The sequence below is a fragment of the Polynucleobacter bastaniensis genome, from assembly GCF_018882205.1.
Lineage (GTDB): Bacteria > Pseudomonadota > Gammaproteobacteria > Burkholderiales > Burkholderiaceae > Polynucleobacter > Polynucleobacter bastaniensis.
In genome coordinates this window covers 1-57671 of sequence record NZ_JACVOU010000002.1, presented here as the reverse complement: position 1 = coordinate 57671, position 57671 = coordinate 1, and the positions used below count along the sequence as shown (strand labels likewise).

The window sequence follows — 57671 nt, the reverse complement described above, 5'->3', positions numbered from 1 at the left end:
AGCTTTGTTATTCCAACTTTACCTGCGATTGGCAATTTACAAAAGACAAAACCCTCACCATTACTGATGAGGGTTTGCATTTCTGGTGGGCCCACCAGGACTTGAACCTGGGACCAAAGGATTCCGGTTTGCGTAGCTTTCACTACTCCCTGGACTATGCCTTCATCATATCGATTACTCGACTTAGATGGGTGCCGTCTAGTCTCTACACGTTCAAAGTATTTCTACTAAGCTTCGCTCGGCGTTAGCTTGTGCAGCTTTTGGCTACCTTTAGCTTTCTCCGAATTTGACACCATCCCTTATGCAGTTTCCACGCATAAGGCACAACTTTCGCTATGAGTCCTCTGCTCTAACCAACTGAGCTATAGGCCCTTAATCGTTACATTTACTACACACCTTTTGAGGGGTGCTTTTTACCGCAAAACCACACTTAAACCGCATTTACTACACACCATGAAAAATGCCCTGGTGTGTAGTCGGTGTGTAAGCAATTTTGACCACCTAATCGACCACTAACCTCTTGAAACTATTGAGGTCTTTGTTACAAGACCCCTAGGGCTTCTTTCTTATGAGTCCTCTGCTCTAACCAACTGAGCTATAGGCCCTAACCTCTCATTGTAATTGAAGGGGCTCTTTAAATTATTGATTGGTATGCACTTGACCAATTGTTGTTTTTTATATAGATATACATTATTATATGTATATCTATAGGAGATGAAAATCATGGTCGTATCAAAATGGGGGAACAGTCTTGCCATTCGTCTACCAGCTCAAGTAGTCGAATTTTTAGAACTCAAAGAAGGAGATGACATTGAGGTTCATGTCGCGGATAAAAAGCATTTTCAAGTGAAGAAGAAACCTTCTTTGCAGGATAGGCTTCAAAGTTTGAGAAAATTTCGAGGTCGTATGCCCGCCGATTTTCACTTTGATAGATCTGAATTGAATGAACGCTAAGAAAATATTTTTTGATACCAACACCCTACTTTATTTACTATCATCAGACACAAAAAAAGCGGACTGGGTTAGTAAAAATTTAGAGCAATCAAACGTAATAAGCGTTCAAGTCCTTAATGAATTTACTTCTGCCAGCATTAGAAAAATAAAAATATCTAATAGTGAGCTGGATGAGTTTTTGGATTTATTTACGTCCACATTCAACGTAAGATCGGTTGATATAGATACTTTTGAAACCGGATTAATGGTATCCAGGCGATACGGGTACCAACACTATGATTCAATGATTATTGCTGCAGCTTTGCAAGCGGGATGTGAAAAACTGTACTCAGAAGATATGCAGCACCGTCAAGTAATTGATAAGAGGCTGCAGATCGTGAATCCTTTTTTATAAAGGATTCACGACATCTAAACACTAGGCAATCAATCCTCTTCGAGGAAGGTCTTAAGTTTGTCGCTGCGACTTGGATGACGCATTTTTCTCAAGGCCTTGGCTTCGATCTGACGAATACGCTCACGAGTTACGTCAAACTGCTTACCAACTTCTTCGAGAGTATGGTCTGTGCTCATCTCCACACCAAAGCGCATACGTAATACCTTTGCTTCGCGTGGTGTTAATGAATCCAGAACGTCCTTCACTACATCGCGCATCGAGTCATGCAAGGCTGCTTCAGCTGGAGCTAAGGTATTGCTATCTTCAATGAAGTCACCTAAGTTTGAGTCGGCATCATCACCAATTGGTGTCTCCATGGAGATTGGCTCTTTAGCAATCTTCATAATCTTACGAATCTTATCCTCAGGAATTTCCATCTTGAGAGCCAAGGTTGCAGCGTCTGGCTCATGACCAGTCTCTTGCAAGATTTGACGGCTAATACGGTTCATCTTGTTGATCGTCTCAATCATATGAACTGGGATACGGATCGTACGTGCCTGATCAGCAATAGAACGGGTAATCGCCTGACGAATCCACCAAGTTGCATAGGTAGAGAACTTGTAACCACGACGGTATTCAAACTTATCTACCGCCTTCATCAAACCGATATTACCTTCCTGAATCAAATCCAAGAACTGCAAACCACGGTTGGTGTACTTCTTAGCAATCGAGATTACCAAACGTAAGTTAGCAACAGTCATCTCACGTTTAGCTTCACGCGCTCGCTTCTCACCAGCAGTCATCTGCTTGTTTACTTCTTTTAATTCTGGGAGTGGCAATACAACACGCGTCTGAATGTCGATCAACTTCTGCTGCAATTCCTGAATCGCTGGAACATTACGCTGTAGCAATGCAGTGTATGGCTTGTTTTCTTTGAGGAGCTTATTTACCCACTCTAGATTCATCGACATTTTTGGGAAGTCTTTTAATACTTCACCACGATTAACACCTACTTTATCTACCAACAAGCTCACAATGCCACGCTCGAGCTTCCAAACTTGATCCACTTGCGAACGCATGGTGTCACACAACTTCTCAACACTCTTTGCAGTCAAGCGGAAACCAAGCAACTCACCACGAATAGCTTCTTGCGCCTTGATATAAGCCGGGCAGTTATAACCCTCCTTATCAAAAGCGCGACGCATCTTGTCAGATTGGGTGCGCACAATTGCAAACTTCTCTAGGGAGATCTGCTTTAACTCCTCTAGTTGCTTGGCGTTAGCTGTAGCTGCGCCGCCGCCACCGCCACCTTCATCTTCACCGCCTTCTTCGTCAACCACTTCAGCGTCTGGGTCGATTTCTGGCTCTTCGGGTCCAAGCTTAATATCTTCGGCGTTAGGATCAACTAATCCATCCACAAATTGATCAATCTCCATTTCACCGCTAGCAATCTTGTCTACGTTAGCCAAGATCTCGCCAATGGTGACAGGGCAAGCAGCCAAAGCCATCACCATGTCTTTAAGGCCTGCTTCAATCTTCTTCGCAATAACGATCTCGCCTTCGCGAGTCAGCAAATCTACAGTACCCATCTCGCGCATATACATACGCACTGGATCTGTTGTACGACCGAACTCTGAGTCGACAGTAGCTAAAGCGGCTTCGGCTTCTTCTTCAGCCTCTTCTTCGGAAGTAGTTGCAGAAGCATTTTCATTTAAGAGGAGCGTCTCAGCATCTGGAGCCTGCTCATACACAGTAATGTTGATGTCATTTAAAAGACTGATCAATGTTTCTAATGCATCGGCATCTGACAACTCATCTGACATCACGTCATTCATTTCGCCGTGAGTTAAGTAACCCTTGGACTTGCCCATCTTGATCAATGTCTTCAGACGAGTACGACGTAATTCTTGCTGCTCTTCAGAGCCTAACTGTTGTGCTGCGAATTCTTTTAATAGCGCTTTTTCTTTTGCCTTACGCTCACGTGCTTTTTGACGATCAGTAAGAACTGGCTCAGCACCCTCTGGAAGTGCATCCGCTTTGGGTTTGCGACCTTTTTTTACTTCTTCAGTTGCAACAAGCTCAACCCCTGCCTCAACTGCTTTTGATTTTTTGCCCTTAGCTTCTGGAACTTCCTTAGCGCCTTTAGCTGGCTTTGCCGCCTCAACCTTAGTAGCAGCCTTACCTTTTTTAGGTGCTTCTACTTTCGCTACTGGCTTGGTCGCGGTCTTTGTTGGAGCTTTTACCGCTTTAGCGGGAGCCTTCACTGGCTTCGCTGGAACTTTTGCCGTTACTTTAGATTTAGCTACTGGCTTGGCAGGTGTCTTTGCTTTAGCAGCTGGCTTTACTGCTTTTGCCGGTGCTTTAGCTTTAGCTGCTGGTTTAGCAGGTGCCTTCGCTTTAGCAGCTGGCTTGGCTGGTGCTTTGGCCTTAGGTTTCGCTACCGGCTTGACTACTCTTGCTGGGGCTTTAGCTTTAGCAACTGGTTTAGCAGGTGTCTTGGCTTTTGCCGCTGGCTTGGCTGGTGTTTTGGCTTTCGTTACTGGCTTTGCTGGCTTAGCTGGCTTAGCTGCTGGTTTTTTCTTGGTATTAGGCATTTATTAGCACTTACTCACGTTACTGATGATTGTTCTCGACTGCTTAGGTGCAGCCACTTTGTCCACTTGCCCAAAATTTCTTAAAAATAAAGCGCAAGTGGCTGAATTAAATCGGTTTTTTTCTGGGAATAGAGGATTATAGTCGATTACGACTTTTTTACCCCTATCCGCGCTCAAAATATGGGGTAAATTTCAGGTTTTCTGGGCTTAAATCAGAAAATTCCTAGGAGAATTTCAATCTTTCGCCCAGCTCGCGATATCGAGCCCGATCTTGCTCTGTAGCAGTACTTCCAGCAATCTTTTGGGCGATTTCTGTCATTTCTGTTTTCAGGTGGGTAAGCTCCAGCTTTTTGAAAGCCCCATCTAAATCGGCAATCGCTCCTTTGATCTCTAAATCAGAGCCCATGACCCGCTTTCTTAGCACCTCATAGAGCGGAGCCAACTCACTGCGGGATAGCTGCTCTTGGAATAAAGCAAATGCGCCGGCGCCAACTGCTGGTGGCTTACCGTTCTCACCAGGAATCAATTCAACCTGATCACACTGAGTCAATAAATCCTTCATGAGCTCTAATGCTTTTTCTGAGCGCAGCTCGGAAGCCTGTAAAGCTAGTGCCCTCTTGTTAGCATCTAAAGCCTTGCCTAGATGTGGAAACTGAATCAAGACGCGCAAGATCTGCTCAGCCAAATCTGTAGGGGCTTGCGGAGGCGGAATATTGAGTACAGGGGCTCTTTTCGCTGAACCCTTAGAGGCCTGCCAAGGTGCGCCCTGGGTCCGGTTGCTGCTATTGGCTTGCACAAAGTTGGGTGCGCGTTGATTCGTTGTGACATAAGAACCCCGCTGCACTGGTGCAGGCGCTATCGTCAATCCACAGAAAGACTCTAACTCTGCAGGCATTGAATTCGTTCGAATAGCGAGCTCACGCAAGATTTGCGTTCGCAGAGCAATTGGTGACATGGATAGCAACATCGGTTTTGCTGCATGATGCGTTTGCGCTCTTCCTTCAGGCGTTGTCAGCTCATGATCCTGACTTGCAATCTTAAAGAAGAAGCTTGAAATCGACATCGCCTCTTTAATAACTTTTTCAAAAGCAGGTGCGCCATAGGCTCGGACATAACTATCAGGATCATGCTCTGTAGGCAAAAATAAGAAGCGAATTTCTTTATCATCCGACATTAATGGGAGGCATGCTTCCAGAGCACGTTGCGCCGCACGCTGTCCAGCAGAGTCACCATCAAAGGAAAACACGACTTTATCGGTTTGGCGCAACAACATGCGCACGTGGTTTGCAGTACAGGCCGTACCTAATGTGGCTACGGCATTAGGAAAGCCTAATTGTGCGAGTGCCACGACATCCATGTAACCCTCGCATACCAAAACATATTCTTGCGAGCGAATGGCTTGTCTTGCTTCGAATAAGCCGTAAAGCGTATTACCCTTGGAGAACAATGGTGTCTCTGGAGAATTTAAATACTTAGGCTCACCTTGATCCAAGATGCGTCCACCAAAGCCAATGGTCTGCCCCTTGGGATTGCGAATTGGAAACATGATGCGATCACGAAAGCGATCGTAGCGTCTGGCAATTTGGTTATTGTCCGTCTGCTCACTCTGAATGAGTAAGCCACCCTCAAGCAAAGTCTTGGCTACTTCATCGTTAGCATAAGTGCCAAAGACTGCCTCCAGGCCTTGCCAACCATCGGGTGCATAACCTAAGGCATAACGTTTAGCGATCTCGCCGGTAAGGCCGCGCCCTTTGAGATATTCCACTGCACGCGGCGCTACTTTCAGTTGCTGGCGATACCAATCGGCAGCGGCACTCATCACCTCACTCAATGCCATGGTCTGCTGTTGGCGGGCAATATCATTTGCAGTGCGCTCTTCACGCGGCACATCTAATCCTGCGGAACGCGCTAAGTCTTCAATGGCGTCTACATAGCCAAGACCGGAATACTCCATCAGAAAACTAATGGCAGAGCCATGTGCTCCGCAACCAAAGCAGTGATAGAACTGCTTGGTAGGTGATACTGAAAATGAAGGGGATTTCTCAGAATGAAAGGGGCACAAACCTTGAAAGTTCGCACCTGCTTTTTTTAACTTCACGTGCTGCCCAACTACATCGACGATGTCGACCCGATTTAGTAAATCAGCAATGAAGGATTGGGGTATGAGAGCCATCAGTATGGGATGAGGCTGAGCTTGTGAACTTACTTAGCCAGCGCCGCTTTTACTAAACCAGAAACTTTTCCCATATCTGCTTTACCAGCCAATTGACCTTTGAGAACACCAATTACCTTACCCATGTCCTGTGGACCAGCTGCACCAGTCGATGCCACTGCTGCAGCTACCGCCGCCTCTACTTTTGCATCAGACAACTGTGCTGGCAAGTAATCTTGCAGAATAAGCATCTCAGCCGTTTCGATCGCCACCAAATCATCTCGATTGGCTTTTTCAAATTGAGAGATGGAGTCTTTGCGCTGCTTAATCATCTTCTCAATCGTAGCGATGACACTCGCATCATCCATCACAATGCGATCATCTACTTCACGCTGCTTGATGGCTGCTAATAGAAGACGAATAGTTCCAAGGCGTGCCACTGCTTTTGCACGCATCGCGTTTTTCATATCTTCAGTAATTTGATCTTTCAGGCTCATGGTATTTTTCCCCTAGTATTCAATATCTCATAAATTGCTGGCGACTCAAAAGCAAAAACCCGCTGCGTTTCACCGTCAGCGGGTTTCAAAGCCTCTCGGTGAGGAGAGCTTTTAAATTCGATTAGTAAAGCTTTTTAGGCAACATCTGGCTGCGAATACGCTTGTAATGGCGTTTAGCAGCAGCGGCCTTCTTGCGCTTACGTTCAGCAGTTGGCTTCTCATAGAACTCGCGGGCACGCAAGTCTGTCAAAAGGCCATTCTTTTCAATGGTGCGCTTGAAACGGCGTAAAGCCACTTCAAAAGGTTCGTTCTCACGGAGGCGGACTGTAGTCATACTTGTTTAACTCGTATATGCTCGAAAAATATCGATAAATTAACTGAAATGCGATTCTAGCACGACCAAATACAAAAATGATTGTTTTAGGCATAGAAACTTCTTGTGACGAGACCGGGGTGGCCATATATGACACTACCCCCTGGGAAAACCACGCACCAGCTCATCAGGGCATCCTAGGACAAGCACTGCACTCCCAAATTGCCATGCACCGTGACTATGGGGGCGTTGTCCCCGAATTGGCCTCTAGAGACCATATCAGGCGGGTTTTACCCCTTTTGGACGACACTTTGCATGATGCTGGGCTCAAGTTAAAAGATATCGATGCGGTCGCCTACACCCAGGGCCCTGGATTGGCTGGCGCCCTACTCGTGGGGAGTGCTTTTGCCAAATCCCTTGCTCAGGGCCTCAACCTACCCTCGATTGGGGTGCATCACCTCGAAGGGCACCTGCTTTCACCACTTTTAGGGATCTCTGTGCCGGAATTCCCATTTATTGCTCTTCTAGTCTCGGGTGGGCATACCCAACTAATGTTAGTGAGCGGGGTTGGTAAGTACCAACTTCTGGGTGAAACCTTGGACGACGCCGCTGGCGAAGCCTTTGATAAAACAGCCAAATTACTGGGCCTGGACTATCCAGGCGGAGCTGCTATCTCCAAATTGGCAGAAAAAGGCCAGTCTGGAAGATTTGACCTACCCAAACCGATGCTGCACTCTGGGGATTTGGACTTTTCTTTCTCTGGACTCAAAACAGCGGTTCTGAACCAGGTGAAAAAATTTGAGGCATTAGGCATTACTGATTCTGATGAGATTGCAATGTTTCATGCGGATCTTGCGCGAAGCTTCGTCGACTCCTTAGTCGCAGTACTCGTCAGTAAATCAGAGAAGGCGCTTAAGCAAACTGGCTGCAAACATTTGGTCCTGGCTGGCGGTGTGGGCGCCAATTTGCAATTACGCGCAGCTCTCAATGCCAGTGCTAAGAAAAATCGATTTGAAGTGCACTATCCACCAGTCGATCTATGTACCGATAACGGCGTGATGATTGCATTTGCTGGAGCACTGCGCATGTTGGCAGAAAATAATGGCTCAACTACTTCAGGCGCCTTTGATATCAAACCCCGCTGGGATTTGGCGAGCAATAATCTTACTTAGATTATTGCTGAGTTTATTACTTAGTCAGACTAATTTTGGCGTAGGCACTGTGATTGTGAATCGACTCAAAGTTCTCAGCCTCAACCACTAAAGACAAAATACGCTGATCACCTTTGAGCTGACCTGCTACATCGCGTACTAAGTCTTCTACAAACTTCGGGTTGTCATAAGCACGTTCGGTAACCCACTTCTCATCAGGGCGCTTGAGCAAGCCCCATAACTCGCTAGAGGCTTGGCTCTCAGCGGCTGCAACTAAATCTTCTACCGTCATCTTGGTCTGCGAATCCAGCTCAACTGACATCGTCACATGTGAGCGTTGATTGTGCGCTCCATACTCTGAAATCTCTTTAGAGCAAGGGCATAGACTCATCACTGGAACTAGAGCGCGAAGGTTTAACTCAGCATCAATTGCACCAGATGCATTTTGTTTTGCTTTTGCAGTCCAAGTCACTTCGTAATCCATCAAGCTTTCAACACCAGATACGGGTGCAGCTTTTTTTACGAAGTGGGTATAGGTAAATTGAATACGACCTTCACTCGCGTTGAGCAATGGCAGCATCTCACGCACCATGGCAACTACAGATGCACTATCAATCGGCTCATGGTATTTTTGCAAGAGTGCAATAAAGCGAGACATGTGTGTGCCCTTCACATGCGCAGGCAAAGCCACATCCATTTCAAAATTACCAACCGCTGGCATTACACCCGTCTGAGTGCGGATATTCAGCGGATGGCGTAATCCCCGAATCCCTACCTGCTCAATTGGCAAGGCCCGCTCGTCATGCGAAGACTGTATGTCTGGCATGGCTTGTGGTTTGAGAAAGGCGGTGTTGATGTCGTTCATGACTCTATTTTCAGGCAAAAATGACTTATTTGCCTACGGCTACAGGATTTGTAGCTGTTTTAGCTGGAAAACGTTGGGAAATAGCCTTTGCAATCCCCGCAACGTCCAAGCCACACTGACTCATCAAGAGTTTGTAATCGCCATGCTCCACGAATACATCAGGAAGACCTAATTGCAAGAGGGGTTTGTTTATCCCCATTGCAGAGAGTGCCTCAAGGCACGCACTACCTGCGCCACCCTGAATCGCACCATCCTCAATCGTTACAAAATAATCATGATCTTGCGCAAAGGATTTGAGTAACTCAAGATCTAATGGTTTAACAAAACGCATATTAGCAACTGAGGCATCGATTTGTTCAGCCACTTCAAGTGCTGGATAGAGCAAAGTTCCGAAAGCCAAGATCGCTATGCGCTGACCTGCAGGTGCACTCGACTTACGACGCACTTCGCTCTTACCCAATGGCACAGTACGTAATTCTTTTGAAGGAATGGTTCCAACACCAGCACCACGCGGATAGCGTACAGCGCTCGGGTGCGGCTGATGAAATGCCGTAGTCAATAAATCACGGCACTCTGCTTCGTCTGCTGGTGTCAAGACCAACATATTCGGAATGCAACGTAAGAACGGAATGTCATACGCACCAGCATGGGTTGCGCCATCTGCGCCCACTAAACCAGCGCGGTCCAATGCAAACAAAACCGGCAGATCCTGAATCGCGACATCATGAATGAGTTGATCGTAGGCACGCTGTAGGAATGTTGAGTAAATAGCTACTACTGGCTTCATACCTTCACACGCCATACCAGCAGCAAAAGTCACTGCATGCTGCTCAGCAATACCGACATCGTAATAACGCTTAGGGAAATTCTTTTCAAACTCCACCAGGCCAGAGCCTTCACGCATTGCTGGTGTAATACCAACAAGCAATGGATCAGCATGCGCCATATCGCACAGCCATTCACCAAACACTTGAGTAAAGGTTTTTTGAGAAGGGGCAGCAGACTTCTTCACACCCTCTTCCGGATTGAACTTGCTCGGACCGTGATACAGCACTGGGTCTACTTCAGCCAACTCATAGCCCTGACCTTTGCGAGTGACTACATGCAAGAACTGGGGACCGCGCCCCTCAAGCGCCAAACGGCGAACATTTTGCAACATTGGAACAAGAGCGTCTAAATCATGGCCATCGATTGGGCCAAAGTAATTAAAACCAAACTCTTCAAAAATAGTGGATGGAGAAACCATGCCTTTAGCATGATCTTCCAAACGCTTAGCAAACTCACGCAAAGGCGGCGCAATGGATAACACGCTATCGATGCCCTTCTTTGTTGCAGAGTAAATATTGCCGCTCAATAATCTAGCAAGGTGCCGATTGAGCGCACCTACTGCTGGCGAGATCGACATATCGTTGTCATTCAGAATGACTACTAACGGTAGGTCCTCATACACGCCCGCATTATTCATCGCTTCAAATGCCATACCGCCAGTCATCGCACTATCGCCAATCACCGCAACAGCGACTTGTCTCTCGCCCTTGGTTTGGAAAGCACGCGCCATACCCATCGCCGCAGAAATACTGGTTGAAGAGTGACCAGTACCAAAAGCATCGTATTCACTTTCAGCGCGACGGGGAAAACCTGACAAACCATCTAACTGGCGCAAGCTATTCATGCGTTCACGACGACCAGTCAAAATTTTGTGCGGATAACTTTGATGCCCCACGTCCCACACGATTCGATCCTGCGGTGTATCAAAGACATAGTGCAGCGCAATCGATAACTCCACCGTTCCTAAATTAGAGGAAAGGTGTCCACCCGTTTTAGAAACAGAATCTAATACAAACTGACGTAATTCATCTGCTAGTGCAGGAAGCTGCTCACGAGGAAGTTTTTTTAAATCTACGGGGGAGTGAATGGAATTTAAAGTCATCAAATCTTTAGTAATCTTATTTGCCTCTATTAACTACCAATAGAGCCAAATCTCTAAGGGCTTGGGCTTTAGCCCCAAAACTCTCTAAGCTAGCAATCGCCGTTTCTTGTAAATCGGTTGCTGCCTTCTTAGCATAGTCTAAACCCATCAAGCTCACATAGGTGGGCTTGTCATTGGCCGCGTCTTTTCCTGCGGTTTTACCCAAGGTTTGACTGTCTGCAGTGGCATCCAAAACATCATCCACAATCTGAAAGGCCAGCCCCAAAGCTTCAGAGTAATTTTTGAGATGCTGCATTTGAATCGCATTGAGCTTGGCAGCAATGCCACCCATCTGTACTGAACAAGAAAGCAGAGCACCTGTTTTCATCGCATGCATTTGCTTTAAGCCAGCAAGGTCTAACTTCTTTCCCACGCTCTCCAGATCAATCGCCTGACCACCAGCCATGCCACGCGAACCCGATGCACTAGCCAATGCACTGATCATTGCCAGGCGGGTATTAGCATCGCACTGCGCGTTTGCCAAAACCTCAAATGCGCGAGTTTGTAATGCATCACCAACCAATAAAGCAGTCGGCTCGTCATAAGCCTTATGTACAGTAGGACGTCCACGTCGTAAATCATCGTCATCCATACAAGGCAAATCATCATGCACCAAGGAGTAGGCATGAATACATTCAATTGCAAACGCAGCAGAATCTAAAGCATTATTTTTCTCTTCATTGGCATCATTGCCTAACTCACCAGCGGCATAAACTAATAAAGGACGAATACGCTTACCACCACCTTGAGCGGCATAACGCATAGCTTCATGTAAACGTATGGGATGAGCATTCGCTGCATCAAGCCATCTATCGAGAGCTACTTCAGTTCGCTGCCCGTGAGCACGAACCCAATCTTCAAATGAAAGTGTGTTGTTCATAAAAGTAAAGTCTTAGAACAACTTACGCCTCGAATACCCGAACTTGCTGCTCAACTTGAGCAAGCATGGCCTGGCAATGTTTTAGGAGTGCTGCACCACGTTGATAAGCCAAAAGTGTCTCTTCCAAAGAGAATTTGCCTGATTCCATATCCGAAATCAGCTTTTCCAGCTCCTTGACAGCCTGCTCATAACGCAAATTAGGGTCGATTTGTAGCTCAAGACCGGGCTTCTGATCTTCAGATTTCTTCGCTGGCATTGGCTTATTTCCTTGAAATTTCTTATAGATGTAGTCCTATATATTAAAGCGAGACGGGGGTCAGATGGGTATAATCGCTTCCTTCCTTTCCAATATCGATCCGTCGATGGTTGGATTGGTTATTCCGCTTAGCTTCGGCTGACGTTTTCGGGGGTGGGGAGAATGACTAATCTGGCTACCGCGCAGCAGCTTGCGCCGTCCAACTTACAACTGCCGGTTTCGGCCTATTTTGACGTTGATCTCTATCAGCGTGAAATTGAACTGCTATTTAAGCAGGGTCCAGGCTATATTGGTCACGAACTCATGGTTCCCGAGATGGGTTCCTACCAAACTTTGACAGCTGAGAATGAAGGCCGCCTATTGGTTCGTAACCAAGCGGGCGTTGAACTCCTTTCCAATGTCTGCCGTCATCGCCAAGCACTCATGCTGAATGGCAAAGGTAAGGCAGATAACATTGTGTGCCCCTTGCATCGCTGGACCTATGATTTAAACGGTCAACTTCTGGGTGCGCCCCATTTTGAAGATAAGCCTTGCCTTAATCTCGGCAAATCGCCTTTGCAGAATTGGCAAGGACTCCTCTTCGAAGGTCCGCGTGATGTGCGTACTGATCTAGCCAAGCTTGGCGTTGCTGATGATCTCAACTTTGAAGGCTACATCCTCGATCATGTTGAAGTTCATGAGTGCAATTACAACTGGAAGACTTTTATTGAGGTCTACCTTGAGGACTACCACGTAGTGCCTTTTCATCCAGGCTTAGGTAAGTTTGTTTCTTGCGAAGACTTGTACTGGGAATTCGGTGACTGGCATAGCGTGCAGACGGTTGGTATTCACAAGGACTTAGAGAAGCCCGGCTCACCCGTCTATCAAAAGTGGCATGAAGCAGTGTTGCGCCACCATAAGGGTAAGACACCACGCCATGGTGCTATCTGGCTTACCTACTATCCCAATGTGATGGTTGAGTGGTATCCAGGTGTTTTATGTGTTTCCACCTTACATCCGATGGGGCCCAATAAAACACGCAATGTCGTGGAGTTTTATTACCCTGAAGAAATCGCTCTTTTTGAACGTGAATTTGTAGAAGCAGAGCGTGCAGCCTATATGGAAACCTGCATTGAAGATGATGAAATTGCGGAGCGCATGGATGCTGGTCGCGCTGCCCTGCTAGCCCGCGGTCAAAATGAAGTGGGTCCATACCAAAGTCCCATGGAAGACGGCATGCAACATTTTCATGAATGGTACCGTCGTGCCATGAACTATCAAGGCGCATAATTCAGTAACGCCCATAACGCCCTCTACAGGAAGCCATCATGACGCCGCTTATTACCGCAAATCAATTAGAAGAAATGATTAACAGTGGTGAGAATGTATTGATCTGTGATTGCCGCTTTGATTTAGTCGATCCACTAGCCGGTCGCAAGTCTTATTTAGAAGGCCACATTCCAGGCGCACTGTATGTTGATCTAGACCACGATTTATCTGGTGAAAAGACAGGGAAGAATGGTCGCCACCCACTTCCCACCCCAGAAGCCTGGGCCAAAACCAAATCTCGCCTTGGCTTTGACTCCAACACCTTGGTGATTGCCTACGATAATCAGGGCTCTGTATATGCCAGTCGCCTCTGGTGGATGCTCAAAGCTACTGGCCATGCCAATGTACAAGTCTTAGATGGCGGCCTAGATGCTTGGAATGGCCCCATCGGCACTTTGCCACGCGAAGCAAATCCAACAACAACGCCAGTACCCACAATGCCTTATGTTGGCTTAGTGACAGTAGAAGAGGTTGTTCACAATCTCCAGGCTAAAACGAATGTCATTGTTGATGCTCGTGCAAATGATCGCTTCCATGGTCAAAACGAAACCTTAGATCCTGTTGGCGGACATATCCCCGACGCAATTAATTACTGCTTCAGAGAAAATCTTTCCAAAAAAAGTTTTAAGGCTCCAGAACAACTCTTCAAAGACTTTGTAGAGCTCTTGGGCTCAAACAAAGCTTCTGATGTCATTCATCAATGCGGTTCTGGAGTAACGGCCTGTCATAACCTACTAGCTATGGAAATCGCTGGTCTCAAGGGCTCACGAGTGTACGCAGGTAGCTGGAGCGAATGGTGTGCCGATCCAAGTCGACCAGTAGCTCTTTAATGCAAGAGCGAAAGCAGGATGACAAGGCCAACGCCACCGGCAATCAAAATCGTTTGACGTAAAGACTCAGCCCAATGTGGGCGTCGGTGCATTTGTGGAATCAGATCGCTTACCGCAATATAAATAAAACTACTTGAGGCGATGACCAATAAGTAAGGCATTGCCGCATGAGCCCTCTCCAAAAAGAAGTAAGCCAATACGCCACCTAGTACCGCAGCTAAGCCACAAATAAAGTTGTATACCAAGGCACGAGTACGGGAAAATCCAGCATTTAGTAATACGATGAAATCGCCAATCTCCTGCGGAATCTCGTGAGCAATGATGGCAATCGCAGTAAAGATGCCCACCTGGTAATCCGCCATAAAGGCGGCAGCAATCAAAACACCATCCACAAAATTGTGTATCCCATCGCCGACCAAAATCATCCAACCACTACGACCTGCCACTTCTGCATCATGACCATGGTGATGATCATGACCATCTCCTTCGTGATGATGGCTATGACGCAATAAAGAAATTTTCTCAAGCAAGAAAAAGCCTAAGAGCCCTGCCAGCAAGGTGGCAAATAAGAGCTGAGGGTTCACGCCCGGCATCGTGAATGCTTCAGGCAATGAATGCAGCAAGGCGGTGGCCAGCAAAATACCAACTGAAACACTCACCATACTGTTGACCATCTTTGATAGCAAAGACAAAGAAAAACTCGCGGCAATGAGAACGCTAGTAGTTCCCGCTAGCGCTGTTACCAACAAAATGCTTTGCAGTACTGACATGGGAGTTAGGCAACCCCGTTTTGTTTAAACCAGGCAATGCATTTTTCCCAACCATCTTTTGCAGGGCCTTCGCGATAGGTAGCGCGGTAGTCTGCATGGAAAGCATGCGGTGCATCAGGATAGATTTCAAAACGAGATGCTTTGGCTGCTGGATTTTTGGGGGCTGCTTTTGCAAGCGCTTCACGCATTTGCTCAACACTTTCCAGAGAGATACCAGTATCAGCGCCGCCATATAAACCAAGCACTGGTGCCTTGAGATCAGCAGCGATATCGACTGGGTGGCGCGGGTTGCCCTCGGTTTTCTCACCGATGACACGACCATACCAAGCTACACCAGCCTTAACCTGAGGCAGTGTGGCCGATAGCCAAGTAATGCGACCACCCCAGCAAAATCCAGTAACGCCCACTTTTTTCAAGTTGCCACCGTTCTTGCCGGCCCACACTAAGGCTGCTTGCAAGTCATTGAGAACTTGAGTATCCCCAGTTGGAGCAACGATATTTTTTTGAATCTCGGCAATAGTGCCGTAAGTGTTCGGATCGCCAGCGCGCGTAAAGAATTCTGGGGCAATAGCCAAGTAACCTAATTTAGCAAAACGTCTTGTGACGTCTGCAATGTATTCATGCACACCAAAGATTTCGCTGGCAATAATCACAATCGGCAAACTGCCTTTGGCTTTTTCTGGACGTGAAACATAAGCAGGCATCTGAAAACTTCCCACTGGAATCATTTGCTCGCCCGCTTTAATGCCGGTGAAATCCGTTTCAATTGCTGCGGCCATGACTGGCTCAGAGGCAGCTACAAAACCAATTCCCATAGTGGTTGCGGTAATAGCGGAGGCTTTCATAAAACCTCTTCTATCGCTCAACACCATGTTTGAACCCTGATCTTTTTTAGTTGTCATCTCTTAGTCTCCTAATTTAGTGCGCTTCTTCCCAATTATCGCCAATCCCAATACCCACTACCAGCGGAACCTTCAGCTCAGCTACCTTGCACATCAAGTCAGGCAGTTTTGCTTGCAAAAGCTCTAGCTCATCCAGCGGCACGTCAAATACCAGCTCATCGTGGACCTGGAGCAACATGCGAGTCTTGAGCTGCTCTTTTTCCAACCAGTTTTCGACCGCAATCATAGCCAATTTAATCAAGTCAGCTGCCGTTCCCTGCATTGGCGCATTAATTGCGGCCCGCTCTGCACCCTGGCGGCGAGGACCGCTACTCTTAATTTCTGGGAGCCAAAGACGCCTGCCAAAGACCGTCTCAACATAACCATTCTCCCTAGCCTCCAAGCGAGTGCGCTCCATATACTGAGCAACCCCTGGATAGCGATCAAAGTACTTAGCAATATAGTTTTGGGCTGCTGAGCGCTCAATACCTAAATTACCGGCTAGGCCAAAGGCACTCATGCCATAAATTAGGCCAAAGTTAATGACCTTGGCATAACGACGCTGCTCTGAATTAACGCTCTCGAGCGGCACGCCGAAAATCTCAGCGGCAGTTGCTTGGTGCACATCCTTACCAGCAGCGAATGCAGCTAATAAGTTTTCATCCTCTGCAATATGCGCCATGATGCGTAATTCAATTTGTGAATAGTCGGCCGAGAGCAACTTACAACCCTGGGCCGGAATAAACGCCTCCCGAATGCGACGACCCTCTTCCGTGCGCACAGGAATATTTTGCAAGTTCGGATCACTTGAAGCCAAACGCCCAGTCACCGCAGTCGCCTGAGAAAAACTCGTATGTACTCGTCCTGTTTTAGGATCCGCCATACGCGGGAGTTTCTCGATATAGGTCGACATCAATTTAGCAAGACTGCGGTAGTCCAAGATACGCGCAGGTAAGGGATAGTCTTCCGCCAACTTCTGCAACACTTCCTCGTCAGTCGATGGCGCACCGGATGGCGTCTTCTTAATGACAGGGAGCTCTAACTGCCCAAATAAAATCTCTGCGATCTGCTTGGGAGACTGAATATTAAATGGCTGTCCAGCTAACTTATGAATCTCACCCTCAAGAGCAAGCAGACGTTTGCCAACTTCTTGACCTTGCTGAGATAACAAGGCAGAGTCAATCCGAATGCCATTACGTTCCATGATGCCCAGAACCCGCATTGCTGGCATCTCGACATCTTCATAAATGTATAAAAGACCTGGACTTGTCTGAATTTGTGGCCATAGCATGTGATGCAAGCGCAAGGTAATGTCAGCATCTTCTGCTGCATAGTCTGCGGCGATCTTGAGGTCAACTTGATCAAAGCCAATCTGGTGGACGCCTTTACCGCAGACCTCTTCATACTTAATGGTCTTCATACCGAGATGTCGCTCAGCTAAGTTATCCATATTGTGCGGCATATGCGACTCGAGCACATAAGATTCCAGCATGGTGTCAAAGGCAATGCCTTGCAAGGTGATGCCGTAGTTTGCAAAGATATGGCTGTCGTACTTCAGGTTTTGCCCTACCTTAAAATTGGTAGCGCTTTCTAGCCAGGGCTTCATGCGTGCCAAAACCAGTTCGCGGCTGAGCTGGGCCTCTCCATTGCGATGCGCTACTGGGATGTAACAAGCCTCCCCAGGGGTAACACAAAGCGAGATACCGACAAGCTCAGCAGCCAGTGCATCTAAGCTAGTAGTCTCGGTATCCACCGCCGTAAGATCAGCGCCCTCAATTTTTTTAATCCAACGATCTAGTGTTACCTCATCCACTACACACTCATAGTGTTTTGCAATCGCACCTTGCAGATCTGTTGTTTCTTGTGACAAGGCAGTTGTCGCTTCTGTAGCAGTGGGGCCAAATTTCTTGGCCTCGCTTTTTACACTTTCCTCTGAGTTGTTTTTTATGGGACTACCGGCTAAATCAAAGTTGCTGTTGGCTTCAGGAACAGTACCACCCAACTGCCTCTCCACATCACGCAACCAAGTCTTAAATGCGTAGCGCTCAAACAACTCACGCAATAGCGGTGCATCTTCTGGTTTCGCATGCAGGTCATCTAGGCCTGGCAGATGAGGTGATAAATCGCAATCGGTTTTGACGGTAATGAGTTGACGCGCTTGTGGCAGCCACTCCAAACTATTTCGCAAGTTCTCGCCAACAACACCCTTCACTTGGTCGGCGTTTGCCATCAAGTTGTCTAAGTCACCAAATTCAGCCAACCATTTGTTTGCCGTTTTAGGACCGGCTTTAGGAACACCCGGTACGTTATCAACCGTATCACCAATGATGGAAAGGTAATCTACGATGCGCTCCGGAGGTACGCCGAATTTTTCAATCACGCCATTGATATCCAATTTCTCATTGGTCATCGTATTAATTAAGGTGACTGAAGCATTCACTAACTGAGCCAAATCTTTGTCGCCAGTAGAAATAATTGTTTCCCAGCCAGCTTGGGTTGCTTGGCTAGCTAAGGTGGCAATCACATCATCGGCCTCAACCCCAGAAACCATCAATACCGGCCAGCCCAAAGCTTTCACCATCGCATGGATCGGCTCAATCTGCCTTACCAAATCTTCAGGCATGGGGGAGCGATGCGCTTTGTACTCGGGGTACATTTCATCACGGAATGTCTTACCTTTGGCGTCAAAAACACAGGCAATGTGATCAGCCTTGAGTTCTAAGCGAGCTCGGCGCATCATATTTACCATCCCATAGATAGCCCCCGTTGGGTCGCCTGCCCCATTTCTGAGGTCTGGCATGGCATGAAAGGCGCGATAGAGGTAGCTAGAGCCGTCTACCAACAAGAGTCTATGTTTAGTCATACCGCAATCGTACAATCTAGTTGCTAACTGCCTACATATCAGGCTCAAATCCTCCTGAAAAGAGGCCTATAAAGGTGAAAAATGATGCACGCTCTAACTAACTTACTCCACGCTTCTGTGAGCCAAACCCTTGTTCTAACAAGCTTTTTAGTGGCTTTTGCCTCTTTTGGCCTGCATACAGCGCACGCCCAAAATAATTCTCAAGCGCTGAGCCCCTCCGAGTTGCAGCGCATCAATAATCAGCCCTTAGCGCCGCCAGTGAGCGCTTCTCAGGTAACCAATACGCCCGAGGGTCGCAAACCGAGCTTTCAGCACAAAGAAGCCACTGGTACTGAAATTACCGAATACAAAGATACCAATGCGCCTACTCAGGTGGATGTGAAGACACGCTATACCAGCTACGAAATGGCGCCCCCAGCAACAGTGATGCCTGGCGTACCAAAAGAAACTGACCTGATCAGCGTACCGAGTATCAGAGTTCCTTTTTAGTCTTTACTCATGGCCGTTTTCACCCCCATTGAACTAAGTGATATCTCTGCTTGGATCTCAAGCGACTTTGATATTGGGCAGGTCATCGATATTCGTGGAATTCATGGTGGGATTGAGAACTCCAATTTCTTTCTCGATACTGAGAAAAATGGCAAGAAACAAGAATATGTTCTGACGATTTTTGAAAGACTATCGGCAGAGCAACTTCCATACTACCTAGAGCTAATGCGCCATTTGGCGAATAAAAGTATTCCCGTACCTAAGCCGCTTGAAAATAAACAGGGGCAAATTTTATTTACACTCAAAGGTAAGCCTGCAGCCATTGTGAGCAAGCTTCCCGGCCTTTCTATGCTCGCACCCGAAGCCAAGCATTGCGCCCTGGTTGGCGAGTATTTAGCCAAAATGCATTTGGCCAGCAGCGACTTTAAGCTCACCCAAGAGAATCTTCGCAGTCTTACTTGGTGGCAAAAAACAGTTCCGCAAGTGTTGTCACACTTAAGTGACACACAAAAAGAATTGCTGACTAGCGAGCTCGCAACTCAAGAGCAATTCTTTGCCTCTGAAGCCTATAAATCATTGCCACAAGGGGCAAGTCATTGCGATCTCTTTAGGGATAACGTGCTATTTGATCCTCAAGGCGCAAGCGATTGCTCTCAAGATCAGCTGGGTGGTTTCTTCGACTTTTATTTCGCTGGAACAGATAAGTGGTTATTTGATTTAGCAGTTACTGCAAATGACTGGTGCCTTGCTGACAACAAACAAGATTTAGATCCTGCTCGCTTCAAGGCGCTGATGGATGCCTATCAGGCTGTTCGCCCACTCACTAGTGAAGAACAAGCAAGCTGGCCCCTGATGGTGCGGGCTGCAGCTCTGCGTTTTTGGATCTCCCGACTGTGGGATTTTTATTTGCCACGTGATGCGCAAATGCTCACCCCGCATGACCCTCGTCATTTCGAAAATATTCTTTTAAGTCGCAAGGCAATATGAAACTCAATTCCGTCACTCCAAAAGAGGGTTATACCTGGATACGTCAAGGCATTTGGCTTTTTAAACAAAATCCTTTGGGTTTTTTAATGCTGGTATTCATGTACATATTTGCAGCGCAACTTGCAGTACTCGTACCCGTGATTGGTATTTTTGCCGTCTTATTACTCACGCCTACTTTATCAGTAGGCTTTATGACCGCCTGCCGCCTAGCGATTCAAAAAGAACGTATTCGACCCTCGGTATACGTGATTGCACTGCAATCGACCCCCTTGATTCGCAAACGCATTCTCCAATTGGGTTTGGTCTACGCCGCACTCATACTTGCTCTCAGCTTTATCTTAAGCTTGTTGGTAGATTTTGAGTTGCTCATTCCACTAATGACTAACGAAAAGCCGATTACCTCAGAAGCCATCAATCAGATTTACCTGATTCTCTTTTTTGGCGGCATTCTTTATGTGCCAGTGGCAATGTTGATGTGGTTTTCTCCCGTGCTCGTTGCTTGGGCTGATATGTCTATAGCGCAAGCACTCTTTTCCAGTGCTGTTGCTTGCTGGACCAATCGGGGCGCATTCTTTTTATATCTCGCAATTTGGGGTGGAATCTTAATCGCTATTCCTCTAACGATTGGCTCTATTTTTGATGCTCTCGACTTAGGTCAAGCCGCATCATTCATCATCGCCCCTATTTCCATGGCGGGGCTCACTGTGATGCACTGCTCTTTCTTCGCTACCTGGAAGGCATGCTTTGCTGAAAAAGAAGCGGCTACTTTAATCGCTTAATCTATCGCAGCTAGCTTAGCAATGCTGAGCTGAAGCCATTTAACGCCATGGCGCTTGAAATTCACCTGAGCACGTGCATCAGCATCATTACCCTCGAGGCCTGTAACGCGCCCTTCACCAAACTTGGTATGGAATACATTTTGGCCAATCGTAAATGGGTAGTTGCCGCGTGGTGGCGAGGCCATTCTGGTCACGGCGGTTGAGGCAGATCCTACTCGGCCAATTTGCCTTGCAGGTCGCTCACGCTCATTACTACTGTCAAAGAAATCATTCGACCCAAACTCGCGCTGACGGGTATAGCCATCCTGCCAAGTCGATTCTGAGCGGTCGCCATTTCCACTACTAGTACCACCCCAACGGGCATCTTTCACTTTGGGAGTGAGCCACTTCAGTGAATCCGATGGCAACTCTTCCAAGAAACGAGACGGCATGTTGTAGCGAACTTGGCCATGCAACATCCGTGACTGGGTATGAGATAGGTAGAGACGCTCTTTTGCGCGAGTAATCGCAACATACATTAAGCGTCGTTCTTCTTCCAAACCATGCTGCTCATTAATACTGTTCTCATGTGGGAACAAGCCCTCTTCTAAGCCAGTAATAAATACAGAGATGAACTCCAAGCCTTTGGCAGAGTGCACCGTCATCAGCTGCACAGCGTCTTGGCCTGCCTGAGCTTGGTTATCACCGGCCTCAAGTGAAGCATGCGAGAGGAATGCGGCTAATGGTGAGACCTCGACTACACCAGGCGCATTCTCACCCGGCAGTGTGGCAGCAGTGGCATCCTGACCATAACCTTCTTCCGCAATAAACGCGGTTGCAGCATTAATTAATTCTTGCAAGTTTTCTACACGGTCCTGACCTTCGCGCTCCGAGAGGTAATGCTGAATCAAGCCACTATTTTGAATCACGAATTCCACTGTCTCAGGCAATGTGTTGTGACGAGTAGCTTCACGCATATGATCAACGAGGCGCACAAAGCCACCCAAGGAGGCGCCAGCTTTGCCATCCAATGTCGATGCCGCCAAATACAAAGAACTGTTTTGTGTACGAGCTGCATCTTGCACAGCTTCAATCGATCTCGCCCCAATACCGCGTGTTGGGAAATTGACCACGCGGGAGAAGGAGGTGTCATCATTTGGATTTTCTAGCAGACGTAAATACGCTAAGGCATGCTTAATTTCAGCTCGCTCGAAGAATCGTAGTCCACCATAAACCCGATACGGAATCGCTGCAGAAAATAAGGCGTGCTCGATGATTCGTGATTGAGCATTACTGCGATAGAGCAAAGCAATTTCAGTACGCTTGATGCCGCTATTCACTAAAGCTTTGATTTCATCTACAAGCCAGGCAGCTTCAGCGTGATCACTCGGCGCATCATAGATGCGCACTGGCTCACCATGACCTGCATCGGTACGCAAGTTTTTACCAAGACGATCTGTATTGTTAGAAATGAGGTAATTGGCTGTATCCAAGATATGACCATGCGAGCGGTAGTTCTGCTCAAGCTTGACCATCATCGGGTGATATTGCTTTTCATACAGACGCATGTTCTCCACATCTGCGCCGCGGAAAGCATAAATACTCTGATCATCATCGCCTACCGCAAAAACTGCACTGCTTCCCATGCCGCTGACATTGACGCGACTAGCATCGTGACCAGAGAGTAATTTGAGCCAAGCGTATTGCAAGGCATTGGTATCTTGAAACTCATCAATCAAAATATGCCGGAAGCGTTCTTGGTAATGCGTCCGAATAGCCTCTTTATGTTTGAGCAACTCATAGCTACGTAATAGGAGTTCAGCAAAGTCAACTACACCCTCACGCTGGCATTGCTCGTCATAAGCCTCGTACAACTGGGCCATCTTGGCCTGAAAATCATCCCCTACCGATAATTCTTTGGCACGCTGACCACGCTCTTTGGCGTGGGCAATGAAGTATTGCAACTGCTTAGGGGGGTATTTCTCATCATCGACCTTTAAGCCCTTCAAAAGTCGCTTAATGGCGGAAAGCTGATCCTGGGTATCCAAAATCTGAAAAGTAGACGGTAAACCTGCTTCTTTGTGGTGCGCACGCAATAAACGGTTACAAAGACCATGAAAAGTGCCAATCCACATGCCTCGGGTGTTAATCGGCAACATGGCGCTCAGACGCAACATCATCTCTTTAGCGGCCTTATTGGTAAAGGTCACCGCCAGGACACCAATAGGTGAAACCTGACCTGTTTGGATCAACCAAGCTATACGGGTCGTCAGGACGCGGGTTTTTCCACTACCAGCGCCAGCCAAAATCAGGGCTGACTGGGTCTGGCCATTTTCATTTACCGGCGGGAGGGTCACTGCCTCGCGTTGTTCTGGATTAAGGTTTGCGAGTAGGTCTGAGTACATCGCCCCAATTATAATTTGCCTCTTATGCCAAATGCTTCGAATACCCCTAATTTACCCACTTCCCCTAACTCTCCAATAGCGAGTTCTGTAGACGACCTAGCCAAATCCTACGAACCCGCCCCAATTGAAGCTTATTGGGGTCTAGAGTGGGAACGCCGAGGTATTGCCGACGCCACCCTAGATGAGGGCAAGGGCGATTTCTCGATTCAGCTGCCGCCACCAAATGTGACGGGCACACTGCACATGGGTCACGCTTTTAATCAAACCATTATGGATGGCCTGGTACGTCATGCCCGCATGTCTGGCAAAAATACTTTGTGGGTTCCGGGTACAGACCATGCCGGTATCGCTACACAAATCGTCGTTGAACGCCAACTCGATGCTCAGAAAATCTCTCGCCATGATTTAGGTCGTGAGAAATTCTTGGAAAAAGTGTGGGTGTGGAAAGAAACTTCCGGCAATACCATTACTCGTCAGATTCGTCGCTTAGGTGCCTCAATTGATTGGGGTAAAGAATATTTCACGATGGACAGCAAGATGTCCAAAGCGGTTGTCGAAGTATTTTTTCGTTTACATGAGCAAGGATTAATTTACCGCGGTAAACGTTTAGTGAACTGGGATCCAGTTTTAGGAACTGCGGTCTCTGACTTAGAAGTGGTGAGCGAAGAAGAAGATGGCTCGATGTGGCACATTCGCTATCCATTAGCCGATGGCTCCGGACACCTGACCGTTGCTACCACGCGCCCAGAGACTTTATTGGGTGACGTAGCCGTCATGGTCAATCCAGAAGACGAGCGCTACAAATACCTCATTGGTAAGTCAGTACAGCTACCGCTGTGCAATCGCGAGATTCCGATTATTGCGGATGACTATGTTGATTTAGCTTTTGGTACCGGCGTGGTTAAAGTGACACCTGCGCATGACTTCAATGACTATGCTGTTGGACAACGCCATCAGTTGCCACTCATCAATATCTTGACTCTCGATGCCAAGATTAATGAAAATGCACCTGCGGTATATCAAGGTCTTGAGCGCTTTGCTGCCCGCAAAAAAATCGTTTCTGACTTAGATGCAGCTGGCCTATTAGAAAAAGTGCAGCCATATAAATTAATGGTTCCACGTGGCGATCGCACCCAAACTATCATTGAGCCAATGCTCACTGACCAATGGTTTGTCGCGGTATCTAAACCAAGTCCAGATAACAAATATCAACCAGGCTCCTCTATTGCTGGCGCAGCGCTAGATGCAGTAAAAAATGGTGGCATTAAGCTCGTTCCAGAAAACTGGATTAGTACCTACTCTCAGTGGTTAGAAAACATTCAGGACTGGTGCATCTCTCGACAACTCTGGTGGGGACATCAAATCCCTGCTTGGTATGGTGAGGATGGTCAAATTTTCGTAGCGCGCTCTGAAGAAGAAGCGAAAGTGAAGGCTAGTGCTGCCGGTTATAGCGGCCAACTCAATCGCGACCCCGATGTCTTAGATACCTGGTTTAGCTCTGCACTGGTGCCATTTAGTTCATTAGGCTGGCCTGAAGAAACGCCTGCACTCAATCACTTCTTGCCATCCTCAGTATTGGTGACCGGTTTTGACATCATCTTCTTCTGGGTAGCCAGAATGGTCATGATGACTTGCCACTTCACTGGCAAAGTGCCTTTCCATACCGTGTACGTACACGGCTTAGTCCGTGATGCTGAAGGTCAGAAAATGAGTAAATCCAAAGGAAATACTTTGGATCCAATCGATTTAATTGATGGCATCAAGATTGAAGACTTAGTTGCCAAGCGCACTACTGGCTTGATGAATCCTAAGCAAGCAGAAAGTATTGGTAAGAAAACGAAGAAAGAGTTTCCGGAAGGGATTCCTGCATTTGGTACGGATGCCCTACGCTTTACCTTCGCCTCACTCGCGTCACTGGGTCGAAATATTAATTTTGATCAGAAGCGCTGTGAAGGCTATCGCAACTTCTGCAACAAACTCTGGAATGCCACTCGCTTTGTGCTCATGAATTGCCCTGGCAATAATGAAGATAATGGCTTTGCGCCGTGCGACAAGCAATGTGGCCCAGAAGGGTATCTCGACTTTTCAGCAGCAGATCGTTGGATTGTTTCTCAACTGCAAAGAACCGAAGCTGATGTTGCTAAAGGCTTCCAAAACTATCGCTTTGACAACATTGCTACGAGCATCTATCAATTTGTTTGGGATGAATACTGCGATTGGTATCTAGAGTTAGCCAAGGTACAGCTCCAGACTGGAACGCCTGCACAGCAACGCGCCACTCGCCGCACTCTCTTGCGTGTTTTAGAAACCATCTTGCGCATGGCTCATCCACTGATTCCATTTATTACTGAAACCCTCTGGCAAACCGTTGGGCCGAAGGTTGGTAAAGAGCTGGCTAAACAAGATAAGCAAACCATTGCGCTCCAGCCATACCCAGTTGCTCAACTCGATAAGATTGATGAGCAAAGCGAAGCTTGGGTAGCCCAGATTAAATCGATTGTGGATGCTTGCCGTAATCTACGCGGCGAGATGCAAGTCTCTCCCGCACTGAAGGTGCCTCTCTGGATTTGTGGACCGCAAGATTTCTTGGAAAAGGTAAGTCCCTACCTGACTGCTTTAGCCAAGCTATCTGAGGTCAAAATCTACGATGATGAGTCTGCTTTAGAAAAGGATGCCCCTGGCGCACCAATAGCCCTAGTTGGCAATCTGAAGTTATTACTCAAAATTGAGGTGGATGTGGCAGCTGAGAGAATTCGCCTAAGCAAAGAAATTGAGCGCCTAGCTAGTGAGATCACCAAAGCACGCAGCAAACTTGGTAACGAAAGCTTTGTAGCCCGCGCCCCAGAAGAGGTGGTAGCTCAAGAAAAGCAACGTCTTGCTGGTTTTGAGCAAAACCATGAGAAGCTTGTTGCACAATTAGAACGACTGAAATAAAACATCAATAAAACTGATCGGAATTGCAATGCCATTAAGCACTAAAGCCGTTACTAAAGCCGTCTTCCCCGTTGCAGGTTTGGGCACACGCTTTTTACCAGCCACCAAGGCTAGCCCGAAAGAGATGCTCAATGTGGTGGATAAACCGCTCATTCAGTACGCGGTTGAGGAAGCGATTGCTGCTGGTATTACCGAAATGATTTTTGTAACTGGTCGTAGTAAGCGTGCAATTGAGGATCACTTTGATAAAGCTTATGAATTAGAGGCTGAACTCGAAGCCAAAAATAAAACTGCTTTACTGGAGATTGTTCGTAGCGTCAAACCCAGCCATGTAGATTGCGTTTATGTTCGCCAACCTGAAGCTTTGGGCTTGGGTCATGCGGTCCTATGCGCAGAAAAGCTCGTACGTGATGAGCCTTTTGCCATCATCCTGGCAGATGACTTACTCGATGGCCAACCACCAGTACTCAAGCAAATGCTCAAAGTATTTGATGAGCAAAATGGTTCCGTCTTAGCGGTGGAAAAAATTGATCCCTCTAAAAGTAGCTCCTACGGCATTATTTCTGGAGCAGAGGTATCCAAGGGCATCTATCACTTAAATGGCATTGTAGAAAAGCCACAGCCTAAGGATGCGCCATCCAACCTAGCGGTAGTGGGTCGCTATGTTCTGTCTTCAGATATCTTTAATCACATTCGTAATCTGAAGCCCGGTGCTGGCGGTGAAATCCAGCTCACTGATGCGATCGCCTCTTTACTCAAAGAAGAGCCTGTATTTGCTTATGAATACGATGGCGTGCGCTATGACTGCGGTAGCAAGCTTGGATACCTCAAGGCTTCAGTAGAATTTGCTTTGCGGCATCCAGAAGTCAGTACCGAGTTTGCAGCTTACTTAAAGAGCCGTTCTTTAAGCTAGGGTTCACAGCCAATCTCCAAGGTGAGAAAAGCAAAAAGGCAGAAATCACTTTCTGCCTTTTTCTTTAGTGCCGAGTATTTCGGTACGCCTTATCTTCTCTTAAGAAAGAAAACTAATACGTCACCCTCAGAAGTACTAGAAAGTAGCTCATTACCAGTCTGCTTTGCAAATGCAGGAAAGTCATGCGCAGCACCGGCATCCGTGGCCTTCACTTTCAAAACCTCGCCTGATTGCATAGTCGCTAAGGCCTTCTTAGTGCGCAAGATGGGAAGCGGGCAATTCATGCCAATCGCATCAACCTCAAGATTAAATTCGATGACATCGCTCATTTAGATGCCACCCAATCTTTTACGCCAGCCAATGCCGCACCTAATTTACTTGGATCAGTACCGCCGGCCATCGCCATCTCCGGCTTACCGCCGCCCTTACCGCCAACTTGCTGGGCGACGAAGTTCACTAAGTCACCTGCTTTAACTTTAGCAATCGAATCTGCAGTCACACCAGCAATCAAGCTGACCTTGTCACCCTGCACTGAAGCCAAGACAATTGCTGCAGTCTTTAACTTTCCTTTCAGGGCATCCATAGTCTCGCGCAAGACTTGAGCATCTGCGCCATCTAAGCGCACTGCCAATACTTTGATGCCATTGATATCAACTGCTTGCGTTGCTAACTCATCGCCTTGGCTAGCAGCGAGTTTGGAGTTGACCTTATCTAGCTCACGCTCAGCCTGACGCAAACTATCTTGAAGTTGAGTAACGCGACTCACTAAATCACCAGGGTGAGTTTTCAGTACCGCAGCAGCTTCATTAATTTTATCTTCTAAGCCTTGCAAGAAGTTCAAGGCATTTTTGCCGGTCACCGCCTCAACACGACGGATGCCAGCCGCTACACCACCTTCAGACACAATCTTCAAGCTACCGATATCACCCGTACGTCCAACGTGAGTTCCGCCGCACAACTCTCTAGAGCTACCGATTTCTAGTACGCGCACTTCGTCTGCATACTTTTCGCCGAAGAGCATCGTGGCACCGGTTTTCTGAGCATCGTCTAAGGACATCACTTTTCCGGAGGTCGCGGTATTTGCCAAAATCTCGGCGTTCACAATACCTTCTACCCGACGAATTTCTTGTGGAGTTATAGGTGCGTTATGAGTAAAGTCAAAGCGGGTTTTAGTGGCATCCACCAAAGATCCTTTTTGCTGTACGTGATCACCCAATACTTCACGCAAGGCTTTATGCAAAATATGAGTCGCACTATGGTTACGCATGGTTTCAGTTCTTTGTTCTATATCCACCAAGGCGTTGATTGCGTCGCCAACCTTGAGCTCCCCCTCTTGCACTTCGCCCTGATGTCCAAAAACATCTGCCTGAATCTTGAAGGTATCTTCAACTGCAAAACGTACCGCTTCATTACGCAACTCACCTTTATCGCCAACCTGTCCACCAGACTCGGCATAGAAAGGGGTGTTATCTAATACGATCACTGCAGCATCACCAGCCTTGACAGACTGCACAGCAGATCCGTCAACATAAAGGGCAGTGACTTTAGCGCCTTCATGCTTCAAGGTGTCGTAGCCATGGAACTGGGTTGGCTTACCGGAATACTCCAATCCTTGAGCCACCTTGAACTTACCAGCTGCCCTTGCTTGATCGCGCTGCTTTTGCATTGCCAAGTCGAAACCTTCTGCATCGACTGTGACATCGCGCTCACGGCACACATCAGCGGTGAGATCCAATGGGAAGCCAAAGGTATCGTGTAAGCGGAAGGCAGTTTCACCATCAACCGTCTTGGCGCCACCAGCAAGTGCACCTTCCAAAATCTCCATACCATTGGCGATGGTCTGAAAGAAGCGCTCTTCTTCCTGCTTAATCACTTCACTCACTTTATCTTTCGCTGCCTGCAACTCTGGATAAGCCTGACCCATCTCTTTTACGAGAGCAGGAACGAGTTGATAAAAGAACGGTTTGCGTGCGCCTAATTTATAGCCATGACGAATCGCGCGGCGTGTAATGCGGCGTAGTACATAGCCACGACCAGCATTGCCTGGGATCACACCATCTACCACAATAAAACTACAGGCGCGAATGTGATCAGCAATGACTTTGAGAGATGGACTGCTTGGATCGCAATTCTCACCACCAGCTAAATCAACTGCTTCTTTGGCCGCTTTGAGCAAATTCACAAAGAGGTCAATCTCATAGTTCGAGTGCACATGCTGCAACACTGCCGCAATACGCTCAAGGCCCATGCCGGTATCGACGCTCGGCTTAGGCAATGGATTCATTTTACCCGCTTCATCGCGATTGAACTGCATGAATACGTTATTCCAAATCTCAATATAGCGATCGCCATCTTCATCAGGGCTACCAGGAGGGCCGCCAGCAATATGTGGGCCGTGGTCATAGAAGATTTCAGTACAGGGGCCGCAAGGACCTGTATCACCCATCATCCAGAAGTTATCCGAAGCGTAACGAGCACCCTTGTTATCGCCGATGCGAATAATGCGCCCCGCCGGAACGCCGATTTGCTTGTTCCAAATCTCATAAGCCTCATCGTCTTCCGCATAAACGGTGACGAGCAGCTTTTCTTCTGGCAGCTTAAAGACTTCCGTCAATAGGCCCCAAGCAAACTGAATGGCATCTTTCTTGAAGTAATCCCCAAATGAGAAGTTCCCCAACATTTCAAAGAAGGTGTGATGACGGGCTGTGTAACCAACGTTATCTAAGTCATTATGTTTGCCGCCAGCACGAATACATTTCTGGGCGGTGGCAGCTCGGTTATAGGGGCGCTTATCAAAGCCTAAAAATACGTCCTTAAACTGATTCATCCCCGCATTGGTAAATAACAGGGTTGGGTCGTCTCCAGGCACCACAGGGCTGGATGGGACAATTTGATGGCCTTTTTGGGCGAAGTAGTCCAGGTACGCCTGGCGAATTTGAGAGACTTTCATGCGAATAATTATCGCATTGGCACTAGTCGGGGGCAAACCCTTGGTAAAGCACCTCAATCCTGCCTTACAATCCCGTAACGTTAATAAATAGATCGACCTTTAAGTCGATATAAGGAGCTCAACTTGAAAATTCGCAATCAACGGGATTTTGGTGCCGGAATCATGTATATGGTTATCGGCCTGTTCTTCACCATAGTGGCCACTCAGTACCCTATGGGTACTGCCGCAAAAATGGGTCCCGGCTACTTTCCATTTTGGCTTGGCATATTGATGACGCTTTTAGGGCTACTAGTGCTGGTTAAATCCATGGGCGCCAAAACTGCAATCGAATCCATTCCTAAATTCAATTGGAAGATCATTGCGCAAATTACTGGTGCAGTGGTCCTTTACGGCTTGCTGCTCCCTAAAATGGGCTTCTTGGTGGCTGTAGTGGTTCTGGTATTTGTATCAGCGAGCGCAAGTAAGGAATTTACCTGGAAAGGCACCACAATTAACGCCGCCTTTTTAGTGACCTTCACTTACTCAGTCTTCGTTTTGGGTCTTAAGCTTCAGTTCCCACTACTACCTTTCTTCTTACAACAATAACGAACCGGGACTCTAAAAATGGATTTATTTGCTAATTTAGCGCTCGGTTTCGACACAGCGTTTACCTTACAAAACCTGATGTACTGCCTGATTGGCTGTATTTTGGGTACCTTGATTGGTGTTTTGCCAGGCTTAGGCCCAATTGCAACCATTGCGATGCTCTTGCCAGCCACCTACGCATTACCTCCAATTGCCGCTTTGATTATGTTGGCAGGTATTTACTACGGCTCGCAGTACGGTGGCTCTACTACTGCGATTTTGCTCAACATACCAGGGGAAACGTCCTCGGTAGTGACGGCGATTGACGGCTACCAAATGGCCAGAAATGGTCGAGCAGGTGTAGCCCTCTTTACTGCTGGCATGAGTTCATTCTTTGCTGGTTGCGTAGCAACACTGGTTTTGGCTGCATTTGCTGCACCACTCTCCCAGCTGGCATTTAAGTTCGGTCCCGCTGAGTACTTCTCCTTAATGGTTCTTGGATTGATTGGTGCGGTCGTACTAGCCTCGGGCTCTTTAATCAAGGCGATCGGCATGATCATCCTTGGCCTCTTGATGGGCTTGATTGGTACTGACGTGAACTCTGGCGTATCGCGCTATGCTTTTGACATCCCTGAATTAAGTGACGGTATTGGCTTCGTAGCCGTTGCCATGGGTGTCTTTGGTTTTGCAGAAATTATGGGTAACCTGGAAAAGACGGGTGATGACGAGGGCTTCCTCAACAAACTCACCACCATGATGCCGACCAAGACTGATATCAAGCGCATGATTCCTTCGATCTTGCGCGGCACAACTATTGGCTCCATTCTGGGCATTCTGCCAGGCGGCGGCGCTGCTTTGGCAGCCTTTGGCGCCTACTCAGTTGAAAAGAAATCCTCTAAGTACAGCCATGAGTTTGGTAAGGGTGCGATTGAGGGTGTAGCAGGTCCTGAAGCGGCAAACAATGCTGCTGCTCAAACCTCTTTCATCCCATTGCTGACCTTAGGTATCCCACCGAATGCTGTGATGGCCTTGATGGTTGGTGCGATGACGATTCACAATATTCAACCTGGTCCACAAGTCATGACCAGCAACCCAGCCTTGTTCTGGGGTCTGATTGCCTCGATGTGGATTGGTAACGTGATGTTGATTCTCTTGAACTTGCCACTCATCGGTATTTGGGTCAAGCTCTTGAAGATTCCTTATCGCTTTCTCTACCCAGCAATTTTGGTGTTCTGCTGTATCGGTGTGTACACCGTCAACAACACTGTATTTGACGTTTATGTCACTGCAGCCTTTGGTTTAATTGGTTACCTCTTCTTCAAGTTGGGTTGCGAGCCACCCCCATTGCTCTTAGGCTTCGTACTTGGGCCAATGATGGAGGAGAATTTCCGTCGTGCCCTCTTGTTATCACGCGGTGACTTCACAACCTTCTTAACCCGCCCACTGTCTTTAGGCTTGCTCATCGCAGCAGCCCTATTGGTTGTGATCGTGGCCTTGCCAGCGGTTAAGAAAACCCGTGAAGAGGCTTTCGTAGAGGAGTAATTCTCGAGCGCCTCCCATAAATGAGCCCGCAGCAGTTTGCGGGCTTTTTCTTTACAGGCGGGGGTTTTCTCTACAATGAGCGCATGTCCCAAGATAGCAAACCATCTAAAACGCCTGCCGGCACTCTTGCTGAGCCCTCCAACTTTTTGCGCCAGATCATCGATCATGACCTGGCGAGTGGCGCCTACCAAAATCGTACTAATCGAGATGGTCAAGCTATTCCCTCGATCATTACGCGCTTTCCACCAGAACCCAATGGCTACCTTCACATTGGCCATGCCAAAAGTATTTGCCTGAACTTTGGCTTAGCCGCTGATTACAATAATCAAGCAGGTGGTGCGCGTTGCAATATGCGCTTGGATGACACCAATCCAGTCAAGGAAGATGTTGAGTACGCTGACAGTATTTTGGATGCGGTCAAATGGCTTGGCTTTGATTGGGGCACACATCTGTATCACGCGAGTGATTACTTTGATCGACTCTATGAGTTTGCCGAAATTCTGATTCAGAACGGCAAAGCCTATGTTGATAGTCAGAGCGCAGATGACATCCATACCAATCGTGGCAACTTTGGCCAAGCTGGAAAAAATAGTCCGTACCGCGATCGCACTCCCGATGAGAATCTTGCCTTGTTCCGCGAGATGCGTGACAGTAAATACAAAGATGGTGAGCATGTACTGCGCCTGAAGATCGACATGGCGCATCCGAATATTGTGATGCGTGATCCTGTGGTCTATCGCATTCGCCATGTAGATCACCACCGCACTGGTAATAAGTGGTGCATCTATCCTTTGTATGATTTCACCCACTGCATTTCTGATGCCCTAGAAAATGTTTCGCACTCTATTTGTACTCTGGAGTTTGAAAATAATCGTCCGCTCTACGATTGGATTGTTGCCTCATTAGCGGAGCTAGGAATCTTCAAAAATCCTGTTCCACATCAATATGAATTCGCCCGCCTCAATTTAACTTACACCATCACTAGCAAGCGCAAGCTCTTGCAATTGGTAGAAGAAAAACATGTTGATGGCTGGGATGATCCGCGCATGCCAACCATCGTAGGTATTCGTCGTAGGGGCTACACACCAGATAGCATACGTTTGTTCTGTGAACGCATTGGGGTTTCTAAAGCGGATAGTTGGATTGACATGAGCACCCTAGATCAAGCCTTACGGGATGATCTTGAGGCCAAGGCCCCTCGGGCTACAGCGGTTCTGAAGCCACTCAAACTCGTGATTGATAATTTTGATGCATCCGCGAGTGAACCTTGCTCAGCCCCCCGCCATCCACAGCATCCCGAGTGGGGCAATCGCGAGTTTCATTTCACAAGAGAATTGTGGATTGAAGAAGATGATTTTATGAAAGAGCCCATCAAGGGGTTCTTCAGACTCTACCCACCCATTGGCGATCAAGCTGGTGGACGCGTGCGTCTGCGTCATGGCTTTGTGATTGAGTGCACTGGGTTTGAAGTGGATGCCAATGGCAAGGTGATTCAAGTTAATGCGACTCACTTCCCAGATAGTAAGAGCGGCACCCCCGGCTCAAATAATTACAAGGTCAAGGGCAATATTCATTGGGTCAGTGTGGCGGAAGCTGTGCCTGCACAAGTTCGCCTCTATGACTACCTGTTTAATGATCCACATCCCGATAGTGGCGATAAAAATTTCCTTGACGCAATTAATCCTCACTCGAAGCAAATGATTACTGCCTACTTAGAGCCTTGCATGAAAGCCGCTAAAGCAGAAGATCGCTTTCAGTTTGAGCGTCATGGTTACTTTGTTGCGGATCAAAGCGATTCAAAACCAGGGCAACCGGTATTTAATCGTACGGTCGGACTTAAGGATTCTTGGAAATAGTTTTTAAAAACTCGGCAACGCTGGGATAGCGTAGCGGGGTCTTTAATTCCGAGAGCCGCGCATTCGTTACGCGCCGAGACTCCCGCATAAACGACCAGAGCATAGGGGATACGATTTTCTCCAACTGCTCAGCTGGCAATCTGGGTGGTCGCTTCAAACCAAACGCATCAGCCACTTCATCAAAGTAATCACCCATCTTGGTTTCACCACCGTCACAGGCGTTAATGACACGCTGTGGCTTGCCGTGATAAACAGCAGCACAAACCAATCTTGCCAAGTCATCACTTTGTATGTGGTTTGAGTAAGCATCGTCGGCTGGATTTAAGGCGGGCGTGCCGGCCTGTATGCGCTCAACTGGCAATCGGTCAGCAGCATAAATACCTGGTACTCGCAGAACAGTCAGGGCGACTCCATGAGCTGGCGCCCAAAGACGTAGGCAGTTTTCAGCATCTACCCGTCGCTTGGCTCGCTCGCTTTGGGGCTTAACTGGTGTCACTTCACTTACCTTGGCGCCTGCTTGATCACCATAAACACCTGTTGTACTCACATAAATCAGGCGCCCAACAGTATCAGAGCCTTGGGCTAAAATTCGGAGGAGGTTGCGAGTTCGGCAATCACGATGACCTGTATTTTGGGGTGGTGCCAAGTGGATCACGGTTTGCGCTAATCCACTTAAACGCCACAAGCTATCGGGCTTATCCAGATCCCCCAAAATCGGAATCGCGCCAACCGCTCTCAACTCCTGAAAACGGGTTTTCTGGGAAGTTAAGGCAAATACACGATGACTTCGAGCGAGTTGCTTGGCAACACGTAGACCAATGTCACCACAGCCAACGATCAGGATTCGAGATTTACCAAAAGATTGCATAGATCACATCGTAACGATTTATTGAAAGGAATGAGAGTGTCTTATCAAGTCACGCTCAAGGCGAGCGGCAAACAATTTACTGTCCAGAAGGATGAGACACTCCTGGAGGCAGCCTTACAGCAGGGCATCACCCTGCCCTATGGTTGTAAAAATGGTGCTTGTGGATCCTGTAAAGGCAAGATTCTAGAAGGTCAGGTAGAGCATGGTCAGCATAGTGCTGCCGCCCTCAGTCCGACTGATGAAGCCGCCGGTGGCACCCTGTTTTGCTGCGCCCATCCTAAATCAGACCTGCTCATTGAAGCTCGTGAAGTTCAGGGTGCGGGTGATATCGCCATTCGGAAAGTGCCTTGTCGCGTGAACACTATTACAAAACCGAGCGCAGATGTGGCCATTCTGCAATTACAGTTACCAGCTGCCGAGCGCTTTCAATTTCTGGCTGGGCAATATTTAGAGTTTCTACTCAAAGATGGTCAGCGCCGCGCTTATTCCATTGCTAATGCACCAGATCAAGACGGCCCTCTCGAGCTACATCTTCGCCATTTACCCGGCGGTCTTTTTACTGACTTTGTCTTTGGAGCAAAAGACCCCGCCTTAAAAGAAAAAGATATCCTCCGCTTTGAAGGGCCATTAGGTAGCTTCTTCTTAAGAGAGGATTCCAAAAAACCTATTATTTTTGTTGCGGCGGGTACTGGCTTTGCACCGATTAAATCCATCATTGAGCAAATGCAACTCAAAAAGATTAGACGCCCGATTCATCTGTATTGGGGCGGACGGCGCCCGAATGACCTCTACCTCAATGAGCTCTGCCAGTTATGGGCAAAAAATATTCCTGATTTCAACTACATCCCAGTGATTTCAGATGCCCTGCCGGAGGACCAATGGACAGGACGCACAGGCTTTGTGCACCAAGCCGTGATGGCCGACCACCTCAATATGAGCCCCTACCAAGTCTATGCCTGCGGCGCCCCTGTAATGGTCAATGCTGCCCGCCAAGACTTTTCATCGCACTGTCATTTGCCTGAGGAAGAATTCTTTGCAGATTCTTTTACCAGCGCTGCTGACCTCGCGACAAACTAGCCCGCTAAGCGCCATAATAGAACCTTCATTTGATTTTCACTTTGCATACAACATGAATAAGCCCGCCCAATCCATAGATGCCCACTCAGTGATGTTTATTACCCCACGACCAGAGGTGACGATGGTTGAGGGTAAAGGCTCATGGCTGACTGATAACAAGGGCAAGCGTTATTTGGATTTCTTGCAAGGCTGGGCAGTGAACTGTCTCGGTCATAGTAACCCCGGCATGATTGAAGCGCTCAACGCGCAAGCAAAAAAACTCATCAATCCAAGTCCAGCGTTTTATAACGAACCAATGATTCGCTTATCGAATCTTCTGACCGAGAACAGCTGCTTTAACAAAGTATTTTTTGCAAACAGCGGAGCCGAAGCCAATGAAGGCGCTATTAAGTTGGCGCGCAAATGGGGGCAGCTGAATAAATCAGGCGCCTTTGAAATCATTACTTTTGATCACAGCTTTCATGGCCGTACATTAGCGACGATGAGCGCATCTGGCAAACCAGGTTGGGACACGATGTTTGCCCCACAAGTTCCCGGGTTTCCAAAAGCCGATTTGAATGATTTAGATTCCGTCAAAAAACTGGTAACCGATAAAACAGTTGCGGTCATGCTAGAGCCGGTACAAGGTGAAGGTGGCGTGATCCCAACTACTAAAGAATTTATGCAAAGCCTGCGTAAATTCACCAAAGAAAATAATATTCTGTTGATCGTCGATGAGGTTCAAGCTGGCTGTGGTCGTACTGGCACTCTCTTTGCCTATCAGCACTACGGCATTGAACCAGACATCATGACCTTAGGCAAAGGTATTGGTGGTGGCGTGCCATTAGCTGCACTGATGGCAACCGATGCAGTTGCTTGTTTTGTACCTGGCGATCAGGGTGGTACCTATAACGGCAATCCACTGATGGTTGCAGTAGGCATCAGCGTGATCGAGCAATTATTAGCACCAGGCTTCCTAGAGTCTGTGCGCACCAAGGGTGAGCTGCTTAGCAAAGAACTCCTTGCCATCTCCGCAGAATTTAATTTAGATGGCGAGCGTGGTGAAGGACTATTGCGTGCCCTGATGCTGAGTAGTGATATCGGTGGGAAGCTAGTTGAATTGGCTCGCGATAGAACTCCAGAAGGATTATTGATTAATTCACCAAGACCCAATCTGCTGCGCTTTATGCCAGCACTCAATATTTCTGATGATGAAATCCATCAGATGTGTAACATTTTGAGAGATTTGCTCAAGCAAGTTAACTAAACAATATTCAGACTGATTGTAATAAAGGGGCTCTAAGCCCCTTTATCTTTTATTGCAGCCATCACCCCAACAATAGTATTACTTGTTAGCCAACTAAATTCTTTGGCAGTGAGAATATGACATCCTCCACCACGCCCTCAAGATTACGAATGCTACGTGGCCCAAATTCTTGAATCTTGGCCACAATCGAGAGGGCTAGGCTTTCAGGGGCTGATGCCCCTGCGGTTAGACCTACACGCCTCTTACCAATAAACCATTCAGCCTGAAGCTGCTCTGGTGCATCGACCATGTAGGCTGGTACACCCAGTTTTTCAGCTAATTCACGCAAGCGATTCGAGTTCGAGCTTGCCTTGCTTCCAACCACAATAACTACCTCAACTTGAGGAGCCATAAATTTCACAGCATCTTGGCGATTTTGAGTGGCATAACAAATATCTTGCTTGCGAGGTTGCACGATGTTCGGGAATTTTTGAATTAAGGCATCGACAATTTCTTTGGTCTCATCCACAGAGAGTGTCGTTTGTGTAACAAAAGCGATTTTTTCATTCTCAGCAAAAGGCAGCTTAGCAATATCTGCCACTTTCTCAATCAGATGAACACCTTCCTGAACCTGCCCCATCGTACCCTCGACTTCCGGGTGTCCCGCATGGCCAATCATCAGCACTGTGAAACCATCCTTGCACATCTTAATAACTTCAACATGCACCTTTGTCACCAAGGGGCAAGTAGCGTCATACACCTGCAAGCCGCGCGCCTCTGCATCTTGACGAACTTCTTGAGAAACACCGTGAGCACTAAACACCACAATGCCACCCTTAGGAACTTCATGCAACTCTTCAACAAACACAGCACCCTTTTCACGCAATTCGTTCACGACATAAGCGTTGTGAACAATCTCATGACGTACATAAATTGGGGCACCAAAGCGGGTAAGCGCTTCATTCACAATATTGATTGCACGATCAACACCAGCGCAAAAGCCGCGGGGCTGCGCCATCAAGATTTCGGAGGTGCTATCACCGCCGGCTTGTGTAATGGTTTGTTTATTCATCGGTTACAGAATCGCAACAATTTGAGCTTCGAAGGTAACAGGCCTTCCAGCAAGCGGGTGATTGAAATCAAACCAGGCACCCTCTTGGTTAATCGATTGCAATACACCAGCGTATTGAGCGCCACCGGGCGCATTAAATTCAATGACGTCGCCAGGATTAAATTGCGCATCATCATCGCGACCCTCTTTTAGGGCTTTCAGAGAAACCCACTGAATTAATTCTTCTTTGCGCTCACCAAAACTCTCTTCTGGTGGCAATAAGGCACTTTTCTGATCACCCACACCCAATCCGATTAATACCTTTTCAAAACAAGGCGCAAATTGTCCAGAACCCATCAACACCGTCGCAGGGCGATCGATAAACGTATTTATGTAGTCATCCCCACTGGGCAAAGTCAGCCGATAGTTGAGGGTCAGAAAGGAATTGGGCAAAACCGTAAGCTTAGTCATAAGGTAATTGTATCTAGGCCCGACCCTAGCGTGCACTTACCGATTACAGATTGGCCAAAAATGGAGCAGCCTCGCGAAAAACTGCGTGCTCTTGGCGCAGCAGCCCTCAGCGATGCCGAGTTACTCGCAATCTTTCTGCGCGTTGGCGTCAAAGGCAAAACTGCCGTGGCTCTAGCCGAGGACCTGCTCCACCATTTCGACAGCTTGCCGCGCCTCATGTCCTGCACCCCTGAAGAATTAACCCAGATTCATGGCATGGGTATCTCTAAGTGGTCACAAATCCAGGCGGCCTACGAGCTAGTCAAGCGTAGTCTTGAGGAAACCCTCTCCCAGGAGTCTGTCCTGACCTCACCAGGCTATGTCCGAGAGTTCTTGCAGGCCAGATTTGGACGCTTGCCTCACGAAGTCTTTCTGTGTCTATACCTCGACTCACGCCTTCGCCTGATTGAGTGCCAGGAGCTCTTTAGAGGCTCCCTAAGCCATACCGCGGTGTACCCGCGAGAAATCCTCAAGGAAGCTCTTGCTAGGAACGCTAGCGCTCTCATCGTGGCACATAACCACCCCAGCGGAAACCCACAACCCAGCATCGCTGATCGAGAATTGACCATGACACTAGCTAAAGCCTTGCAACTCGTAGATATCCCCCTGCTGGACCACTGCATTGTGAGTGACGGCGGTTTTTTCTCATTTTCTGATGAGGGGCTCATGAAAAATGACCATAAATTGAAGTGAATACTAACTTAATGGTCTATTTTGACCCATATTGACGACAATTTTTCCTCACCCTCGTAACTTAAGCCAATTAGGGCTAGATCAAAGTACTCGGAGACTGATACAATCTTCTTCTTTCGCAATTAATGGAGTTATGTCATGGCAAAAGTTTGCCAAGTCACTGGGAAGAAGCCGATGGTTGGCAACAATGTATCCCATGCAAACAATAAAACGAAGCGTCGCTTTTTGCCGAATTTGCAAAATCGTCGTTTCTGGGTTGAATCTGAAAACCGCTGGATTAGCTTGCGCTTAACCAATGCTGGTTTGCGCGTTATCGACAAAAACGGCATTGATGCTGTCTTGTCTGATCTCCGTGCACGTGGCGAAATTTAAGGGGCGCAAAAATGGCTAAAGGCGGCAGAGAAAAAATCAAATTAGAGTCATCAGCTGGTACTGGTCACTTCTATACAACATCAAAAAACAAGCGTACTAAGCCTGAAAAAATGGAGATCATGAAATTCGATCCAACCATTCGTAAGCACGTTGCTTATAAAGAAACCAAGCTCAAGTAATTTATCGATTCGATACTTATTTGCAGCAAATAAAAAACCCGCTACTTCAGCGGGTTTTTTATTGTCCTTATTTCTTTTAAGCGTAGCGACGCAACCTCAAAGAGAAATCACGCAGACTCGATAAACCACTCTCTTCAGCGTGTTGACACCATGCATGCAACTGAGTAAGCAGTTGATCGCCATTGGCGTTAGATCTACCCCAGATAGCATGCAAGTCACGACGCATCTCAATCATCTTTCGTAACTGCGCATTAGTTGCCATCAGCTCTTCAAGTTTGATTTTTTCTTCTACAGTCAAACGAGACTCATCTTTACCCAGCCAGGCACGGGCATCTTTTAAGTGAGCAGCCAATACCTGCATATGCTGAACTTCGTTGCTAAAGAAGGTCCTTAAGGTCTTACTGTAGCGTGCCATGATTTCATAGCGATTTGCAATGATGGCTTCAAGTGTGTTTTGGTCTGCAGGACGTAAGTCACTCAGCATTGGCTTAGGAGAAGTCTTTTTTACTTTCGCCAAACCAACAGCACTCATGATTTGAATGTACATCCAACCAATATCAAACTCATACCATTTGCTAGAAAGCTTAGCGCTTGTAGCGAAGGTATGGTGGTTGTTATGCAACTCTTCGCCACCAATCAAGATACCCCAAGGCATAATATTTCTTGAGGCATCTTCGCAATCGTAATTGCGATAACCCCAAAAGTGGCCAATACCATTAATAACGCCAGCGGCAGTAATAGGAATCCACAGCATCTGCACTGCCCACACAGTCAAGCCAATTGCGCCGAACAAGAGTACGTCGATGATCAACATCAACGCTACGCCTTGCCATGAATACTTCGCATAGATATTGTGCTCAAGCCAATCATCTGGCGTACCGTGCCCAAACTTATCTAGGGTCTCTTGATTGCGTGACTCGTTTTTATACAACTCAGCACCACGAGAAAGCACAGTATTAATACCCAAAATTTGCGGACTGTGTGGATCATCCACAGTTTCACATTTGGCATGATGCTTACGATGAATCGCTGCCCACTCTTTGGTCACCATGCCAGTGGTTAGCCACAGCCAAAACCGGAAGAAGTGGGACATGATTGGATGCAGCTCCAAAGCACGGTGCGCTTGGCAACGATGCAGGAAAATAGTCACCGCAGCAATGGTGATGTGGGTGGCAACCAGGGTAAAAACAAGGATTTGCCACCAAGCCCAATTTAAATAACCATTGGAAAGCCAATTCAGGAATAAATCAAAACTAGAAGCTGTGTTCAAAAGGGAATTTCCAAGAAGATCTAAAACTCTATTTTAGTTCTTTATCCGCTTTCTTGCTTTTGACTTTTACCGACTTTTCGCCATCTTTATCGACAGTTACTGCAGAAACAGCTGCTTTTCTCTGAAAAACAGCCCCAAAGAAGCCATCAGTCCCATGAATATGGGGCCATAACTGCCACCAGGGATTGTCAGGGCTGCAGCCCAAAGGAATTTTATCCTTTGGAAACAATGGCTTAAGAACTTCAGCCGCAGGAACCACCTCAAAATTAGGGTGCTTGACCAGGAAATCCTCTGCAATTTGCTGGTTTTCTTGTGGCAACAGACTGCAGGTGGCATAGACCAAGCGGCCACCTGGCTTAAGTAAGCGGCTTGCAGAGGCCAAAATATTCATCTGCTTTTGATTGAGCTCCAAAACGCCTTCTGGGGTCTGGCGCCATTTGAGGTCGGGGTTGCGTCGTAATGTACCCATGCCACTACAAGGAGCATCTACGAGGACGCGATCAATCTTCCCAGCTAAACGCTTAATCTTGGAGTCATTCTCACTATCAATCCAAACGGGATGCACATTAGAGAGGCCGCTACGGGCTTGTCTAGGCTTTAAATTAGCCAAGCGATGCTCAGATGTATCCAGGGCATATAAACGGCCTGTGGAGCGCATGATTGCGCCAATTGCCAAAGTCTTACCGCCGGCACCAGCACAAAAGTCCACCACCATCTCGCCACGCTTAGGCGCAAGTAAGTAAGCTAATAACTGACTGCCCTCATCTTGAACCTCAAACATTCCCGTCTTAAAGCTGACAGTATTTTGCAAAGCGGGCTTACCCATGATGCGAACACCATCCGGCGCGAACGGAGTTGGAATGGCTTGATAGCGACCACCAAGAGCATTCATCTCAGCGAGCAATTGCTCGCGAGTCGTCTTCATGGTGTTGGCACGCAAATCCAAAAGAGCTGGATGCATGAGTGACTTGGCCAATGCTTCACGTGATTCTTCACCGGGATATTTTCCAAACGCATCCCAAAGCCATCCAGGCAAATTATTCTGAACTAAGGGATTAAGCGCTGATGGATCGACCGTGGCAAAACGTTGCAACCACTCGTACTCGCCTGTCTTCAATACGTGAGCTAAATCAGCAATGGCACTCTCAGCACGGTTAGCAGAACCTAAACCACCTTCAGACAAAGCGGACAGCAAACCCAATAGGGCTAAGCGTCTAGCTTGTGAACCCTCACCACTAGAGGCAAATTGCGAGAACTCATTCTTGCGACGCAGAATGGCAAAAGCACTCTCTGCAATCAAGGCGCGATCACGATTGCCCAGCTGCGGCTCAGAGCGGAAATAGCGACTCACTACACGGTCAGCTGGTTGCTCGAAATTCAGCAACTCTGGAAGAAGGCGCTCTAAATGAATTGCATGCTGAGGCAAAGCCTTCGCATTAGAAAAGTTTTTTTGGCCTTCTGGTGCAATGATGTTGCCACTCGCATTACGACGCTCTGGGCGACGCAATGGATCTTTAGATTTAGCGGCATAACTTTTTTGTGGGCCTAAGCGTGACCCAGATCTTGATCCAGATTTACTGCCTGCGCTAGCTGCGCGGGATGAACGTTCTTTACTCATAATTTTATTAATTGCGACTCCGGTGGTTTAACCTGAACTTGATTACCTTCTATTCGCAATCGTCCATCTAGAAACCATTTTACGGCCCGCGGGTAAATCTGATGCTCAGCAGCCAAAACTCGCGCTGCCAAACTATCTGCATCATCTTCAGGAAATACTGGAACCGAGGCTTGGCAGATGATAGGGCCTTCATCCACACCCTCAGTAACAAAATGCACGCTGGCGCCATGTTCAACTACTCCAGCCTCCAAAGCGCGCTCATGGGTATGCAATCCCGGGAAAGCTGGCAGCAATGCTGGGTGAATATTGATCAGGCGACCCTCGAAATGACGAATAAAACCCGGGGTTAAAATCCTCATGAAACCCGCCAGAACCACTAAATCAGCGCCTAATTCATCGATTTTCGCTATGAGAGCGGCATCAAAGGACTCTCGAGTAGCGTGCTCGCGATGTTCGATGGCAAAGGCCGGAATACCCTGAGAGCGAGCAAAATCAAGGCCCTTGGCGGCCGAATGATTAGCAATGACCCCGGCAAAAGTAACCGGCCACCGCTCTTTTTGAGCTGTTTTGACGATAGCCTCGAAATTAGATCCGCGGCCAGAGATTAAGGTGACGATAGATGGCATGCCCACAATATAATTGATGGTTACCCCGAAAGCGACCCTGAAAGCGATTTAGTGAACGTATTCCGCGGCCCCACCCAGTTTTCTGCAGGACCGGCTTGTGCCTTAAGCATCGGTAATTTCGATGGCGTGCACAGGGGTCATCACGCCCTGCTAAAGGAGTTGAAAGATGGCGCGCAAGCTCGCGGTTTAGTTAGCTGTGTAATGACTTTCGAACCGCACCCTAAAGAATTCTTTTCTCCAGAACAAGCGCCGCCAAGAATTCTGAATTTGCGCGACAAGCTTGCTGCCTTTGCCGACATCGGCATCGACCGCATAGTGGTGGAGCACTTTAATTCCGCATTTGCTCGCCTTACTCCCGAAGAATTTGTTTCTGAAATTATTGTGAAGCAACTCAATGCCAAATGGATTTTGATTGGTGATGATTTTTGCTATGGTGCAAAACGCGCCGGCAACTTTGCCAGTCTGAAAGCAGCTGGCGAACAATTTGGTTTTGAAGTATCTAGCATTCACACCGTGCAAGAAGATGGCGAAAGAATTTCTAGCTCAGCATTGCGCAATGCCTTGGCTAATGGGGATATGGATCAAGCTAGTAAATTACTAGGTCGTCCTTATGGCATCTCTGGCCACGTCATTCATGGGCAAAAGCTAGGCCGCACTTTAGGTTTCCCCACACTTAATCTTGCCGTCGCCAATCATCTGCATCATCGCAAACCCGCATGCTCTGGTATCTTTACCGCACAAGTCCTAGGGCTTGGAGAGAGGCCACTTCCTGCTGTAGCTAGTCTAGGCGTCAGACCAACGGTAGAAGATCAAGGTCGCGTATTGCTTGAGACTCATATCTTTGATTACAACGCCGATGTCTACGGAAAAATTATTACCGTGGAGCTCTTAGAAAAAATTCGTGATGAGGCGAAGTACTCCGACCTCGATACACTTACCAAAGCGATTGCATCTGATGCAGCGCATGCCAGAAATTATTTCCAGAAAAAATCTTATGTCTGAAAAAGAAAACTCTTATCCCGTTAATCTCCTAGAAACATCATTTCCGATGCGGGGAGATTTACCGAAACGTGAACCGCAATGGGTTGCACAGTGGCAGAAAAATAAACTTTACGAAAAGATTCGTGCAGCGCACGCTAATCAACCAAAATTTATTTTGCATGATGGCCCTCCCTATGCAAACGGCGACATTCATATTGGTCATGCCGTAAATAAGATTCTCAAGGACATGATCGTGAAGTCCCGCTGGTTAATGGGCTTTGACTCTGCCTACGTTCCAGGCTGGGATTGCCACGGTATGCCGATTGAGATTCAGATTGAAAAGCAGTTTGGCAAAAATCTGCCGACGGCTGAAGTGCAAGCCAAAGCGCGTGCCTATGCCCAAGTACAAGTAGACAAGCAAAAGATCGACTTTGAGCGCTTGGGTGTTTTGGGTGACTGGAACAACCCCTACCTCACCATGAACTTTCGCAATGAGGCCGATGAGATTCGTGCACTTGGAAAGATCTGGGGAAAGGGTTATGTTTTCCGCGGCCTCAAGCCAGTGAACTGGTGTTTCGATTGCGGCTCTGCATTGGCTGAAGCTGAAGTGGAATACCAAGACAAAACTGATCCAACAGTAGATGTGGGATTTGCTTTTGATGATGCACAGCGTCCACAACTGGCAAAAGCATTTGGCCTAGCTGAGATCCCAGCCAAGCCTGGAATGATTGTGATCTGGACAACCACACCTTGGACCATTCCCTCCAATCAAGCATTGAATGTTCATCCTGAACTCAGCTACGCTTTGGTCGACACTGGTGACAAGTTGCTCATCTTGGCAGAAGACCGCGTAGAAACTTGTTTGGAAGATTTTGGTCTCGCGGGCAAAGTCATTGCCACTTCCTTAGGTAGCCAGTTAGCCAACATTTCTTTCTGGCATCCGCTAGCTCCACTGCATGAAGGTTATAAGCGTCTTTCTCCAATCTACCCTGCTGAGTATGTCACGCTCGATACGGGTACTGGTGTTGTGCACTCTGCGCCAGCCTATGGTGAGGAAGACTTTAAGTCTTGCAAAGCAAATAAACTCGCAGATAAAGATATCTTAAATCCAGTTATGGGTAATGGCGTCTACGCTTCTTGGTTGCCGCTCTTTGCCAATGAATATATTTGGAAAGCCAATCCGAAGATTGTGGAGGCCCTGCGTGAAGCAGGTAGCCTCTTGCGAGACAAGACTTATACCCACTCTTACATGCATTGCTGGCGTCACAAGTCGCCGATTATTTATCGCGCTACTTCACAGTGGTTTGCGAGTATGGATAAAAAACCTTCTGATGGCAGTGCAAGCTTGCGCGAGACTGCATTAGCGGGTATTGAGAACACTGAGTTCTTCCCGGCCTGGGGCAAGCAACGCTTAAACAGCATGATTGCCAACCGTCCTGACTGGACCTTGTCACGTCAACGCCAATGGGGCGTACCAATGGCTTTCTTTGTTCACAAGGAAAGTGGTGAGCCACATCCTCGTACGGTTGATTTGCTTGAAGAGATTGCTAAGCGCATTGAAAAAGAAGGCATTGAGGCTTGGCAAAAACTAGAAGTAGCTGAACTGCTTGGCGAAGAGGCCGCTCAATATGAAAAGAATCGCGACACCTTAGATGTATGGTTTGATTCTGGTACTACGCATTGGCACGTCATTCGCGGCTCGCACCGCGCTGAACTTTATCGCCCTGAATCTGAAAATGCAGATGGTCGTTTAGCTGACCTCTATCTGGAAGGCTCAGACCAACATCGCGGCTGGTTCCACTCTTCTTTACTGACTGGTGCCATGCTTGATGGTAAGCCGCCATATAAGGCACTCCTAACGCACGGCTTTACCGTTGATGGCCAAGGCCGCAAGATGAGTAAGTCGGTAGGCAACGTGATTGCCCCGCAACAGGTTGCTGATAAGTTGGGTGCAGAGATTATTCGTCTCTGGGTAGCATCTACTGACTACTCTGGCGAGATGACTATCTCTGATGAAATTCTGAAACGTGTAGTGGAAAGCTATCGCCGCATTCGCAATACATTGCGCTTCTTGTTAGCCAACCTATCTGACTTTGATCCAAGCAAGCATGCGATGCCTGCAAGCGAATGGCTAGAAATTGATCGTTACGCTGTTGCACTAGCCAATCAGTTACAGCAAGATGTACAAGCGCACTATAAAGCTTATGAGTTCCAGCCGGCCGTAGCGCGTATGCTGACTTTCTGTTCGGAAGATTTAGGCGGCTTCTACTTAGACATCCTGAAAGATCGCCTCTACACAAGTGCCTCGGACTCCAAAGAACGTCGCGCAGCACAGAATGCTCTCTTTCATATCACTCGCAACCTGCTCAAATGGCTAGCCCCTTTCCTCTCCTTTACTGCTGAGGAAGCCTGGTTGTCATTCCCACATGGTGCGGATGAAAAAGCCAAAGAGTCTATCTTCATGGAAGAATTTGGCACTTTCCCGGAAATTACTCAGACTACTGAGCTCCTGGCCAAATGGAATCGTGTTCGAGAAATCCGCTCCGAGGTCACTAAAGCTATTGAGATTGAACGTGAAGCTGGCAATGTAGGTTCATCCCTGCAGGCTGAGCTAACTATCAAAGTAGGTGATGTTGATTTTGCAATTCTGCATTCTTTGGAAGATGACTTGCGCTTTGTCACCATTACCTCTAGCGCCAAGTTAGAGCTGAGCAACGCAGGTCTTGAAGTACTTGTACGCGGCAGTCAATATAAGAAGTGTGGTCGTTGCTGGCATCACACCCAAGATGTTAGCTCCAATACCGAACATTCAGAGTTATGTGGTCGCTGCATTAGCAATCTTTTTGGCAGCGGTGAATCTCGCCTATTTGCATAAGTAAGAAAATCAACAGGCCAAGAAAATATATGAGTACAAACCGATCATTTCTTCGTTATCTAGCTATTGCAATCATGACACTATTGCTAGACCAGCTGAGTAAATGGTCAGCCTTGAGCAACTTGCAGCTAGGCGTACCTGAACCTGTTTTGCCATTTATGAACTGGTTCTTGCTGTTTAACCCAGGTGCAGCGTTTTCATTTTTAGCGCAGAGCTCTGGTTGGCAGCGTTGGTTTTTTACTGTCCTGGGCTTAGCGGCATCCGCTTACATTCTGTGGCTGCTACGAAAGAGTTTGAGTGACAAAATGCTCTGCTGGGCTCTCAGTCTCATTCTAGGTGGCGCACTAGGTAACGTATTAGATCGCATCATGTATGGCGCTGTGGTGGACTTTATTGACCTACATTACGCTAATTGGCATTGGCCAGCCTTCAATATTGCTGATAGCGCCATTTGTATTGGTGCAGCCCTCATCATTTGGGGTGAGTTACGCAAGTCATTTGGCAAAACCTCCCAATCCCTTTAAGCTGGCGTCATGCAATCACTTTTAAATAAGAAAATCGTTCTCGGCATTTCTGGTGGCATTGCGGCCTATAAGTCTGCAGAGCTAGCACGTCAGCTGATGCAAGAAGGTGCCAGCGTCCAGGTGGTCATGACAGAAGCTGCGCAGCAATTTGTGACGCCTGTCACGATGCAAGCACTCACGGGCAATCCCGTTTACACCAGCCAATGGGATAGCAGCATTGCCAACAACATGGCGCATATTGAACTCTCTAGAGCTGCCGATGCGATTTTGGTTGCGCCTGCAAGCGCAGATCTGATGGCCAAGCTCTCTCTCGGGCTGGCTGATGATTTGCTCAGCACATTGTGTTTGGCAAGAGATTGTCCACTCCTTTTGGCTCCCGCTATGAACAAGCAAATGTGGGAGCATGCAGCAACACAAAGAAGCGCAGAACGGCTCATTGCAGACAAAGTTACATTACTCGGCCCTGCAAGCGGGTTCCAAGCATGTGGTGAAGTCGGCTTTGGGCGCATGCTTGAGCCCGCAGAGATTACCGAGCAACTGATTGCTTTCTTTCAGAAAAAGCCACTCCTTGGAAAACGTGTACTGATTACCACTGGGCCCACTTTTGAGGCGATTGATCCGGTACGAGGCATCACTAACCGTAGCTCAGGCAAGATGGGCTTTGCCATTGCCCGCGCAGCTCTTGAGGCTGGTGCAGAAGTGCACTTAGTAGCAGGCCCGTGTGATCTCACTACACCATTAGAAGCAACAGGAAAAATTACCCGCACTAATGTGGTCAGCGCTAAAGAAATGCATGCAGCCACAATGCAATCTACTGACTACGATATTTTCTTTGCAGTAGCTGCAGTGGCTGACTGGGGCATTGCTAAGCCAGCCAAAGAAAAGATCAAGCGCCAAGGTAAACAAGCTCCAAATTTAGAATTTGTCACCAACCCCGACATTCTTGCTGATGTAGCAAAAACGGTCAAAACCAAAGGTGGGAAGCCACATCCCTTTTGCGTTGGATTTGCAGCTGAATCTACTGAGCTCCAAAAGCATGCAGAAGAAAAGCGCAAACGCAAAGGCATACCGATGATTGTCGGCAATATTGGTCCAGATACCTTTGGCAGCGATCTCAATCAACTACTCATGGTCGATGAAAGCGGTAGCAAAAAAATGGCTAAAGCTGAAAAGCTTCAACTTGCACGTCAGCTTATTCAACTTGTTGCCAAAAAAATATAATACTCAAACCCAGTTTTAGGAAATCCCATGCAACAACTTCAAGTCAAAATTCTCGATGAGCGTATGCGCGACCAATTACCCGCATATGGAACTCCTGGTAGTGCTGGATTAGATCTGCGCGCCTGCATTGATGAAGCAATTGAAATTGCTCCTGGACAAACAGTCCTCGTGCCAACAGGTTTAGCGATTTATGTAGAAGATCCACGCTATGCTGCATTTATCCTGCCGCGTTCTGGCCTTGGCCATAAGCATGGAATCGTTCTCGGAAACTTAGTGGGATTGATCGATTCGGATTACCAAGGCCAACTCATGGTGAGCACTTGGAATCGTGGATCTACAGCATTTAAATTAGAGCCCATGGAACGCTTAGCCCAATTGGTGGTGATGCCAGTACAACAAGTGGAACTCAAAGTCGTTGAGGAGTTTACTGAGAGTAGTCGTGGGGCTGGTGGGTTTGGCAGTACAGGCCGCAGTTAATTACTGTCACTCCACCTTACCGATTTTCTTAACGATGTCACTCATTTGAGAAGATTCTTTGTCCCAGTAAACCTTGAACTCAGGCGCATCTAGATATTGGATGGGGCTTCCAGCAGTATTAATCACCGAACGAACGCGCTCATCATTAGCGGCTTGTTTGGCCGCTTCACGTAAGCGATTAGTAATGTTTTCTGGGGTAGTGCTAGGAACAAAGAGCCCAGCCCATTGAGAAAATTCGATCTTCACTCCCATTTCCTTAAAGCTAGGCACGTCAGGCATGCTGGCCAATCTACCATCCCCCCAATGGGCAAGAGCGCGGACTTTGCCAGCTTTTATCTGAGAAACAATTGAGGAAGGTCCTGTAGCAATTGCATCAACATGACCGCCTAATAGCCCCACGATAGCTGGGCCTGCTCCTGTGTAAGGTATATGGACCATATAGAACTTTTCGGAAGACTTGAGCATTTCCATGGGCACATGCATCGTGCCGTAATTCCCAGAAGAGCCGAAGTTATATTTACCAGGATTAGCGCGCATAGCGGCGACAAAAGACTTGTAATCTTTCCATGGACTATCTGCCCTAACCACTAAAACGGTCGGATCGGCGGTAAAGCGTGCTATTGGCTTTAATTGATTTAACTGAAAAGATTGTTCACGCCCAACAATTTTATCCGCCTCAGGAATGATGGAGATTGAAGATAAGGCCATCAAGATGGTGTAACCATCTGGTTTCGATTTAGCTACTGCCGCCATACCAATTCCTCCGCCAGCACCCGGTTTGTTCTCAACAACTACTGGTTGACCTAGAATTCTGGAAAGAGCATCAGCAACTGGCCTTCCCACGGTATCCGCTACGCCGCCAGGTGGAAATGGCACGACCATATTGATGGATTTTGTGGGCCATGATTCAGATGTTTGCGCAAATGCTGAAGTCAAGAGTAAGCAACTAGCTAAGCAAATCAGATCGCGGCTAATATTCATTTCTGCCTCTTCGTATTAGTTATGTGGTTATTATTTATCCTACTATAAGTTTGATTGAGTTAAATAAACAAGGGGGCTCCTAGAGACAAACCCCAAATGGAGAAAAAATATGAGATATGCAGCCTTTTCTTTGATTAGCGAGCCCAGCAAAACACGGGTTGGATTGATTTCATCCGATGGCACAACAGTTGAAGAATTTGATCTTGGAGTGAACCTTAGCGAGGATGGTGTCGTCGCTCTTTTGCGTGCTGATTTAAAAGGTCAATTACCAAGACCGATAGCTACTTATGCATTTAGCGATATTCGACTACTGGCTCCAGTTCCTAGACCCCGCAGAAATATTTTTTGCGTTGGTAAAAATTACCATGAGCATGCCAAAGAATTTTTCAATAGCGGTTTTGATAGCAGTGCAAAACCGGGGGAAGATATTCCTAGTCACGCCATATTCTTTACCAAACCACCAGAATCCGTAACTGGCCCCAACACGAATGTCATCATTCCTACTGCCATATCCACAGCCATTGATTACGAGGCTGAGCTAACCATTGTGATTGGTAAGGGTGGCAAAGGTATCAGCGAAGCAGATGCAATGAACCATGTTTGGGGTTACACCGCAATCAACGATGTCACTGCTCGCGACTGGCAACAACGTCATAAACAGTGGTTTCTGGGAAAGAGTTTTGATACCTTCTGTCCCATGGGCCCTTGGGTTGTGACAGCAGATCAAATAGATGCAAACGATATATCTGTCAAATGCTGGGTCAATGGAGAATTGCGACAAAATTCCAATACTAAGGATTTGATTTTTGATATTCCCAATATGATTGCTACAGTTTCAGCTGGCATCACGCTGTATCCAGGCGATCTCATTGCTACCGGCACCCCAGTTGGAGTTGGCATTGGATTTAAACCACCAAAATATTTAGTAAACGGTGATGTGGTTGTGGTTGAAATGGGCGGAATTGGAAAACTAGAAAATATGTTTATTGCCGAGTAAGCAATTAAGCTCTAGTAGTGCCTATCGAAGCTGGCACCAATAAAAATGGTTGAGGGATTGAACTTGGTATTGCACCAAGCTCAATCCCTTCAGCTTTTCCTAACTAGATCATCCAGACTTCAGAAGCATCAAATTTCTTCAACCGGAGCTACATCAGCTTTTGGCCGCTTACCCGGAACTACTGGGGCATCAAACTGAAGCTGAACTTTGCCATCAGCATCAATGTCGACGTCCACATGACCACCCTGCGCTAATTTGCCAAATAGCAATTCGTCAGCAAGTGCTTTGCGAACCGTATCTTGAATGATGCGTTGCATTGGTCTTGCACCCATGAGCGGATCAAATCCATGCTTAGCTAAATGAGCACGCAACGCTGAGCTAAATGTAGCATCCACCTTCTTCTCATGGAGTTGCTCTTCTAACTGCATCAGGAACTTATCTACCACGCGCATGATGATGGTCTCATCCAGCGCCTTGAAAGAAACAATCGCATCTAAACGATTGCGGAACTCTGGCGTAAAGAACTTCTTGATGTCCGCCATCTCATCACCAGACTCACGCGCATTAGTAAAGCCGATAGTGGACTTCTGCATTGCTTCAGCGCCAGCATTCGTTGTCATGATGATGATGACATTACGGAAGTCAGTCTTGCGACCATTGTTGTCCGTGAGAGTACCGTGATCCATGACCTGCAAGAGAATATTGAAAATATCTGGGTGTGCTTTTTCAACCTCATCAAGCAAGAGAACGCAATGCGGCTTCTTGTTAACAGCCTCAGTAAGTAAGCCACCTTGATCAAAGCCGACATATCCTGGAGGCGCGCCAATTAAACGGCTGACCGCATGACGCTCCATATACTCGGACATATCAAAGCGGAGAAGCTCAATACCTAAGATATAAGCAAGTTGCTTGGCAACCTCGGTCTTACCGACACCAGTAGGGCCGGAAAATAAGAATGAGCCAATCGGTCTATCAATCTTGCCAAGACCAGCACGAGTCATCTTAATAGCACTCGCTAGAGCCTCAATGGCAGGATCTTGACCAAACACCACGCTCTTAATATCCCGATCTAAGGTTTGAAGCTTGCTACGATCGTCCACCGTGACAGATTGTGGCGGTATACGGGCGATTTTTGCGACGATCTCTTCAATCTCTGGACGGCCAATGGTTTTCTTCTGTTTGGACTTCGGCAGAATGCGTTGCGCTGCACCCGCCTCATCAATCACATCAATTGCCTTATCTGGCAAATGGCGATCATTGATATAGCGTGAAGATAATTCAGCTGCGGCTACCAATGCAGCGGAAGCGTACTTAACACCGTGATGCTCTTCGAAGCGTGACTTTAAACCACGCAAGATTTGCACGGTCTGATCGACGGTTGGCTCAACCACATCCACTTTCTGGAAGCGACGTGAAAGAGCTGCATCTTTTTCGAAAATACCGCGGTACTCAGTAAAAGTGGTTGCACCGATGCACTTGAGCTGACCATTTGATAGCGCAGGCTTTAGTAAATTGCTCGCATCCAATGTGCCGCCCGATGCAGCACCCGCACCAATTAAGGTATGAATCTCATCGATAAATAAAACACCATGGGCACTGTCCTTTAAAGACTTAAGAACACTTTTCAAGCGCTGCTCAAAATCTCCGCGGTACTTAGTACCCGCCAATAGTGCGCCCATATCCAATGAATAGACTGTGGCATCGGCCAAGATCTCAGGGACATCACCCTTCACAATTCTCCAAGCCAAGCCTTCAGCAATCGCAGTCTTACCGACGCCCGCCTCACCCACCAGTAGCGGATTATTTTTGCGACGACGGCACAGCACCTGAATCACACGCTCAACTTCGCTATCGCGACCGATGAGCGGATCAATCTTGCCCTGCTTTGCCAGCACATTAAGGTTCTGGGTATATTGCTCTAAAGGGCTCTCTTTGCCGCCAGACGAGGCATCCTCGGTCTCTTGGGTTGCCTCAGCAGGCTTCACGCTCTCGGCTTGATCTTTACGTACACCGTGGCTAATAAAGTTAACCACATCCAAACGAGTGACACCTTGCTGCTGCAAGAAATACACCGCATGAGAATCTTTTTCACCAAAGATAGCTACGAGTACATTTGCCCCCGTAACCTCTTTCTTCCCATTTGAAGTAGATTGTACGTGCATGATGGCGCGCTGGATCACTCGCTGAAAACCCAGAGTTGGCTGGGTATCAACTTCATCGTTACCCGGAACCACAGGCGTATTGTCGTTAATAAAATTTTTGAGCTGGGTACGAAGCTCAGCAATATTGACAGCGCAGGCTTTTAAAACCTCAACCGCGGTCGCATTGTCTAGTAGGGCAGCGAGTAAATGCTCCACCGTAATAAATTCATGTCTTGAAGCTCGCGCATCAACAAACGCCATATGCAAACTGACTTCTAATTCCTGGGCAATCATGCTTCCTCCATAGTGCACTGTAGTGGGTGACCCGCTTCGCGCGAGAGCTCGATAACTTGATGCACTTTTGTTGCTGCAACATCACGTGTAAATAAACCGCAAATACCTTTGCCAACCAAATGAACCTGCAACATGATCCGTGTAGCTGTCTCATGATCCTTATTAAAATACTCCTGAATGACCATGACCACAAATTCCATTGGCGTGTAATCGTCATTTAATAGTAAAACTTTATACATCGAAGGCGACTTAAGTTTCTCGGCCTGCTTTTCGAGAAGAATGGTGTCCTCAATGTGGGGGTTGTTTGGATTGCCAACCGTTGGATTTTTCGTTGTACGACTCATATGAAACATTCTAAACACAGATGTAAAAATTGGGATTTAAGAGCTTTGTTGCAAAAAAACCATCAATAAAGTGCCTTAAATACTATATTGGGGCATTTTTCGATATAAAAAGGGGGTTTAAAGAGCAACTATATCTACCCAACCCCTTGACACCCCACCATAAAGGGCAAACAATCAGGGGTAGGCTTCGTTTGAGGTCCTATTTAGGCGTGTTGTAGAGCGAGACTGATTAAAAAGTATTCACCCTCATCACGGTTGTTTTAAGTTTATGTAATGGAGTTCGCATGGCGACCGGAATTGTTAAGTGGTTCAATGATGCAAAAGGTTTTGGCTTTATCAAACCTGATGATGGTGAAGAAGAGTTGTTTGCGCATTTCAGCGCAATCACAATGCCTGGGTTTAAAACACTCAAGGAAAACCAAAAGGTAACGTTTGATATTACCCAAGGTCCTAAGGGCAAACAAGCTACTAATATTCAAGCAGCTTAATCTGCTTTAGATCATTACTAAAACTCAGGACTTGTTCCTGGGTTTTTTTTTGCCTGTATTTTCTTGTCTTGCTAGCACTGCCATAGAATTACCTCCACTCACCTACTCCTGAAACCACTATGCGTTTACCCAACATCAAACAATGGATCTTTTCACTGGCAGCAATTTCTGGAATCTTTTCAGCGCTATCGTTTGCACAACAGAATGTCGGCTTGCCTATAGTTGAGCTTAAGACAGGCATCTATCGTATTCAGGCAGAGTTAGCCAATACACCCAAAGCGCGCGAGGTCGGACTCATGAATCGCACCAGCATGCCTACTAACTCCGGCATGCTTTTTATCTTTGAGCAAAAAGCAGGGCATTGCTTCTGGATGAACAACACAAAAATTCCTCTATCGATTGCTTTCATTGCTGATGACGGCAAGATTGTGAACATCGAAGAGATGCAGGCGGAGACTACCAACAACCACTGCCCTAAGGTAGCAGTGCGTTATGCACTTGAGATGAATAAACAGTGGTTCTCCGAGAGAGTCATCGCACCCGGCACGACCATTCAGGGATTGCCTAAAAGGTAGAGCATCTAGTTCTTTAGGATAAATTGCGCTGCGGCCTTAATAAATTCAGGCTCCTTTTCATTAAAGCCGTGGTATGCCTTTGAGCCACATACATCACCCTCGCTCACACCGCCCTCCATCGCAACAAACTGGGATGGAAATTTGCTGGGTCTATTTTTAATAATTCCCTCTGAGGTAGAAAAAGGTGTACTTGCACAGCCGTCATCCACATGATGAATGGCTTGTACCGGCATAGTGACATCCGAGTCAATGGAAGCTGAGCGATAGGTACCGGCAACAATAACTCCGGAAATTAACGCCGCCTGATCTTTTCCACCATTCGCAAACTCTGTAACACTCACAGTCCCCATACTGTGACCAAAAATCCAAATTGGTAAATTGAGCTTCTCTTTGTAATAGCGCACAACATTCAAAATTCTTTGCTGGTGATTTCTAATAGATCTGGAGTTTCTCATTCCGCCCCCTAAATCATAGGGCGTATCAACCAATATGGCATCTATTCCGTATTGAGCCCATAAATTCTTTGAGCGCACGAAAGTATGGAAGTTAGTGCTGGATCCATCATCCTGAAGACGCAACATACCACCGCCACCAGGAAACAATAAAACTACGGCCTTTGCCTTTGGTGTCGGTACCAGTAGCGTTCTTGTGGGTGGATCATCCTTGTACGGAACATCAAAAATCTGCGCACTCACTAAATTAGAGAACGCAATCCCAATAAAAAAGATTATTTGTACTAGCTTCATGTTCTCTTTTGTACACCGATCCACATGAAAAAACCACCCGGTTGAACTGACCCCCAAAAGTTGGACGTTATGTCCAACCAAGGGGGTTTTGTTTTATGAGCAAGTACAGCAAGCAGTTCAAGCTAAAGGTGGTTAAAGAGTTTTTAGAGTCAGGCGGTCTTAAGCGGGTAAGTCACCTATTTGAGATCAGTCACTCAGATGTCCGCAAATGGGCCTTAGCTTATCAAGCACATGGCCATAGCGGCCTCAATCCCAGATACCAACGCTATCCCCAGCAGTTCAAACTGCAGGTGCTCGAGTACATGGCTGTGCATCAGATATCAGCTAGGCCAGCTGCTGCCCACTTTGGGATTGGTAGTATGGGTTCGATTTTGCAATGGCAAAAACTCTACAATGAAGGCGGTATTACAGCCCTTGCCAATCGACAGAGAGGACAACCGCCTATGTCCCAATTTAATATCAAAGCATTACTCAAAAAGCCTATCTCAGAACTCACGCCGGCAGAGTTGCGACGACGTTTGGAGTATGCCGAAACGGAGGCTGCCTACTTAAAAAAGTTAGAAGCCTTAGCTCAGAGCAAAGCAGCAAAAGAGAGCAAGCCCAAGTAATTACTGAGCTAAGGCCGCATTACCGTTTACTAGATTTACTACTCATCGCCAAAATGGCTAAAAGCGTTTACTACTACTGGCTTAAAGCCAGTAGTAGTCATGAACCCGATCCTTATGAGTTGGCTAAAGATCGCATTACCCAGATCTTTAATGCCCACCAGGGGCGTTATGGCTATCGGCGGGTGCATTTAGAGCTGCGCAATCAACGGCAATATTTAAACCACAAGACAGTACAAAAGCTCATGACTCAGCTAGGACTTAAATCGACTGTGAGGCCTAAGCGATACCAGTCCTTTAAGGCGAATATTGGTAAAGCGGCTCCCAATTTATTAGAGCGTAACTTTGGAGCAAGCAAGCCTAATCAAAAGTGGGTGACCGATGTCACCGAGTTCAATATCAAGGGTGAGAAGGTGTATCTCTCACCGATCTTAGATTTATATAACCTAGAGATCGTCTCCTATGAGATTGCTGATCGGCCACAGATTAGCTCAGTGATGCAGATGCTCAAAAGCGCATTTAAACAACTGGGGCTAAAAGATAAACCCATGTTGCACTCAGATCAGGGCTGGCAATATCAGATGGGGCTTTATCAACAGGCATTAAAGAAACAAGGTATTACCCAAAGCATGTCTAGAAAAGGTAATTGCTTAGATAACGCGGTGATGGAAAACTGGTTTGGGATTATGAAGACCGAGTTCTTTTACCGAAAGAAGTTTGAAAGTGTTCAATCCTTTAAGGCGCAGCTAAAGGAATACATCCATTACTACAACCATGATCGGATCAAACAAAAACTAAAGGGATTGAGCCCGGTGCAATACCGAACTCAATCCCTCGTGCTAACCTAACTAAACTGTCCAACTTTATGGGGTCAGTTCA

The 57671-nt window shown here is 47.3% G+C and carries 51 protein-coding genes; 27 read left to right on the top strand and 24 right to left on the bottom strand.

The annotated features are described in order from the left end of the window. Window positions 1–723 precede the first annotated feature (723 nt). Complete coding sequence (locus tag ICN22_RS03325; RefSeq protein ID WP_072582921.1) at window positions 724–954, top strand: AbrB/MazE/SpoVT family DNA-binding domain-containing protein; 231 nt, start codon at window positions 724–726, stop codon at window positions 952–954. After that, entirely contained in the window at window positions 944–1348 is a 405-nt protein-coding gene (locus ICN22_RS03320; RefSeq protein ID WP_216168883.1) for a PIN domain-containing protein, read from the top strand. The genes ICN22_RS03325 and ICN22_RS03320 overlap by 11 nt, the downstream gene beginning before the upstream one ends. A 29-nt stretch (window positions 1349–1377) precedes the next feature. On the opposite strand, the gene rpoD is transcribed toward ICN22_RS03320, so the two are convergent. From rpoD to rpsU, 4 genes are all read right to left on the bottom strand, one after another. Beyond that, the gene (rpoD, locus tag ICN22_RS03315; protein WP_216168882.1) at window positions 1378–3921 is read right to left on the bottom strand and encodes an RNA polymerase sigma factor RpoD; all 2544 of its coding nucleotides are present in this window, start codon (window positions 3919–3921) and stop codon (window positions 1378–1380) included. A 223-nt stretch (window positions 3922–4144) separates the two neighbouring features. Next, window positions 4145–6094, bottom strand: a complete 1950-nt coding sequence (gene dnaG, locus ICN22_RS03310) for a DNA primase (RefSeq protein ID WP_216168881.1) — start codon at window positions 6092–6094, stop codon at window positions 4145–4147. A 29-nt stretch (window positions 6095–6123) separates the two neighbouring features. Then, window positions 6124–6570: a GatB/YqeY domain-containing protein gene (locus ICN22_RS03305; RefSeq protein ID WP_216168880.1), complete on the bottom strand. Its 447-nt coding sequence runs from the start codon at window positions 6568–6570 to the stop codon at window positions 6124–6126. Between the two features lie 121 nt (window positions 6571–6691). Further along, on the bottom strand, window positions 6692–6904 hold the full coding sequence (gene rpsU, locus ICN22_RS03300; RefSeq protein WP_011903537.1) for a 30S ribosomal protein S21: 213 nt from the start codon (window positions 6902–6904) through the stop codon (window positions 6692–6694). Between the two features lie 77 nt (window positions 6905–6981). On the opposite strand from rpsU, the gene tsaD reads away from it, so the two are divergent. Further along, window positions 6982–8055 (top strand): tRNA (adenosine(37)-N6)-threonylcarbamoyltransferase complex transferase subunit TsaD, encoded by a 1074-nt coding sequence (gene tsaD, locus ICN22_RS03295; RefSeq protein WP_216168879.1) that lies wholly within the window; start codon window positions 6982–6984, stop codon window positions 8053–8055. A gap of 16 nt (window positions 8056–8071) precedes the next feature. Here tsaD and folE2 read toward each other — a convergent pair whose 3' ends face one another. The 4 genes from folE2 to xseB are packed head-to-tail and all read right to left on the bottom strand — an operon-like array spanning window position 8072 to window position 12004. Next, a complete protein-coding gene (gene folE2, locus ICN22_RS03290) occupies window positions 8072–8899 on the bottom strand; it encodes a GTP cyclohydrolase FolE2 (RefSeq protein ID WP_216168878.1) in 828 nt (275 codons plus the stop codon). Between the two features lie 25 nt (window positions 8900–8924). Beyond that, window positions 8925–10829, bottom strand: a complete 1905-nt coding sequence (gene dxs, locus ICN22_RS03285; protein WP_216168877.1) for a 1-deoxy-D-xylulose-5-phosphate synthase — start codon at window positions 10827–10829, stop codon at window positions 8925–8927. Between the two features lie 16 nt (window positions 10830–10845). Next, complete coding sequence (locus tag ICN22_RS03280) at window positions 10846–11748, bottom strand: polyprenyl synthetase family protein (RefSeq protein WP_216168876.1); 903 nt, start codon at window positions 11746–11748, stop codon at window positions 10846–10848. Window positions 11749–11770: 22 nt separating this feature from the next. After that, window positions 11771–12004 (bottom strand): exodeoxyribonuclease VII small subunit, encoded by a 234-nt coding sequence (gene xseB / locus ICN22_RS03275; protein ID WP_046330712.1) that lies wholly within the window; start codon window positions 12002–12004, stop codon window positions 11771–11773. A 162-nt stretch (window positions 12005–12166) separates the two neighbouring features. Here xseB and ICN22_RS03270 point away from each other — a divergent pair, with 162 nt between their 5' ends. Together ICN22_RS03270 and ICN22_RS03265 are read left to right on the top strand one after the other, a co-directional pair. Continuing rightward, window positions 12167–13273 carry an aromatic ring-hydroxylating oxygenase subunit alpha gene (locus ICN22_RS03270; protein WP_216168875.1) on the top strand — a complete coding sequence of 369 codons (1107 nt, stop codon included), beginning with the start codon at window positions 12167–12169 and terminating at the stop codon, window positions 13271–13273. 38 nt (window positions 13274–13311) lie between these two features. Then, window positions 13312–14142, top strand: a complete 831-nt coding sequence (locus ICN22_RS03265; protein WP_216168874.1) for a sulfurtransferase — start codon at window positions 13312–13314, stop codon at window positions 14140–14142. Here ICN22_RS03265 and ICN22_RS03260 read toward each other — a convergent pair. The 3 genes from ICN22_RS03260 to polA are packed head-to-tail and all read right to left on the bottom strand — an operon-like array spanning window position 14139 to window position 18656. Further along, window positions 14139–14912 (bottom strand): ZIP family metal transporter, encoded by a 774-nt coding sequence (locus tag ICN22_RS03260; protein ID WP_216168873.1) that lies wholly within the window; start codon window positions 14910–14912, stop codon window positions 14139–14141. The genes ICN22_RS03265 and ICN22_RS03260 overlap by 4 nt on opposite strands. Before the next feature lie 5 nt (window positions 14913–14917). Beyond that, window positions 14918–15814, bottom strand: coding sequence for a dienelactone hydrolase family protein (locus ICN22_RS03255; protein ID WP_216168872.1), 897 nt, complete (start codon window positions 15812–15814; stop codon window positions 14918–14920). Between the two features lie 16 nt (window positions 15815–15830). Further along, window positions 15831–18656 (bottom strand): DNA polymerase I, encoded by a 2826-nt coding sequence (gene polA / locus ICN22_RS03250; protein ID WP_216168871.1) that lies wholly within the window; start codon window positions 18654–18656, stop codon window positions 15831–15833. A gap of 81 nt (window positions 18657–18737) precedes the next feature. Here polA and ICN22_RS03245 point away from each other — a divergent pair, with 81 nt between their 5' ends. Genes ICN22_RS03245 through ICN22_RS03235 form a run of 3 tightly spaced genes read left to right on the top strand, consistent with a single transcriptional unit; the run spans window position 18738 to window position 20911 of the window. Then, window positions 18738–19145 (top strand): hypothetical protein, encoded by a 408-nt coding sequence (locus ICN22_RS03245; protein WP_255533820.1) that lies wholly within the window; start codon window positions 18738–18740, stop codon window positions 19143–19145. A 9-nt stretch (window positions 19146–19154) separates the two neighbouring features. After that, a complete protein-coding gene (locus tag ICN22_RS03240; RefSeq protein WP_216168870.1) occupies window positions 19155–20132 on the top strand; it encodes a homoserine kinase in 978 nt (325 codons plus the stop codon). Beyond that, the gene (locus ICN22_RS03235) at window positions 20129–20911 is read left to right on the top strand and encodes a BPSS1780 family membrane protein (RefSeq protein WP_216168869.1); all 783 of its coding nucleotides are present in this window, start codon (window positions 20129–20131) and stop codon (window positions 20909–20911) included. The genes ICN22_RS03240 and ICN22_RS03235 overlap by 4 nt, the downstream gene beginning before the upstream one ends. On the opposite strand, the gene ICN22_RS03230 is transcribed toward ICN22_RS03235, so the two are convergent. After that, the gene (locus tag ICN22_RS03230) at window positions 20908–23295 is read right to left on the bottom strand and encodes a UvrD-helicase domain-containing protein (protein ID WP_216168868.1); all 2388 of its coding nucleotides are present in this window, start codon (window positions 23293–23295) and stop codon (window positions 20908–20910) included. The genes ICN22_RS03235 and ICN22_RS03230 overlap by 4 nt on opposite strands. A gap of 24 nt (window positions 23296–23319) precedes the next feature. On the opposite strand from ICN22_RS03230, the gene ICN22_RS03225 reads away from it, so the two are divergent. Together ICN22_RS03225 and galU are read left to right on the top strand one after the other, a co-directional pair. Then, window positions 23320–26229: a valine--tRNA ligase gene (locus ICN22_RS03225; protein WP_216168867.1), complete on the top strand. Its 2910-nt coding sequence runs from the start codon at window positions 23320–23322 to the stop codon at window positions 26227–26229. 28 nt (window positions 26230–26257) lie between these two features. Then, window positions 26258–27142: a UTP--glucose-1-phosphate uridylyltransferase GalU gene (gene galU, locus ICN22_RS03220; RefSeq protein WP_216168866.1), complete on the top strand. Its 885-nt coding sequence runs from the start codon at window positions 26258–26260 to the stop codon at window positions 27140–27142. An 89-nt stretch (window positions 27143–27231) separates the two neighbouring features. On the opposite strand, the gene ICN22_RS03215 is transcribed toward galU, so the two are convergent. Further along, window positions 27232–27459: a sulfurtransferase TusA family protein gene (locus ICN22_RS03215; protein ID WP_216169327.1), complete on the bottom strand. Its 228-nt coding sequence runs from the start codon at window positions 27457–27459 to the stop codon at window positions 27232–27234. 8 nt (window positions 27460–27467) lie between these two features. Continuing rightward, window positions 27468–30092 (bottom strand): alanine--tRNA ligase, encoded by a 2625-nt coding sequence (gene alaS, locus ICN22_RS03210; protein ID WP_216168865.1) that lies wholly within the window; start codon window positions 30090–30092, stop codon window positions 27468–27470. A gap of 123 nt (window positions 30093–30215) precedes the next feature. On the opposite strand from alaS, the gene ICN22_RS03205 reads away from it, so the two are divergent. From ICN22_RS03205 to ICN22_RS03195, 3 genes are all read left to right on the top strand, one after another. Beyond that, the gene (locus ICN22_RS03205) at window positions 30216–30677 is read left to right on the top strand and encodes a tripartite tricarboxylate transporter TctB family protein (protein ID WP_216168864.1); all 462 of its coding nucleotides are present in this window, start codon (window positions 30216–30218) and stop codon (window positions 30675–30677) included. Window positions 30678–30695: 18 nt separating this feature from the next. Further along, window positions 30696–32198: a tripartite tricarboxylate transporter permease gene (locus tag ICN22_RS03200; RefSeq protein ID WP_216168863.1), complete on the top strand. Its 1503-nt coding sequence runs from the start codon at window positions 30696–30698 to the stop codon at window positions 32196–32198. A gap of 83 nt (window positions 32199–32281) precedes the next feature. Continuing rightward, window positions 32282–34054, top strand: coding sequence for a glutamine--tRNA ligase/YqeY domain fusion protein (locus ICN22_RS03195; RefSeq protein ID WP_216169326.1), 1773 nt, complete (start codon window positions 32282–32284; stop codon window positions 34052–34054). Here the strand turns inward: ICN22_RS03195 and ICN22_RS03190 are convergent. Beyond that, entirely contained in the window at window positions 34035–34922 is an 888-nt protein-coding gene (locus ICN22_RS03190; RefSeq protein WP_216168862.1) for an SDR family oxidoreductase, read from the bottom strand. The two genes, ICN22_RS03195 and ICN22_RS03190, sit on opposite strands and share 20 nt — an antisense overlap. 36 nt (window positions 34923–34958) lie before the next feature. Between ICN22_RS03190 and ICN22_RS03185 the strand changes: the two genes are divergently transcribed. Next, complete coding sequence (locus ICN22_RS03185; RefSeq protein WP_216168861.1) at window positions 34959–35999, top strand: CDP-6-deoxy-delta-3,4-glucoseen reductase; 1041 nt, start codon at window positions 34959–34961, stop codon at window positions 35997–35999. A gap of 52 nt (window positions 36000–36051) precedes the next feature. Further along, window positions 36052–37245, top strand: coding sequence for an acetylornithine transaminase (locus tag ICN22_RS03180; RefSeq protein WP_216168860.1), 1194 nt, complete (start codon window positions 36052–36054; stop codon window positions 37243–37245). Window positions 37246–37330: 85 nt separating this feature from the next. Here the strand turns inward: ICN22_RS03180 and ispH are convergent, their stop codons facing one another. After that, window positions 37331–38296 carry a 4-hydroxy-3-methylbut-2-enyl diphosphate reductase gene (gene ispH / locus ICN22_RS03175; protein ID WP_216168859.1) on the bottom strand — a complete coding sequence of 322 codons (966 nt, stop codon included), beginning with the start codon at window positions 38294–38296 and terminating at the stop codon, window positions 37331–37333. A 3-nt stretch (window positions 38297–38299) separates the two neighbouring features. After that, the gene (locus tag ICN22_RS03170) at window positions 38300–38746 is read right to left on the bottom strand and encodes an FKBP-type peptidyl-prolyl cis-trans isomerase (protein ID WP_216168858.1); all 447 of its coding nucleotides are present in this window, start codon (window positions 38744–38746) and stop codon (window positions 38300–38302) included. A 30-nt stretch (window positions 38747–38776) separates the two neighbouring features. Here ICN22_RS03170 and radC point away from each other — a divergent pair, with 30 nt between their 5' ends. The 3 genes from radC (at window position 38777) to rpmG (ending at window position 40029) form a co-directional block, all read left to right on the top strand. Next, on the top strand, window positions 38777–39478 hold the full coding sequence (gene radC, locus ICN22_RS03165) for a RadC family protein (protein WP_369411560.1): 702 nt from the start codon (window positions 38777–38779) through the stop codon (window positions 39476–39478). 138 nt (window positions 39479–39616) lie between these two features. Then, window positions 39617–39850, top strand: a complete 234-nt coding sequence (gene rpmB, locus ICN22_RS03160; protein ID WP_011903570.1) for a 50S ribosomal protein L28 — start codon at window positions 39617–39619, stop codon at window positions 39848–39850. Between the two features lie 11 nt (window positions 39851–39861). Then, window positions 39862–40029, top strand: coding sequence for a 50S ribosomal protein L33 (rpmG, locus tag ICN22_RS03155; RefSeq protein WP_015421876.1), 168 nt, complete (start codon window positions 39862–39864; stop codon window positions 40027–40029). A 76-nt stretch (window positions 40030–40105) separates the two neighbouring features. Here the strand turns inward: rpmG and ICN22_RS03150 are convergent, their stop codons facing one another. The 3 genes from ICN22_RS03150 to purN are packed head-to-tail and all read right to left on the bottom strand — an operon-like array spanning window position 40106 to window position 43543. After that, window positions 40106–41299: a DesA family fatty acid desaturase gene (locus ICN22_RS03150; protein ID WP_216168856.1), complete on the bottom strand. Its 1194-nt coding sequence runs from the start codon at window positions 41297–41299 to the stop codon at window positions 40106–40108. A gap of 28 nt (window positions 41300–41327) precedes the next feature. Further along, window positions 41328–42917 carry an RsmB/NOP family class I SAM-dependent RNA methyltransferase gene (locus tag ICN22_RS03145; RefSeq protein WP_255533819.1) on the bottom strand — a complete coding sequence of 530 codons (1590 nt, stop codon included), beginning with the start codon at window positions 42915–42917 and terminating at the stop codon, window positions 41328–41330. Then, window positions 42914–43543, bottom strand: a complete 630-nt coding sequence (purN, locus tag ICN22_RS03140; RefSeq protein WP_216168855.1) for a phosphoribosylglycinamide formyltransferase — start codon at window positions 43541–43543, stop codon at window positions 42914–42916. Before purN ends, ICN22_RS03145 begins: the two co-directional genes overlap by 4 nt. Before the next feature lie 51 nt (window positions 43544–43594). On the opposite strand from purN, the gene ICN22_RS03135 reads away from it, so the two are divergent. The 5 genes from ICN22_RS03135 to dut are packed head-to-tail and all read left to right on the top strand — an operon-like array spanning window position 43595 to window position 49621. Beyond that, on the top strand, window positions 43595–44545 hold the full coding sequence (locus ICN22_RS03135; RefSeq protein ID WP_216168854.1) for a bifunctional riboflavin kinase/FAD synthetase: 951 nt from the start codon (window positions 43595–43597) through the stop codon (window positions 44543–44545). Further along, on the top strand, window positions 44520–47399 hold the full coding sequence (gene ileS / locus ICN22_RS03130) for an isoleucine--tRNA ligase (RefSeq protein ID WP_439650980.1): 2880 nt from the start codon (window positions 44520–44522) through the stop codon (window positions 47397–47399). The genes ICN22_RS03135 and ileS overlap by 26 nt, the downstream gene beginning before the upstream one ends. A gap of 29 nt (window positions 47400–47428) precedes the next feature. Then, entirely contained in the window at window positions 47429–47923 is a 495-nt protein-coding gene (gene lspA, locus ICN22_RS03125; protein ID WP_216168852.1) for a signal peptidase II, read from the top strand. A 9-nt stretch (window positions 47924–47932) separates the two neighbouring features. Beyond that, window positions 47933–49144, top strand: a complete 1212-nt coding sequence (gene coaBC, locus ICN22_RS03120) for a bifunctional phosphopantothenoylcysteine decarboxylase/phosphopantothenate--cysteine ligase CoaBC (protein WP_216168851.1) — start codon at window positions 47933–47935, stop codon at window positions 49142–49144. Between the two features lie 27 nt (window positions 49145–49171). Continuing rightward, window positions 49172–49621 (top strand): dUTP diphosphatase, encoded by a 450-nt coding sequence (dut, locus tag ICN22_RS03115; RefSeq protein WP_216168850.1) that lies wholly within the window; start codon window positions 49172–49174, stop codon window positions 49619–49621. A gap of 6 nt (window positions 49622–49627) precedes the next feature. Here dut and ICN22_RS03110 read toward each other — a convergent pair whose 3' ends face one another. Further along, window positions 49628–50602 carry a Bug family tripartite tricarboxylate transporter substrate binding protein gene (locus tag ICN22_RS03110; protein ID WP_216168849.1) on the bottom strand — a complete coding sequence of 325 codons (975 nt, stop codon included), beginning with the start codon at window positions 50600–50602 and terminating at the stop codon, window positions 49628–49630. Between the two features lie 109 nt (window positions 50603–50711). Here ICN22_RS03110 and ICN22_RS03105 point away from each other — a divergent pair, with 109 nt between their 5' ends. Beyond that, the gene (locus tag ICN22_RS03105) at window positions 50712–51599 is read left to right on the top strand and encodes a fumarylacetoacetate hydrolase family protein (protein ID WP_216168848.1); all 888 of its coding nucleotides are present in this window, start codon (window positions 50712–50714) and stop codon (window positions 51597–51599) included. Window positions 51600–51727: 128 nt separating this feature from the next. Here ICN22_RS03105 and clpA read toward each other — a convergent pair whose 3' ends face one another. Both clpA and clpS read right to left on the bottom strand, forming a co-directional pair. Continuing rightward, the gene (clpA, locus tag ICN22_RS03100; RefSeq protein WP_216168847.1) at window positions 51728–54034 is read right to left on the bottom strand and encodes an ATP-dependent Clp protease ATP-binding subunit ClpA; all 2307 of its coding nucleotides are present in this window, start codon (window positions 54032–54034) and stop codon (window positions 51728–51730) included. Then, a complete protein-coding gene (gene clpS, locus ICN22_RS03095; RefSeq protein ID WP_046331280.1) occupies window positions 54031–54387 on the bottom strand; it encodes an ATP-dependent Clp protease adapter ClpS in 357 nt (118 codons plus the stop codon). The genes clpA and clpS overlap by 4 nt, the downstream gene beginning before the upstream one ends. A 275-nt stretch (window positions 54388–54662) precedes the next feature. On the opposite strand from clpS, the gene ICN22_RS03090 reads away from it, so the two are divergent. Both ICN22_RS03090 and ICN22_RS03085 read left to right on the top strand, forming a co-directional pair. After that, complete coding sequence (locus ICN22_RS03090; protein WP_011903586.1) at window positions 54663–54866, top strand: cold-shock protein; 204 nt, start codon at window positions 54663–54665, stop codon at window positions 54864–54866. Window positions 54867–54985: 119 nt separating this feature from the next. Next, window positions 54986–55441, top strand: coding sequence for a DUF192 domain-containing protein (locus tag ICN22_RS03085; RefSeq protein WP_216168846.1), 456 nt, complete (start codon window positions 54986–54988; stop codon window positions 55439–55441). 5 nt (window positions 55442–55446) lie between these two features. On the opposite strand, the gene ICN22_RS03080 is transcribed toward ICN22_RS03085, so the two are convergent. After that, window positions 55447–56187, bottom strand: a complete 741-nt coding sequence (locus ICN22_RS03080; RefSeq protein ID WP_216168845.1) for an alpha/beta fold hydrolase — start codon at window positions 56185–56187, stop codon at window positions 55447–55449. Window positions 56188–56282: 95 nt separating this feature from the next. On the opposite strand from ICN22_RS03080, the gene ICN22_RS03075 reads away from it, so the two are divergent. Then, window positions 56283–57640, top strand: a protein-coding gene (locus ICN22_RS03075; RefSeq protein ID WP_439650972.1) for an IS3 family transposase whose coding sequence is annotated in 2 segments (ribosomal slippage) — window positions 56283–56745 and window positions 56745–57640 — 1359 coding nt in all. Because the reading frame shifts where the segments join, the coding sequence is not laid out codon by codon here. Window positions 57641–57671: the final 31 nt, after the last annotated feature.

What these genes read in the sequence shown, in the direction of transcription:
- ICN22_RS03325 (WP_072582921.1), top strand. Translation starts at nt 724, where the DNA reads ATGGTCGTATCAAAATGGGGGAACAGTCTTGCCATTCGTCTACCAGCT.
- ICN22_RS03320 (WP_216168883.1), top strand. Translation starts at nt 944, where the DNA reads ATGAACGCTAAGAAAATATTTTTTGATACCAACACCCTACTTTATTTA.
- rpoD (WP_216168882.1), bottom strand. Translation starts at nt 3,921, where the DNA reads ATGCCTAATACCAAGAAAAAACCAGCAGCTAAGCCAGCTAAGCCAGCA.
- dnaG (WP_216168881.1), bottom strand. Translation starts at nt 6,094, where the DNA reads ATGGCTCTCATACCCCAATCCTTCATTGCTGATTTACTAAATCGGGTC.
- ICN22_RS03305 (WP_216168880.1), bottom strand. Translation starts at nt 6,570, where the DNA reads ATGAGCCTGAAAGATCAAATTACTGAAGATATGAAAAACGCGATGCGT.
- rpsU (WP_011903537.1), bottom strand. Translation starts at nt 6,904, where the DNA reads ATGACTACAGTCCGCCTCCGTGAGAACGAACCTTTTGAAGTGGCTTTA.
- tsaD (WP_216168879.1), top strand. Translation starts at nt 6,982, where the DNA reads ATGATTGTTTTAGGCATAGAAACTTCTTGTGACGAGACCGGGGTGGCC.
- folE2 (WP_216168878.1), bottom strand. Translation starts at nt 8,899, where the DNA reads ATGAACGACATCAACACCGCCTTTCTCAAACCACAAGCCATGCCAGAC.
- dxs (WP_216168877.1), bottom strand. Translation starts at nt 10,829, where the DNA reads ATGACTTTAAATTCCATTCACTCCCCCGTAGATTTAAAAAAACTTCCT.
- ICN22_RS03280 (WP_216168876.1), bottom strand. Translation starts at nt 11,748, where the DNA reads ATGAACAACACACTTTCATTTGAAGATTGGGTTCGTGCTCACGGGCAG.
- xseB (WP_046330712.1), bottom strand. Translation starts at nt 12,004, where the DNA reads ATGCCAGCGAAGAAATCTGAAGATCAGAAGCCCGGTCTTGAGCTACAA.
- ICN22_RS03270 (WP_216168875.1), top strand. Translation starts at nt 12,167, where the DNA reads ATGACTAATCTGGCTACCGCGCAGCAGCTTGCGCCGTCCAACTTACAA.
- ICN22_RS03265 (WP_216168874.1), top strand. Translation starts at nt 13,312, where the DNA reads ATGACGCCGCTTATTACCGCAAATCAATTAGAAGAAATGATTAACAGT.
- ICN22_RS03260 (WP_216168873.1), bottom strand. Translation starts at nt 14,912, where the DNA reads ATGTCAGTACTGCAAAGCATTTTGTTGGTAACAGCGCTAGCGGGAACT.
- ICN22_RS03255 (WP_216168872.1), bottom strand. Translation starts at nt 15,814, where the DNA reads ATGACAACTAAAAAAGATCAGGGTTCAAACATGGTGTTGAGCGATAGA.
- polA (WP_216168871.1), bottom strand. Translation starts at nt 18,656, where the DNA reads ATGACTAAACATAGACTCTTGTTGGTAGACGGCTCTAGCTACCTCTAT.
- ICN22_RS03245 (WP_255533820.1), top strand. Translation starts at nt 18,738, where the DNA reads ATGATGCACGCTCTAACTAACTTACTCCACGCTTCTGTGAGCCAAACC.
- ICN22_RS03240 (WP_216168870.1), top strand. Translation starts at nt 19,155, where the DNA reads ATGGCCGTTTTCACCCCCATTGAACTAAGTGATATCTCTGCTTGGATC.
- ICN22_RS03235 (WP_216168869.1), top strand. Translation starts at nt 20,129, where the DNA reads ATGAAACTCAATTCCGTCACTCCAAAAGAGGGTTATACCTGGATACGT.
- ICN22_RS03230 (WP_216168868.1), bottom strand. Translation starts at nt 23,295, where the DNA reads ATGTACTCAGACCTACTCGCAAACCTTAATCCAGAACAACGCGAGGCA.
- ICN22_RS03225 (WP_216168867.1), top strand. Translation starts at nt 23,320, where the DNA reads ATGCCAAATGCTTCGAATACCCCTAATTTACCCACTTCCCCTAACTCT.
- galU (WP_216168866.1), top strand. Translation starts at nt 26,258, where the DNA reads ATGCCATTAAGCACTAAAGCCGTTACTAAAGCCGTCTTCCCCGTTGCA.
- alaS (WP_216168865.1), bottom strand. Translation starts at nt 30,092, where the DNA reads ATGAAAGTCTCTCAAATTCGCCAGGCGTACCTGGACTACTTCGCCCAA.
- ICN22_RS03200 (WP_216168863.1), top strand. Translation starts at nt 30,696, where the DNA reads ATGGATTTATTTGCTAATTTAGCGCTCGGTTTCGACACAGCGTTTACC.
- ICN22_RS03195 (WP_216169326.1), top strand. Translation starts at nt 32,282, where the DNA reads ATGTCCCAAGATAGCAAACCATCTAAAACGCCTGCCGGCACTCTTGCT.
- ICN22_RS03190 (WP_216168862.1), bottom strand. Translation starts at nt 34,922, where the DNA reads ATGCAATCTTTTGGTAAATCTCGAATCCTGATCGTTGGCTGTGGTGAC.
- ICN22_RS03180 (WP_216168860.1), top strand. Translation starts at nt 36,052, where the DNA reads ATGAATAAGCCCGCCCAATCCATAGATGCCCACTCAGTGATGTTTATT.
- ispH (WP_216168859.1), bottom strand. Translation starts at nt 38,296, where the DNA reads ATGAATAAACAAACCATTACACAAGCCGGCGGTGATAGCACCTCCGAA.
- ICN22_RS03170 (WP_216168858.1), bottom strand. Translation starts at nt 38,746, where the DNA reads ATGACTAAGCTTACGGTTTTGCCCAATTCCTTTCTGACCCTCAACTAT.
- rpmB (WP_011903570.1), top strand. Translation starts at nt 39,617, where the DNA reads ATGGCAAAAGTTTGCCAAGTCACTGGGAAGAAGCCGATGGTTGGCAAC.
- rpmG (WP_015421876.1), top strand. Translation starts at nt 39,862, where the DNA reads ATGGCTAAAGGCGGCAGAGAAAAAATCAAATTAGAGTCATCAGCTGGT.
- ICN22_RS03145 (WP_255533819.1), bottom strand. Translation starts at nt 42,917, where the DNA reads ATGAGTAAAGAACGTTCATCCCGCGCAGCTAGCGCAGGCAGTAAATCT.
- purN (WP_216168855.1), bottom strand. Translation starts at nt 43,543, where the DNA reads ATGCCATCTATCGTCACCTTAATCTCTGGCCGCGGATCTAATTTCGAG.
- lspA (WP_216168852.1), top strand. Translation starts at nt 47,429, where the DNA reads ATGAGTACAAACCGATCATTTCTTCGTTATCTAGCTATTGCAATCATG.
- coaBC (WP_216168851.1), top strand. Translation starts at nt 47,933, where the DNA reads ATGCAATCACTTTTAAATAAGAAAATCGTTCTCGGCATTTCTGGTGGC.
- dut (WP_216168850.1), top strand. Translation starts at nt 49,172, where the DNA reads ATGCAACAACTTCAAGTCAAAATTCTCGATGAGCGTATGCGCGACCAA.
- ICN22_RS03110 (WP_216168849.1), bottom strand. Translation starts at nt 50,602, where the DNA reads ATGAATATTAGCCGCGATCTGATTTGCTTAGCTAGTTGCTTACTCTTG.
- ICN22_RS03105 (WP_216168848.1), top strand. Translation starts at nt 50,712, where the DNA reads ATGAGATATGCAGCCTTTTCTTTGATTAGCGAGCCCAGCAAAACACGG.
- clpA (WP_216168847.1), bottom strand. Translation starts at nt 54,034, where the DNA reads ATGATTGCCCAGGAATTAGAAGTCAGTTTGCATATGGCGTTTGTTGAT.
- clpS (WP_046331280.1), bottom strand. Translation starts at nt 54,387, where the DNA reads ATGTTTCATATGAGTCGTACAACGAAAAATCCAACGGTTGGCAATCCA.
- ICN22_RS03090 (WP_011903586.1), top strand. Translation starts at nt 54,663, where the DNA reads ATGGCGACCGGAATTGTTAAGTGGTTCAATGATGCAAAAGGTTTTGGC.
- ICN22_RS03085 (WP_216168846.1), top strand. Translation starts at nt 54,986, where the DNA reads ATGCGTTTACCCAACATCAAACAATGGATCTTTTCACTGGCAGCAATT.
- ICN22_RS03080 (WP_216168845.1), bottom strand. Translation starts at nt 56,187, where the DNA reads ATGAAGCTAGTACAAATAATCTTTTTTATTGGGATTGCGTTCTCTAAT.